This is a genomic window from Streptomyces sp. ISL-10 (genome assembly GCF_018614575.1).
In the GTDB taxonomy this organism is placed as follows: Bacteria; Actinomycetota; Actinomycetes; order Streptomycetales; family Streptomycetaceae; genus Streptomyces.
Window position 1 is genome coordinate 1 of the sequence record NZ_JAGGOJ010000019.1, and the last position, 56,176, is coordinate 56,176.

Below are 56,176 nucleotides of genomic sequence, written 5' to 3' on the forward strand. Positions count from 1 at the left end.
CTCCAGCTGCTCCGACGCGGTATCGCCGTCACGGCGGCCCTTGACGGCGCCCTCCTCGACCGAGACCTCGGACAGCAGCGTCACCTGCGGAACGCCCAGGCGCTCGGCCAGGATCGCCGGCAGCACACCCATCGTGCCGTCGGTGGAGGCCATACCGCAGATGACCAGGTCGTAACCGGTCTTCTCGATCGCCTTCGCCAGCACCAGCGACGTGCCCATCACGTCACTGCCGTGCAGATCGTCGTCCTCGACATGGACGGCCTTGTCGGCGCCCATCGACAGCGCCTTGCGCAGCGCGTCCTTGGCGTCCTCGGGACCGACGGTCAGCACGGTGACCTCCGCGTCGTCCGCCTCGTCTGCGATCTGCAGCGCCTGCTCGACCGCGTACTCATCCAGCTCCGACAGCAGGCCGTCGACGTCGTCGCGATCGACGGTCAGGTCATCGGCGAAGTGCCGGTCGCCGGTGGCGTCGGGCACGTACTTCACACAGACAACGATCCTCAGGCTCACGCCGGCTCTCCTACTGCATCGTCTCTACTGGACTGCCTTGTGAACGCAGCATAGGCGTCCGAAGGGGCGGATCCCGGTCGGGGCGGGCCGCGCTCCGATCGAAATATTACTCGTCAGTACACCCAGGTTGTTCCCGCTAAGCAAGCGCTTTGCACTGTGACCTTGACAACGGCGGGCCAGGTCAGTCACGCAGCGCCGTGAAGCGGCCCCGGTGGTACAGCAGGGGGCTGCCGCCGCCGGCCGGGTCCCCGGCCACGACCTCGGCGATCACCAGACGGTGGTCGCCCGCGGGCACCCGTTCCACGACCCGTGCCACCAGCCACGCCACGACTCCTTCGAGGACGGGCACGCCCTCGGGGCCGGTGTGCCAGCGGGTGGGCGGCGCGAAACGGTCGGCGCCGCTGCGCGCGAAGGTGGCCGCCAGCTCCATCTGGTGCTCGCCGAGTATGTGCACGCCTATGTGCTCGGCCTCGGCGACTGCGGGCCAGCTGGAGGACGTGGTGCCCACGCCGAAGGAGATCAGGGGCGGGTCGGCGGCGACGGAGGTGAGTGAGGTCGCGGTGAAGCCGGCGGGACGCTCCCCCGGAGCGGTGACGATCGCGACGCCGGCGGCGTGCTGGCGGAAGACGGCCCTGAGCAGGTCACCCGCGGCCGGAGAGGCGGCGGGCGGGGCGAGAGGTGAGTGCTGCGGGCCGACACGGCCGGCGGGGAGCAGGGGCCGGGCTCCGGTGCGGCCGGAGGAGGAAGCGGAGGCCGGGGTGCCGAGGTCGGTCGGGGCCGTCATCGAGGTTTCCTTCTGCATGGGTGCGAACTAGGCGGCTGCGGCGATGACGTCAGCCGGACAGCGCGCGCTCGCGTAACGAACGAGGTCCACATGGACGCGTCCGTGGAGAAGGAGAACTGGAGGCACGGATGTCAGCCTGACGACGGTTGCCCTGTGCAGTCAAGTGCGCACCGGAATGTGGGACCGGGGTCACGGCACGTCATACGGCCCGGCCGAGCGCGGCGATGACGTCGGCCCGGCGGGGCGCTCCCGAGGCCCTGGTGACGACGCGGCCCGCGGAGTCGAGCACCAGGACGGTGGGCGTCTTGACGATGCCCAGTTCCCTGACGAGCTCCAGCCGCTCCTCGGCGTCGAGCTCGATGTGCGCGACACCCTCGACCATGCCCGCGACGTCCGCCAGCGTGCGACGGGTCGCGCGGCACGGCTGGCAGAAGGCCGTCGAGAACTGGACGAGCGTCGCGCGCCGCCCGAGCTCCGTGCCCAGCTCCGCCGTGCCGAGCAGCCGCTGCTGGTCCTGAACGCCCACCGTGGGCCCACCTCCGTCGAGTCGTCCACGCCTGTAGCGTTGAGCAGTGGCCGATGATTCCCGGCTGCCGGGGTGCACGGGCAACGACGGCACACCCGACGTGATGAGAATCTCGCCCATACCAGGCCCCAGGACTGGTCAGTACGCCACGCATAGGGGACGATCGCCCCAATGCCGAAAACCTACGGCTGCGTAACTTCTACCGGGAGAACCCTCCCCGGGCACGACGAAAGGGTCCCCCACAGATGGCAGAGCTCGTCTATCGGCCGGTCATCGGCGCCGCTCTCACGATGTTCAAGGCGCTCGACCTGAAGATCGACACTCAGGGATCCGAGAACATTCCGCGTACCGGGGGTGCTGTCCTGGTCAGCAACCACATCAGCTACCTGGACTTCATCTTCTCCGGCCTCGCCGCACTGCCGCAGAAGCGCCTGGTCCGCTTCATGGCCAAGGACTCGGTCTTCCGCCACAAGGTCTCCGGTCCCCTCATGCGGGGCATGAAGCACATCCCGGTGGACCGCACGCAGGGCGAGGCGGCGTACGCGCACGCCCTGGACTCGCTGCGCTCGGGCGAGATCGTGGGTGTCTTCCCCGAAGCGACGATCTCCCAGTCGTTCACCCTGAAGTCCTTCAAGTCGGGTGCGGCGCGGCTGGCGCAGGAGGCCGGCGTGCCGCTGATCCCGATGTCACTGTGGGGCACGCAGCGGCTGTGGACCAAGGGCCGTCCGCGCAACTTCCGGCGCTCGCACATCCCGGTGACGATCCGGGTCGGCGAGCCCATGGAGGCGCCGACGGACCAGTACGCCGGCGCGATCACGCGACGGGTGCGCGAGCGGGTGCAGGAGCTGCTGGAGGCGGCTCAGCGCGCGTATCCGGTACGGCCGAAGGACGCGGCCGACACGTGGTGGGTGCCCGCGCACCTCGGGGGCACGGCACCCACGGCCGCCGAGGTCCGCGAGGCCCGCTGAGGCCTCCGCCGCGAGGCGCTGCCCCTTACCGGGGTGCGTGGACCGTGACCTGCGCCCCGGGGCTCAACTTCTCCAGGCCCTCGGCGAGTTCGGCGGCTGCCGCCCCGAGCTCGCCGCCGGTCGCGGGCGCCATGCCCTCCAGCAGGAAGAGGGCGTTCACCGTGTCCTCGGTGAGCCGGGTGCGCACACCCTGGCGCCAGTTCCAGCGGCGGCAGGTGACCCCCTCCTCGTCACACCAGACGACCTCGCCCGCCTCGGGGCGTACCACGCTCTCCGTGCCGCCCGCGACGGTGTGGAACGGCTCTTGGCCCGTCGCCCGCACCAGGCGCATGGCGCCGGCGATGCGGTCGGTGTCCTCGCCGCCGACCGGGATCAGGTGGGCGACGCTGATCGCGTTGTAGAGATCGACCAGCGCGTTGATACGAGGCAGTTCGCCGTCGGCGAGTGCCCGCCGGGCCAGCGCCTCGGCCGAGTTGCGGGTGCGCGAGGGCTTGGAGCCGAAGGCGGTGTACGCCGCGCGCCAGGCCGCCATGTGCGGGTCCTCGTGCGGGGCACGGCCGTCCAGCCGGACGGCGAGGCGGCGTGCGGCGTCGTCCAGCAGCGCCGAACTGTCCTCGCTGCTCGGGCCGTTCACCAGGCCACGGGCCTCGACGGCGACATGGACGAAGCCGGGCGCGAGTGCGCGCACCTCGTCGGAGACGGTGAGGGAGAGAGCCATGGATCCGCCGATCAGGTGTCCGTGGGCAGCGTGTCAGATGTCCGTGGGCAGCATGCGCCACAGGGCCGGTCGGTCGGGCGCTGCCCGGAGTGCCGAGAGAACCGCCGGATGTGGTGCAGTAAAGAGTATCGGATAGTCCACTTCATTGCACTCGGGTCGTACGCGCCAGGCCAGCCGCTCCCCCGTCAGCGAGAACCGGGCGTCAATTCCGGGCTTGTTGCCGCGTGGGTCCTGGCGCATCCAGCCCGGCGCACCGGGCAGCCGGATGGCGACCAGTCCGTGGACCATGGGGTGGGAGCCGTCGTCGTCCGTGAGTCGCTGGTAGCACAGGGCGGTGGGGATGCCTTCGGCGCGCAGCAGAGCGGCGAGCGCGTGGGACTTCGCATGGCAGATGCCGGTCCCTTGCGCGAGGACGTCCGACGCCCGCCAGGTGACCCGCATGTCGCCGCTGTCGGCGGAGTGCGCAATGGTGTCGCGGACGAATTCGTAGGCCGCCATGGCGTATGAGTATGCGTCGCAGTGATCGGCGCGCAGCATCGCCACGGTTTCCCGTACGCGCGGATGCCAGTGGTCGACGACGCCATCTGCGGCAAGGTACGCGGAAATCTCGGGGGCGCTCTGGATCAGCTCCATGGCGCCCGAGCGTAGAGATGCGGCCGACCGGAAGTCAATCAATATCCGGTCGGCCGCATGAATATGCGGACCCTGTCAGTTGGCCATCTCTTCCTTCAGCGCCTGGACGAACGCGTCCACGTCGTCCTCGGTGGTGTCGAACGAGCACATCCAGCGCACGTCACCGGCCGCCTCGTCCCAGAAGTAGAACCGGAAGCGCTGCTGCAGCCGCCGGGTCACCTCCTGCGGCAGCCGTGCGAAGACGGCGTTGGCCTGCACGGGATACAGGATCTCCACCCCGTCCACCGTGCGCACCCCCGCGGCCAGACGCTGGGCCATCTCGTTGGAGTGCCGGGCATTGCGCAGCCACAGATCCTTGGCGAGCAGTGCCTCCAGCTGCACGGAGACGAAACGCATCTTGGAGGCGAGCTGCATCGACATCTTGCGCAGATGCTTCATGTGGCTGACCGCGTCCGGGTTGAGGACGACGACCGCCTCACCGAAGAGCATGCCGTTCTTGGTGCCGCCGAAGGTGAGCACATCGACACCGACCGCGTTGGTGAAGGTCCGCATCGGGACATCCAGCGAGGCAGCCGCGTTGGATATCCGCGCACCGTCGAGATGGACCTTCATCCCCAGACCGTGCGCGTGCTCGACGATGGCGCGGATCTCGTCCACCGTGTACAGGGTGCCCAGCTCGGTGTTCTGGGTGATCGAGACGACCTGGGGCATCGCCCGGTGCTCGTCCTCCCAGCCCCATGCCTGCCGGTCGATCAGCTCGGGAGTGAGCTTGCCGTCCGGGGTCGGCACGGTGAGCAGCTTGAGGCCGCCCATCCGCTCCGGCGCACCGCCCTCGTCCACGTTGATGTGCGCGGTCTCCGCGCAGATCACCGCGCCCCAGCGGTCGGTGAGCGCCTGGAGGGCGGTCACATTGGCGCCGGTGCCGTTGAACACGGGAAACGCCTCGGCGGTCGGCCCGAAGTGGCTGTGCATGACCCTCTGGAGGTGCTCGGTGTACTGGTCCTCGCCGTAGGAGACCTGGTGGCCGCCGTTGGCGAGGGCGAGGGCCGCGAGCACCTCCGGGTGGGCGCCCGCGTAGTTGTCACTGGCGAACCCGCGGACGGACGGGTCGTGGTGACGGCGGGCGTCGGTCTTCAGGGTTTGGGGGTCAGCCACAGACGCTGTCCATTCAGTTCCTCGGCGGGGCGGTCCCAGACTGCGGCGATGGCGTCGGCCAGCTCCGACACGTCGGTGAAGCCCGCGAACTTCGCATTCGGGCGCTCGGCGCGCATCGCGTCGTGCACCAGTGCCTTGACGACCAGGATGGCAGCCGCTGCTGCCGGGCCCTGATCGCCCCCCGCCTTGCGGAAGGAGTCGGCGACGGCGAGCGTCCAGGCCTCGGCGGCGGCCTTCGCCGCGGCGTAGGCGGCGTTCCCCGCAGTGGGCTTGGTGGCTCCCGCGGCGCTGATCAGCACATAGCGGCCGCGGTCGCTGCGCAGCAGTCCGTCGTGGAAGGCGAGCGAGGTGTGCTGGACCGTGCGGATCAGCAGTTTCTCCAGCAGCGCCCAGTCGGCGGGATCGGTGTCGGTGAAGCCGGCGCTGCCGCGCCAGCCGCCGACGAGGTGCACCAGTCCGTCGACCCGGCCGAATTCCTTCTCGGTCTTGTCCGCCCATTCCTTGGCGGCGTTCAGATCGAGCAGATCGACGGTGTCGCCGATGACGGTGGCACCGCCGTGCGCGTACCGCGCGGCATCGACGGCCTGTGCCAGCCGCTCGGCGTCGGCGTCGGAGGCGACGACGGTCGCACCGGCCTCGGCCAGTCTCAGCAGGGTGGCCCGTCCGGCGGGGCCGGCCGCACCGGCCACCGCCACGACCGCGCCTTCGAGCGCGCCGCTGCCGTTCGCGTTCATGATCGTCGCCTCCTGGATGCGAGAGCTCACGCGGCCGCTCCGACCGAAGCAGCGGTGATCCCCTTGGTGGAGGCGATCACGTTCTTCAGCTTCTTGGAGAGCGCCTCATAGAACATGCTCAGCGGAAACTCGTCCGGAAGCACGTCGTCCACCAGTTTGCGCGGCGGCTGCGTCAGATCCAGCGCGTCGGGGCCCTTGGCCCAGCGGGAGCCCGGGTGCGGGGCGAGGTAGGTGGAGACCAGCTCGTACGCGGCGAACCAGTGGACCAGCTTCGGGCGGTCGATGCCGTCGCGGTAGAGCTTCTCGATCTCGGCGCACAGCTGGTTGGTGACCTTCGGCGCCCGCTCCCAGTCGATCTTCAGCGTGTTGTCGGTCCACCGCACCACGTCGTGCTTGTGCAGGTACGCGAACAGCAGCTGGCCGCCGAGGCCGTCGTAGTTGCGGTTGCGGTCGCCGGTGACCGGGAAGCGGAACATGCGGTCGAAGAGGACGGCGTACTGCACGTCGCGGCCGTGCCGGTTGCCCTCGGTCTCCAGCTTCACGGCCTCCTTGAAGGCGGTGAGGTCGCAGCGCAGCTCCTCCAGGCCGTACATCCAGAACGGCTGGCGCTGCTTGATCATGAACGGGTCGAACGGCAGGTCGCCGTGGCTGTGGGTGCGGTCGTGGACCATGTCCCACAGGACGAACGCCTGCTCGCAGCGCTCCTGGTCGCCGACCATCTCGCGGATGTCGTCGGGCAGCTCCAGACCGAGGATGCGCACGGCCTCCTCGGTGACGGCGCGGAAGCGGGCCGCCTCGCGGTCGCAGAAGATGCCGCCCCAGGTGAAGCGCTCGGGGGCCTCGCGTACGGCGATCGTCTCCGGGAAGAGGACCGCGGAATTGGTGTCGTACCCGGCCGTGAAGTCCTCGAAGGTGATGCCGCAGAAGAGGGGGTTGTCGTAGCGCGTGCGCTCCAGCTCGGCCAGCCAGTCGGGCCAGACCATGCGCAGGACGACCGCTTCGAGGTTGCGGTCCGGGTTGCCGTTCTGCGTGTACATCGGGAAGACGACGAGATGCTGCAGCCCGTCCTCACGGCCGGCGGCCGGATGGAAGGCGAGCAGGGAGTCCAGGAAGTCCGGGACGGTGAAACCGGCCTTGGCCCACGTGCGGAGGTCGGCGACGAGGGCCCGGTGATAGGCCTCGTCGTGCGGGAGCAGCGGAGAGAGGTCCTCCACCGCGCCGACAACGCGCTCGACAGCGGCCTCGGCATCGGAGCGGGCGGGGGCGCCCTCAGCGTCGAAGTCGATCGAGCCGTCCTTGGACTGCCAGGGGCGGATCTCTTCCACGGCATTCTTGAGCACCGGCCAGCTCGGGTGGTCGACCACCCGGCCGGCGTCAGATATGCCCCTTGCGGCCACGTCCTGCACAAGAATTTCCGTCATGTCACTTCCTTCACGGGAGAACCTCGCGTCAAGACACCGTATCCATCGCGCGTTCCTCCATACAAGAGGAGGCTTGGGAAATTATCCTGCGCTACCCCCGTGATCGCAGAAGTTTTTACGGCGAGTGGCGCTCGTCACGCACAGTCCGGGTCCCACAAGCACGTCGCCGAGAACCTCCGGGGGCGGATCGGTCAAGGCGACGCCGGACGCGCCCACCGGCGGGTGATCCGTGCTCCCGCACCGCACCTCGCCACGGCTCCCAGCACGGGCTTTGCCAGGGCGGGCGGACGCGGACGGGCAGCTTCCGGACACCCCCGCGCGAGAACGGTCCCCTCCTCCGGACGGGCCGTTAGGCTGCCTCCTTACCGCGTGCGCCCCCACCGCGCGGGCGAGCGGGGGCCGGGCCGCGGGAGCCGCCGTCGACGGAAGCGAGAGAATCTTGACTTTCCTCACCATCGGTCATCGCGGGGTCATGGGCGTCGAGCCGGAGAACACCCTGCGCTCCTTCGTCCGCGCCGAGCAGTGCGGCATGGACGCCATCGAGCTGGACCTGCATCTGACCAAGGACGGCGCGCTGGCCGTCATGCACGACGCCGACGTGGACCGCACGACCGACGGAAACGGCCCCATCGCGGAGAAGACCCTCGCCGAACTGCGTCAGCTGGACGCGGGCCTGGGCGAGCAGGTGCCCGTCTTCGAGGAGGTCCTCGACGCCGTACGCTCGCCGCTCCAGGCCGAGATCAAGGACGTGGCGGCGGCACGCGCCCTGGCCGAGCTGATGAAGCGCCGTGATCTGGTGCCCAGGGTGGAGGTGTCGTCCTTCCACGACGACGCCGTCGCGGAGATCGCCTCGCTGGTGCCCGGTGTGCGTACGGTGCTGATCGCCAGCCGATGGGGGACGGACATCGTGGACCGGGCGAAGGCGGTGGGCGCGGCCTCGCTGGCGCTGAACATCCGCCGGCTCACGCTGGAGACCGTGGAGCGCGCCCACGGCGAAGGACTGGGCGTGATCGGCTGGGTCGTCAACACCCAGGAGCACCTGCGGCTGGTGCGCGCCCTGGAACTGGACGGCGCGACCACGGACTTCCCCGAGATCCGGCGCACGGGGCGGTTCACGGCCTGACCCGGGCGAGGGCCGGGCGCTGCCACGGGCCGAGGCGGCCGCTCCGGCGAGCGCGCCCGCGCGCGGCGACGGTTCCTACGGGGTGGCTGCTCGCGGCGAGGGGTCCCTGCACGGGGCGGCTGCTACCGGCCGCGGGATCCGGGCAAGGCACCGGCTCCGGCGAAGGGACCCTGCAAGGGGCGGCTGCTACCGGCCGGTGGGTCACTGCAAGAGCGGCTACTACCCGGCCGGTGAGTCACTGCAAGGCGGCTGCTACCCGGCCGGTGAGTCACTGCAAGGCGGCTGCTCCCTGCCGAGGGCGCTGACCAGGCGTCGGCTCCCGGCCCCCAGGGGGTGCTGGGCAAAAGCGGCTGCTCGCGGCCGAGGGACCTCGCCCAGGCACCGGCTACCGGACTCTGCGGGCCCTCGCTAGGCACCGGCTGCCGCACTCTGCGGGCCCTCACCGGGCGCCCGCTGACGTCAGCCTTCGAGGTCCTTCACCAGCAGTTCGAAGACGAGGTCGTCGCGCTGCGGGATGCCGAACCGCTCGTCGCCGTACGGGAACGGACTCAGCTGTCCCGTACGGCGGTAGCCGCGGCGCTCGTACCAGGCGATCAGTTCCTCGCGGACGCTGATCACCGTCATGTGCATCTCCCGCGCACCCCAGCTCTCGCGTGCGCTGCGCTCCGCCTCGGCGATCACCCGGCGGCCCAGGCCGCCGCCCTGGAGGTCGGGGCGGACGGCGAACATGCCGAAATAGGCGGCCTCGCCCCGATGTTCGAGCTGGCAGCAGGCGATCGGCTCCCCGTCGCGCTCGACGACCATCAGCCGGCTGCCCGGAGCGGTGATGACCGCGAGCACACCTTCCGGGTCCGTGCGCCGGCCGTGCAGGATGTCGGCCTCGGTGGTCCAGCCGGTGCGGCTGGTGTCGCCGCGGTACGCCGACTCGATCAGCGGGACGAGCGCCGATACGTCGGCGGCCACCGCGTCACGATAGGTGAGCTCGCCGGATTCCCGGGGCGGGGCGGTGTCCATGGGCGGCTCCGTTTCGACCGGGTGCCGGGCACGGCAGGGTGCCGGCGGCACGAGGGGTACGCGTGGCAAGAGGGTAACGCGGCCCGCGAGCGGACCGGTTCCGGTCCGGGCTCCCTGGCTCCCCTCGCCCGCGCCCCTGGCGCGCTCCCCGTGCACTCCCGTGCACTCCCATGCGCTCGCGTGCGTACCGCCGCTGCGGGCATGCACCTTTCGACGCCGTCGAAGGGGGAGATGCGCGTGCACGGACCGATGACGTCCGGCTGGCTGCTCATGGCGCTGTGTGCCGCGACCGGGTTGTACTGCCTGGTGCGGATGCGCAGGTGCACCGGTGAGGCGCGTGAGGCGGCCGGCGGCGAGGCGCTGATGGGCTTCGGCATGGCCGCCATGGCCGTGCCCGCCGCCCTGCTCACGCTGCCGTCCTGGCACTGGGTGGTGTACGCGGTGGTATTCGGCGCCGCGGCCCTGCGCGCGATATCGGCCATGCGCACCCACCGGCATCATGTGCACCATCTCGTCGGGTGCCTGGCGATGATCCACATGGCCGCGGCGATGGCGGGCTCCGGCGGCGCTCACGTGTCGCACGGGTCCACGGGCACCCCTGCGCTGACGGCGGCCCTGTTCGTCTACTTCGCGGGATACGTGCTGCGCACCGGCCTGCGGCTGGCGCCGGTCCCGGCACCGGCCGGAGCGCCGGGCACACCGGCGCCCGCCCGGGGCTCCGGGCCGGAACTGGCCCTGGCCTGCAGGATCTCGATGGGACTGGCGATGCTGGCGATGCTTCTCACTTTGTGAGACGCCCCAGGCGGTCCTCTCGAATCGAACCGTGGTATGCGTCACTTGCCGGGCAGGGCCATACCCGCAGGTAGCCGCTCCCTCATAGGCTGGGCGCATGATGGTCTCGCTCGCGCTGCTTCTGCTCGGCGCACTGGCCGCCGTTGTCGCCCCACGACTGGTGTCACACGGCGACTGGGCGGAGCGCGAGCCCGTCGTCGCGCTGTGGGTGTGGCAGTGCGTGGTCGCCGCCGTGCTCCTGTCGTTCGGCCTGTCCATGACCCTGAGCGCCGCCGCGGCCTGGCAGCTGGTCCGCGGCCATGTCTTCGCCCCGGCACCCCACGGCGTCGTCGAGGCCTACGCCCTGGGCGCGAGCGAGCCCTGGTCCGCCGCGCTGGCCGTCCTCCTCGCGTGCGGCGGGCTGTGGACCGCGGCGATGCTCACGCGCGAGGTGCTGCGGACCCAGGCGCGCCGCCGCCGGCGGCGCAGGGAACTGCTGGTGCGCTCACCGCTGCTGCCCGGTGAGGTGCCAGGTGACGAGCCGCTGGTGGTCCTGGAGGGCGAGCGGCCGGACGCCTGGTGGCTCCCGGGCGCGGCTCCCCAACTGGTGATCACGACTGCCGCGTTGCGCAGGCTGAAGGGCCGTCAGCTGGATGCGGTGCTGGCGCACGAACAGGGACACGCCCGGGCCCGGCACGACTGGCTGCTGCACTGCTCGGCGGCGCTGGCCAACGGGTTTCCACAGATCCCGGTGTTCGCCGCCTTCCGCGACGAGATGCACCGGCTGGTGGAGCTGGCCGCCGACGATGTCGCGTCCCGGCGGTTCGGGCGGCTGACGATCGCCCTGGCCCTGGTCGAACTGAACGAGGAAAGCGGGGTGTTCGGCCCCTGCCCGACACCGGGCGCGCAGCTGCCGCAGCGGGTGAACCGGCTGCTGAGCCCGGTGCCGCGGTTCACCGCCGGCCGCCGGCTCCAGCTGACGGCGGCGGCCGCGCTGGTACCCGTGGTCCCGTTGCTCGTGGCGTTCGTACCAGGACTGCGCGCGCTGGGATAGCCGCACCGCCTGCCGAGGAGTCAGGATCGGAGTATGTCCTCCTCGCAGCAGCTGAGCCCGGCCCCTTCCCCGCCCCGCCGTCCGGCCCCGCCCAGGACCGCCGCGGCCTGCACCGGCACGCTGTGCCTCGCCCTGACGGCCGTGCTGACGCTGCTGGTGACCCTGCCCTGGTCGCCGCTGATCTCCTTGGACCGCGACGTCGTGGAGACGCTGCACGGCTCCGCGGTCACGCAGCCGGGGTTCACCCATGTCAACCGGGTGCTGACGGACTGGGTGTGGGACCCGTGGACGATGCGCCTGCTGGCCGCCGCGGCGACCGTGTGGCTGTGGCGGCGCGGCGAACGGCTCCTCGCGGTGTGGGTGGGGGCGGCGAGCGTACTGGCCGCGGCCGTGCAGCAGTCGCTGAAGGCGGTGGCCGACCGTGACCGGCCGCAGTGGCCGGACCCGGTGGACTCGGCGCAGTACGCGGCCTTCCCCTCGGGTCACGCGATGACGGCGGCGGTCACCTGCGGGCTGCTGCTGTGGCTGGCCCGCCGGTACGGAGCGGCCGGCCGCGGCTGGGCGGCAGGCGTGCTGCTCGCGGGAGTGAGCGTCGTCGGCGTCGGCCTCACGCGCGTGTACCTGGGGGTCCACTGGCCGTCCGACGTCGTCGCCGGATGGCTGCTGGGGGCGTCCGTCGTGGCCCTGACGGTGCTCTCCTATGAACGGTTGGCCTTGTCTCGGCGCGGCTGAGCCGTGAAGGATGCGGCGGTATGGCGATCAAGGCTGTGCTGTTCGACTTCTCCGGCACTCTGTTCCGTATCGAATCGGCCCACGACTGGCTCCGCGCGGTGCTCCGCGAGCGGGGGATGTCGCTCCCGGACTCCGAGGTGGCCGGCTTCGCCCGGCGGTTGGAGCTGGCCGGTGCGCTTCCGGGCGGACCACTGCCCCGGCAGCTGCCGGACCGTCTCGCCGGGCCGTGGGCAGTACGCGACACGAGCACAGAGCTGCACCGGGCGGCCTACACGGGTCTCGCCCGTGAGGTGGCACTGCCCGACGAGGGCCTGTACGACGCGCTCTACGACCGCCATATGACGCCCGCCGCATGGCGGCCCTACCCGGACGCGGCCGAGGTGCTGCGCGGGCTGCGGGAGCACGGCGTACGCGTCGGCGTGGTGAGCAACATCGGCTGGGACCTGCGGCCGGTGTTCCGTGCCCACGGCCTCGACGCGCTCGTCGACGCGTACACGCTGTCGTACGAGCACGGGGTGCAGAAGCCGGATGTGCGGCTCTTCCGCACGGCCCTCGACGCGCTGGGCCGGGATCCGCGGGAGGCGCTGATGGTGGGCGACGACCGGCGGGCGGACGGTGGCGCGACGGCCTTGGGCTGCGCGGTCCTTTTCGTCGACCATCTGCCGGTGGACGAGCGGCCCGAGGGACTGCGCCCGGTGCTCGCTCTGGTCGACCGGACCCGCTAGCGGGCCGGCACCCCGCATCCGGTCGGCGGCACCCGGAGCGCACTTCGACAGCGGGACCGGAGCACACTGAAGTCAGGCGACCGAATGGGGTGAAGAGCCACCCGAACCGGACGATCCCCCGCGTCGCCCGGTCCGGGCAGCACCCCCGCCGACCAGCCCTGGAGACTGGGGAAGCGGGACACGCTGAGTATATTGGCTCAGAGCCAGTCAACGCAGGAGTCCAGCATGTCCCCGCGAAGCGCAGAGGTCAATGAAGAGCTTCGTCGGCGTTCGCGCGAGCGGCTGCTGCAGGCGACGGTGGAGCTGGTCGACGAGCGCGGGTTCGAGGCGACGACACTCGGCGACATCGCCGACCGCGCGGGCTCGGCGCGCGGGCTCGTCTCGTACTACTTCCCCGGCAAACGGCAGCTGTTGCAGACCGCGGTGCACCGGCTGATGCACCGCACACTTCAGGCCGCGCTGGAGCACGAGCCGCCCACCGAGGACGGCCGCGAACGCCTGGCGCGGGCCATCGACGCGATCCTCGGCCTCGCTGTCGAACACCCGAGGCTGATGCGTACGCATATGGCGGGGATCCTCCAGGCCGAGGGCTTCGTACAGTGCCCGGAGCAGCGGCGGCTCGCCGCACTGCTGCGCGACACGGTGCGGCGGTACGGCTCCACCGACGTGGACGCCGACTACCCGCTGCTGCGGGCCCTGCTCATGGGTGCGGTCTTCGCGGTGCTGTTGCCGGGTGCGCCGATGCCGCACGCGCGGCTGCGCGCCGAGCTGTTCCAGCGCTACGGGCTGGACTGGGAGCTGGGCGTTCCGCCGGGCCCGGCCGGGCCCGGCGGAACGCCTCGTCCCGTCCCGGCCGTTCCGGGTCAGTCGTCGAAGTCCGCAGAGACGGCAGAGTCGTCGAAGTAATTCGGCTGGGTCTGCACGTTGAGCTCCCGCATGCGCACCTTCGCGCCGGCGTCGGTGCGCCGGTCGTTGATCTTCAGCACGTCGAAGCCCTTGGCCATGTCGTTCGAGTAGATGTAGCCGTTGTAGTAGTAGGCGGACCAGGATCCGGCGACGGTGAGGTCGGTCGCGCTGACCGGACCGCGCTCGAAGTACGCGATCTCCTCGGGCCGGTCGGAGTCGGTGAAGTCCACCACGGAGACGCCGCCCTGGTACCAGGCCTGGACCATGATGTCGCGGCCCTTGACCGGGATCAGCGAGGCGTTGTGCGCCACGCAGTTCTCGGTGTCCGCCTGGTGCCGGTCGATCTTGAAGTAGCTGCGGAAGACGAGCTTGCGCTTGTCGCCCCTGCCGGTGATGTCGTAGATGCCGTCCGCGCCGCGGTGGGGGCCGACCCGGGTGTTGCAGGTGGCCGCGACGCCGCCGCCCAGTTCGTCGGCGAAGACCACCTTGTCGGCCTTCTGGTTGAAGGTGGCCGAGTGCCAGAAGGCGAAGTTCACGTTGTCCTGGACGCGGTCGATGACCCTCGGGTGCTCCGGGTCCTCGATGTCGAACAGGATGCCGTCACCCATGCAGGCACCGGCGGCCAGGTCCTTGGAGGGCAGCACGGTGATGTCGTGGCAGCCGGTGGTCTTGCTGACCCCCGGGTTGGTGGGCCCGCCGGGGTTGCCGCCTCCGTCGGGGCCCTCGCCGGGGAAGAGGACGGGGAAGTTCACGATCGCGGCCCGCTGAGGCGCCTTGCGGGGCACCTTGATGACGGAGATTCCGTCGTGCGGCGGCTGACAGTCGGGGAACGCGGCGTTCGGCGAGTACGAGGAGACGTACACATAGACGTTCCTGCGCTCGGGGACCAGCGTGTGGGTGTGCGAGCCGCAGGCGGTCTCGACGGCGGCGACGTACTTCGGGTCGCTCTTGTCACTGATGTCGAAGATCTTCATGCCCTCCCACGACGACTTCTCCGTCGCGGGCTGCAAGCTGCTGGTACAGGAGTTGTCGCTGCGCGAGGAGTCGGTGGAGAGGAAGAGCAGATCGCCGGAGACGCTGATGTCGTTCTGCGATCCGGGGCACAGCACCTGGGCCACGGTCCTGGGTGACCTCGGGTTGCTGATGTCGAAGATCCGGAAGCCGTCGTAGTTGCCGGCGAAGGCGTAGCCGCCCTGGAACGCGAGGTCGGAGTTCGTCCCCCTGATGGCGGCCTTGGGGATGTTGGTGACGTGCTCGATGTTGTCGCTGTGGACGATCTCGTCCACAGCGGGTATCTCACCGCTGTCGATGGCGGACCGGGTCTCGGCCGCCTGGCTCGAGGAGACCTCGGCCCCGGCCGGAGGGTCTCCGGGGTCGGGGATCGCTGCGGCCGGTCCCGCGGTCAGGAGTGCGGCGAGCAGACCGGCGGCGGCTGCCGCCACGCCGAGATGTCTGCGCCGTACTCCGGGGGTGTGCAACGGGGTCATCGCGTCCTCCCTTGTGGCCGTTCTGGCCGAACGGTTCACGGACCCCGGCAGTATCGTCCTCTGCATGTACATCTCAACAGATGCAGCACAGCCGTAATGAAGGTTTTTGATCGAATCGCCTGCGCTTCAAGCAAGTACGCTCTCCGACACGCCAAGTGCCCCAGGAGGTCGCCGTGTTGAAGCCGCTCACAACCCCGCGCGCCCGAATCCCGATCACGGCGGCGGCGGTTGTCGCCGCCGTGCTGGCCCTGGCAGCCTGCGACGCGGGCTCCGGCGCACCCGCCGAGGCCGGCGGGAGCAAGGGGCCGTCGGTGGTGGCACCCGGGAAGCCGGGAGAGCCGGCGAGGACCCTGTCCGCCGAGGAGGCGACGAAGGCGGTGCCGGACGACAGCCCGAACGCCGCCGACTTCCGCTACGCCCGCATGATGATCAAGCACCATGAGCAGGCGCTGGAGATGACCTCCCTGGCCGCGGACCGTGCGGGCTCGCCCCGCATCGAGCGGCTCGCGGGCCGTATCGCCGCCGCGCAGGGGCCGGAGGTGGGCGCGATGCGGGCATGGCTGAAAACCCACGGCGGCGACGACGGCGGGGCCACCCACGAACACGACCACACCTCGATGCCGGGTATGGCCACCGACGCCCAGCTCGACCAGTTGCGCGGCGCGGCTGGCACGGCCTTCGACGAGCTCTTCCTCAGGCTGATGATCACCCACCACCAGGGGGCGGTCACCATGGCGGTCGAGGTCCTCGCGGAGGGCGACAACGTCGCGGTGGAGGAGATGGCGACCGACGTGATCGCGCAGCAGACGAGCGAGATCGACAGGATGCGCGCGATGTGACGCGCCGGGACGCCACCGGGGCCGGAGACTCCCCAGGGGCGCGCGCCGGTGCGATGCTGGAATCCCCTGCGGGAAGGAGCGCAGCCGTGCTTCGTGTCGCCGTCGTCGGTTCGGGACCCAGCGGGGTCTACGCCGCACAGGCCCTGGTCCAGCAGTCCGCCGTGCCCGACGTCCGGGTGCACATCCTGGACCGTCTGCCCTGCCCGTACGGGCTCGTGCGCTACGGAGTCGCCCCCGACCACGAGAAGATCAAGTCGTTGCAGAACAACCTCCGGTCCGTGCTCGAGGACGAACGCATCGACTTCGTCGGCAACGTCGAGGTGGGGGCGCACGGCCTCACGCCCGCGCGGCTGCTGGAGCTGTACCACGCCGTCGTCTACTGCGTGGGGGCGGCGCGGGACCGCAGACTCGGCATTCCCGGCGAGGACCTGCCGGGCAGCCACTCCGCCACCGACTTCGTCTCCTGGTACAGCGCACACCCGGACGCGGTGACAGGCGGTTTCCCGCTCGGCGGACCGTCGGCCGTGGTGATCGGGGTCGGCAACGTCGCCGTGGACGTGGCACGCATCCTCGCCCGCGGTGCGGACGAACTGCGGACCACCGATGTGCCCGAACCGGCGCTGGCGGCGTTCGCCGCGAGCCGCGTGCGCGATGTGCACATGGTGGGCAGGCGCGGCCCGTCCGGGGCCAAGTTCACCACGAAGGAGCTGCGCGAACTGGGGGCGCTGCCCGGTGCGGACGTGGTGGTCGAACCCGCGGACCTCGCCCTGGAGACGGCCTACGCCGACCCGGAGGCCGTGCCCGCGGTCGTCCGCCGCAATCTCACGGTCGTACGGGAATGGGCCGCGCGGCCGCCGGCGGGGCGGGCGCGGCGCATCCATGTGCGGTTCTTCCTCCGCCCGGTGGAGGTGCTGGAGCGCGGCGGACGGGTGGCGGGCGTCCGCTTCGAGCGCACGGCGCCCGACGGCCGGGGCGGGGTGCGCGGCACAGGCACGTACGAGGACATCGAGGCACAACTGGTGCTGCGGGCGGTGGGCTACCGGGGCGTGCCGACGCCCGGGCTGCCGTTCGACACGGACCGAGGCATCGTGCCGAACGCGGCGGGGCGCGTGCTCAGGGACGGTGCGCCCTCCCCCGGCGAGTACGTGGCGGGGTGGATCAAGCGGGGACCGACCGGCGTCATCGGCACGAACCGGCCGTGCGCCAAGGAGACCGTCGCCTCCCTGCTCGGCGACGCGTCGCAGCTGGCCGCCCGGCCGGTCGCGGCCGATCCGCTCGCCGAGTTGCAGGCGACAGGGCAGCGTCCGGTCGCCTGGCCGGGCTGGCTGGCCATCGAGTCGGCCGAGGAGGCGCTGGGCCGCACGCTGGGCCGACGCTCCGTCAAGATCGCGGATTGGCAGGGCCTGCTGTCCGCTGCGCACGGGGCGGACTGAGGGGAACGCGCGCCTGCTGCCGGGCGGCGGATCGGGCGGGCCGCGACCGCCCCGAGCCTGCCCGGCGGCGGACCGAGGCCGCCTCGGGCCTGCCCGCAGCGGCGCCTCGGGCGGACGGACCCGTCTGCCGACGGCTGCGCACCGAGCCGGCCACGACCGACCGGAGGCTGTCGGCACCGGGTGGATTGACGCCGGCCCGAGCCTGCGACGGCTGCGCACGGCAGGATGCGACCGCCCCGGGCAGGCCGCTGCTACCGGGCTGACCCAAGACCGCTCCGAGCCCTGCCGGCAGCTGGGCACCGGGCGCGCTGGGAGCCCGCGCGGCCGCCCACGGGCATCTACTGGCGCACCTCACGGATGGGCGCCTATCCGAGCTCGCCGACGGCTGCGCACCGGCAGAATGCGACCGCCCCGAGCCTGCCGACGGCGGGCCGTACGCCACTTCGTCCGGCCTGATCGGCCCCGCACCGATGAGTTCCGCGGCCCGGTCCGGTCGGTACTGCTGTCGCGAGGCCGACGTGCGCGACCGCATGGCAGGACGCTGTCAGTGGTCGGGTGCAGACTGGCCCATACCGAGACAACGGCGTCCTGGAGGGATATCGGCCATGACCGATGTACTGCTCACCGTAGGCACTCGCAAGGGGCTCTTCATCGGCCGCAGAAGCGGCGGTGCATGGGAGTTCGACGGCCCCCACTTCAACGCTCAGGCGGTGTACTCGGTCGCCATCGACACCCGCAGAGCGGTCCCGCGCCTGCTCGTCGGCGGCGACAGCTCGCACTGGGGCCCCTCCGTCTTCCACTCGGACGACCTCGGCAGGACATGGGTCGAGCCGAAGCATCCGGCTGTGAAGTTCCCCGAGGACACCGGCGCCTCGCTGGAGCGGGTCTGGCAGCTGCACCCGGCGTCCGAGGCCGCGCCCGACGTGGTCTACGCGGGCACCGAACCCGCCGCGCTGTTCCGCTCCGACGACGGTGGCGAGAGCTTCTCTCTCATGCGGCCGCTGTGGGAGCATCCGACCCGCTCGCAGTGGATGCCGGGCGGCGGCGGCGAGGGGCTGCACACCGTGGTGACCGATCGGCGGGACCCCGACGCGGTCACGGTCGCCGTCTCGGCGGCCGGGGTGTTCCGCTCCCGGGACGCAGGGGCGAGCTGGGCGCCCTCCAATCAGGGGGTGTCGGCGGTGTTCCTGCCGGACCAGCAGCCGGAATTCGGGCAGTGCGTGCACAAGATCGCCCAGGACGCGGCGGACCTCGACCGCCTGTACCTGCAGAACCACTGGGGCGTGTACCGCAGCGACGACGCCGGGGAGCGGTGGATCGACATCGGCGCCGGGCTGCCGTCCGACTTCGGTTTCGCGGTGGCCACGCATCCGCACCGCGCCGACACGGCGTACGTCTTCCCGATCACCGCCGACTCCGACCGTGTCCCGGCCGGCCGGCGCTGCCGCGTGTACCGGACCGGCGACGCGGGCGGGAGCTGGGAGGCGCTGTCGGCGGGCCTGCCAGAGGGCGACCACTTCGGGACGGTGCTGCGCGACGCGATGCGCACGGACGACGCGGACCCGGCCGGGGTCTACTTCGGCAACCGCAACGGCGAGGTGTACGCGAGCGCGGACGACGGCGACTCCTGGCAGCAACTGGCCTCGCACCTCCCGGATGTGCTCTGCGTGCGGGCTGCGGTTATGCGCTGACGTGGGGCGGGCACGGACGGTTTCCGGTGGCCGCCCGGAGAATGATCACGTGGTGCCGCTCTGCCGGCTGCGCCGGCGACGCCCCATGGCCGAGTGTCATCTGTCTTCACCTGCGCTGGGCCGATTGACCTGCACAAGACCAAGAGCCTCCGTTGATGCGGGGGCTCTTGGCTTGAGAGGCGCCATGGCCGGCGAACAGCGGCGTGTCGACCTCCCCAAAGACGTGCGGGACGTGCTGGACGAGTACGCGAGCGAGGACGTCACCGCAGCGGGCACGGCGGCCATCGCGGGGACGGTCATGCCGCACTTCGAGCCGGCATACAAGCGGGGCCAGGGACGATCCGGAGGTCCGTACGGAGTGGACAGTCGACGAAGAGCTCGGCACAGGCACGTACAACCACCTGCTACAGATGCTCTTTTCGCCTCGGGCTGACAGACCTGCTGCGTAGGATGCTGCCGCCCCATGAGTGATCCCGGGGAGCGAGGCCACGCAACCCGGGATCGGCCAGTCGCGAAGGGACTGACATGAGCAAGACTCTCACAGCTGCGATCGGCGTTGCCGATCGGACGTGGAGGACGGCCCGGCAGGAGCCGAGACTCTTCGTTGTGGTTGGGGGCGCGATCGGACTGCCCGCCCCGGACGACACGACATGGGGCCTCGTTGCGCCGGTCTTCGCCGCTCCGCGGCCAGGCAGGACAGGTGCGGACCCCGCAACACGCTCGAAGCAATGCCGAAAGGGCGTGCCCGGCAGTCCATTGCCGGGGAAGAGCCACCTGCCGTCCATGCAGGGGGAGGGCCGACGTGACCCGCGGCTGCTCATTGACACACAAGCGACACCTGGAGACAGCCGCCCATGGCACCACGACCATTGAAAGAAATCGTCGAGCCCGGCTGGGCCGAAGCCCTCGCCCCTGTGGCCGAACGCATCACCGCCATGGGGGACTTCCTCCGTACGGAGATCGCCGCGGGCCGTACGTATCTGCCCGCCGGACCGCATGTGCTGCGCGCCTTCCAGCAGCCGTTCGACGACGTCCGCGTGCTGATCGTGGGCCAGGATCCCTACCCGACCCCGGGCCATGCCGTCGGGCTCAGCTTCTCGGTGGCACCGGAGGTGACACCGTGGCCGCCCAGCCTCGACAACATCTTCCGCGAGATGCACGCCGACATCGGTCATCCCCGTCCCTCCACCGGGGACCTCACGCCCTGGACGCGGCAGGGCGTCCTGCTGCTCAACAGGGCGCTGACGACCGCGCCGCGCAAGCCCGCAGCGCACCGCGGCAAGGGCTGGGAAGAGGTCACCGAGCAGGCGATCCGGGCGCTCGCGTCGCGCGGCAAACCGCTGGTGTCGGTGCTGTGGGGCAGGGACGCCCGTAACCTGCGGCCGTTGCTGGGCGACCTGCCGGCGATCGAGTCGTCGCATCCCTCCCCGATGTCCGCCGACCGCGGTTTCTTCGGCTCCCGGCCGTTCAGCCGGGTCAACGAGCTTCTGGTGGGGCAGGGCGGGCAGCCCGTCGACTGGCGGCTGCCGTGACCCGCGTGCTCGGCGTCGACTCGGGCGGCTCCGGACTGCGCGTCGCGCTGGCCCAGGCCGGGGTGCTCGACGGGCCCCGGACGGCGGTGTCGGCCGAACCGGTGCGCACGGGCCGGGACGGGATCGACGCCGGGCACATGCTGGAGCAGCTGGTGCCGATGGCACGAAGCCTGCTTGAGCGGGACGGCGGCGGCGAGCCCGTGGCGGTCGTGATCGGCGCGGCCGGGATGGCCACGCTGGGCGACCGGCTGCGCGCCGAGCTGCCCGCCGCACTCGCCGCCGCGCTCGGAGTACGACGGCTGGGGCTGGCGGCTGACGCCGTGACGGGCTATGCGGGTGCGCTGGGTCAGCGGCCCGGTGCCGTGGTCGCGGCGGGCACGGGAATGATCGCGCTCGGCACGGACCTGGCCTCGTGGCGCCGGGCCGACGGCTGGGGGCACCTGCTGGGCGACTGCGGCGGCGGGGCATGGATCGGCAGGGCCGGGCTCGAGGCCGCGCTGCGCGCGCACGACGGGCGGCGGGGCGGTTCACGGCCGCTGCTGGCCCGCATGGAGGCGGTGTTCGGTCCGGCGGCGGACCTGCCTGGGCTGCTCTATCCCCGCACGGACCGGCCCGCGATGCTGGCCTCCTTCGCCCCGGAGGTCGCGCTCTGCGCGGACGAGGATCCGGTCGCGGCCGGCATCCTCGCACGGGCGGCCGAGCACATCGCCGAGGCGGCCGCGGCCGTGTGCCCGGCCGCGGCCGAGGCGCCGGACGGGTGCCGGGTCGCCGTGACCGGTGGCGTACCGAAACTGGGCGACCCGCTGCTCGTGCCCCTGCGGGCCGAGCTCGCGCGGCAGGTGCCGCAGGCCCGTTCCGTTCCCGCGGCCGGCGACCCGCTGTCCGGCGCCCTGCTGCTCGCGGATGCCGTCGCCACCGGCCGACTGCTGCTGCCGCCGCATCCGACCATGCTGTACGTCTGCGACGGGACGGGTCAGCGGATCCGTACGTCGCCGAGCGGATAAACACGGACAGAAGACGCACGACTGCACCCTCCCCGAACTGCCGCGCCCACAAAACCAGTAGCATGCGGCGCCATGAGCTCCCCCACTGGGCCTGCACCCGGCCTGCCTGTACGAATGCCACGCCCCCGACAGTCCGGGCGGCACCGCCGCCCGGAGCCCGTGGCCGCTCCCGAGGGCGCGCCCGCGCTCGTCCTGGCCGTGCCCGGCGCTCCCGCGCCCACGACGCGCAGCCTGGCCGAAGAAGTCATCAGCATCGCCCGGTCCGAGCTGCCCGGCCTCGAAGTCGCGATCGGTTACGTCGACGGTGACGACGAGGAGTACCCCACGCTCACGACGGTGCTCGCGCGCACCGCGGCCCTGCGCACCGAGCGCTACGAGATCGCCAAGGCAGCCGGCCGTGAGGTCGACGAGCCCGAGGGCCCTGCCGCCGTCGTCGTCCCGCTGCTGGCGGGCCCGGACAACGCGCTGATGCGCCGGATCCGCGAGGCCCTCATGGACAGCCGGGCCGCGGTGGAGCTGACCGACGTCCTCGGTCCCCACCCGCTGCTGGCCGAGGCCGTGCACGTGCGGCTCTCCGAGGCCGGCCTCGCCCGTGCCGACCGCGCCCGGCTGTTCACGGTGGCGACGGCCGCCGACGGCATCGTCCTCGCCACGGTGGGCGGCGAGGAGGCCGTGCAGGCCGCCGGTATCACCGGCATGCTGCTCGCCGCCCGGCTGGCCGTGCCGGTGATGGCCGCGGCGCTCGACGAGCCGGGCTCGGTCGCCGCCGTCGCGGAGCAGCTGCGCGGCTCGGGCTCCGTGCAACTGGCGCTGGCGCCCTACCTGGTCGGTCCGGAGCTGCCGGAGGGTCTGCTCGACGCTGCCGCGAAGGAGGCCGGCTGCGCCGCCTCCGAGGCGCTGGGCGCGTACCCGGCCATCGGCAAGCTGGTGCTGTCGCAGTACGCGACGGCCCTGGGCATCGCTCAGCCCCAGGGAACTCAACTGCGCTGATGGTCCCGCCGGGCGTCAGCGCGCACAAGGGCCCGTGCCGGAGGGGGACTTCCGGCACGGGCCCTCGCACGTGCGGGGCAGGGCCCACTATGGTGGCGGGTCGCCGTGCGGGGCGGCCGATCCGCGTCGCCGCCCGGTGAGCAGGTCGCCGTGCCGGTCAACCGCGCCGGTGGCCGGTTACCGCGCCGATCAGCCGATCCACGTCACCGCCCGACGAGCAGGTCCCCGTGCCGGTCAGCGCATCCACGTCACCGCCCCCATGTGCGGGTCGCCGTGCCGGTCAATCCATCCACGTCACCGCCCGGTGAGCGGGTCGCCGTGCCGGTCAACCGTGCCAGTGGCCAGAGACCGCGCCGATGAGCCGATCCGTGTCGCCGCCCCGGTGAACGGGCCACCAAACCGGTCAACCCATCCACGTCACCGCCCCCGTGAGCAGGTCGCCTTGCGGGTCGCCCGATCCGTGTCACCGCCCCGGTGAACGGGCCACCGCGCCGATCAGCCCATCCACGTCACCGCCCCGGTGAACGGTCACCCGCAGCGCACCGGTCGCTTGGGCCGGCGTCAGGGGCCGCGGGGGCGTCGGGCGCCGCTTGCCCGGCGCGCCGGGTGCTCCAGGGACGGCGAGGGCAGCGCCGCGTCATCACGGGGAAGGTGCTCCGGCAGCTCCCGGCCCGGCCGGCCCAAGGCGGCTTCCGTGATCTGCGACAGGCGCGCCCGACAGGTCAGGCGAAGACCACACAGGAGGGTGCGGGGACCGGCAGGGAGCCCGCGCGCTGGGGGATGCCCGTCTCCTCGTCGACGTGGAACCAAGTGACGTCCCCCGAGCGCTCGTTCGCCGCGTAGAGCCGGCGGCCCGTGGGATCGAGCGCCAGGTCGCGGGGCCAGTGGCCGCCGCACGGCACCGTGGTCGCGAGCTCCGCCTTCTCGAACGTCGGGTCCAGGTCCAGCACCGCGATGCTGTCGTGGCCGCGTACGGCGGCCCAGACGTGCGTGCCGTCGTGCGCGACGACCAGTGCGGAGGGGTAGGCGGGTCCTTCGACGCCGTCCGGCAGCACGCGGCACTCCGCGACGGGCTCCAGCACGCCCGCACGGTCGTCCCACCGGCACACGGTGAGCGTCGGCTCCAATTCGCCCAGCACATAGGCGTGATGGCCGCCGGGGTGGAAGGCGAGATGGCGCGGTCCTGTGCCGGGCCGCAGTGTGATCCGGCCGTGGGCGGTCAGGCCGCCGGTGGCGGAGTCGGGGGCGTAGCTGCGCACCGTGTCGGTGCCGAGGTCGACGGCGAGGATCCAGCGCCCGGAGGGGTCCGCCAGTACCTGGTGGGCGTGGGGCCGTGTCTGCCGGTCGGGATCGGGGCCACGGCCCTCGTGCGGGACGACGGCAGCGACGGCGCCGGGGGCTCCGTCGGGGCCGAGCGGCAGCACACTGACGCTGCCGGAGCCGTAGTTGGCGGTCAGCAGACGCCCCTGGGCGAGCGTGAGGTGCGTCGGGCCCTCGCCCTCGACGGACACCGGCTCACCGATCGGCCGGAAGCGGCCGTCGGCGATGTCGAAGGCGGCGACCGCGCCGTCAGCCGTCTCGGAGACCGCGTACAGGACGGTTCCGCCCGCCGCGGCCAGGTAGGAAGGGTCGGCCACGGCGTCGGTCGCCTCGCCGGCGGTCAGCGCGCCGGTGCCGGCGTCCACCATGGCGGCCAGGATCCCCCTTCCGCCCGCCGAGGTGAACGATCCGATGAAGGCCCGCCCCGCGCGCGTGTCACCCACAGTGTCTCCCCTCCCCGCCCGCGGATCGCCCGTGGACCGCCCACGGCCGCACTCCGCGGTGCGCGGCCCCGACGCTAGCATCAGGTCTAGACCAAGGGGGCGCGATGTGGCCACGCGGCAACTGGCGCACGCCGTCGGTCAGACCGTGACGAGCGGGTCGCGCGGGGAGGTGCGTACGGGGTGGGCGAGGTCGGCGAGCGCACGCTCGAGGCCGTGCAGGTGCCCGAGCGCCGCCTCCGCGCCGGGGTGGTGCGGCGGGACGTGCACGACCCGGGTCGGGGCCGCCGCCCGCGCGGGCCGCGCCGGCACGAGCGCGTGGACGGCCGCCTCGACGCGGCCGCAGGCGGCAGCGAGGCGGGCGTCGTGGGACGCCTGCGGATCGGCGGCGACAGCGGCCAGGCCGCGTACCTCGCGGGCGCACACGTCGAGCAGCTCGACAACCTGTCGTGCGCGCGCCTTGCGGGCCCGCAGCGGACTGAGCGGATGGATCAGCGGAGCGAGCGAGAGGCGTACGCGGCCGAGCAGCAGCTCCAGTTCGGCGGCGACCGGCGCGGGGTCGGCCGTCTCGTCCCCGGCGAGGCGGCGCGCTGCCTCGGTGGTGCAGTCGTGCACGCACCGCACGGCGCGCCGGATCCATGCGTCGGTCGCGGCGTGGGTGGTGACGGGCAGGATCACCGCGACCGCGAGCGCCGCACCCAGGGCGCCCACCGCGGTCTCCTCCAGGCGCAGGAGCAGCAGGCCCGGGTGGAGAACGCCGAGCAGTCCGTAGAGCAGCCCCGCCATGACGGTCACGAAGAACATCATCCAGCTGTACGACGGGGCGGCGGTGTAGAAGATCCCGAAGACGCAAAGGGCGACCAGCAGGGCGGTGGGGCCGGGCGCGCCGGCCAGCGGGATCGCGACCAGCAGGCCCGCGACGATGCCGATGACGGTGCCGACGATCCGGCGGAAGCCGCGTACCAGCGTCTCCCCGCGGGAGGCGGTGTTGACGAAGATCCACCAAGCGGTGCCGACGGCCCAGTACCAGCGGTCTCCCGAAACGAACTGACCGGCCGCGATGGCCACGGTGCACGCCGCCGTGGCCTGGAAAGCCTGACGCGTGGTGGGACGGGCGAGTCCCCGGCCCGGCAGCGGTGCCGGGACGGCAGGCGGGGGCGTCCGGCGCTCGATGCACCAGGCGCCGAAACGGACGGCGGACGAGGCGACGAGCGCCAGCGCGACAGCTCCGTACAGTTCGGGCAGCTGCGCGGGGACGGCGTCCAGGAACTGGGTGACGAAGAACATCATGAACGCGAAGATCCCCAGCGCATGTCCGCGCGGGCCCCACCTGCGGGCATAGACGCCGCAGAAGACCACGGCGAGCCACGCGGCGGCGCGCGGCAGGGGCTGGCCGTGCAGGACGGTCGCCAGCGCGAGGACGGGGAAGCCGGCAGTGGGCAGCAGCGCGGTGGTCACCGCCTGGCGGCGCACCGACGGGTCGCCGACGGTGAACAGGGCGAGCATCGCGGCGAGGCCGCCGGTGATCGAGGCAACGAGCGAGAGGCCGGTCAGCTCCGCGGCGGCGACGGCGAGGCCGACGCCGAGGACGGCACGCGTCGAGACGCGCAGACGCAGGTGTCCCGGATCGGGCGCGACGAAGGCCCTCTTGATGTGCTGCAGGCCGGTCATGCTCCTCACGACTGCTGTCCCGCCCCCCTTGCTGATCGACGCGCCGCTCGGCAGCGGTCTCGGACACGGCAAAGGCGCCGCGGGTCCGGCCCGGCTCCGTCGCCGGTCCGGCGCTGCGCAGCGCCCTGTATGGGCCCAGGAAAACATCTCCCAGTCAATGGCTCAACCGGACTGTTTCACACTGGGCCATTGGTACAGTGGAAGTACCGGTGTATAGACCATGGAAGGGCCAACGGACCATGGCGGTGGACGAGCTCGACACCCGCATCCTGCGCCTGCTGATCGAGCAGCCGCGTACGAGCGTGCGGGAGTACGCGCGCATTCTCCAGATCGCGCGCGGCACACTGCAGGCCAGGATCGAGCGACTGGAGCGCGACGGTGTGATCACGGGCACGGGGCCGTACCTCTCCCCTGCCGCGCTCGGTCATCCGGTGCTCGCGTTCGTCCACATCGAGGTGACCCAGGGGCATCTGGACGAGGTCGGCGAGGCACTGGCGGCCGTGCCGGAGATCATCGAGGCGTTCTCGATCACCGGCGGCGGGGATCTGCTGACCCGGGTCGTGGCCCGGGACAACGGCCATCTGGAGGATGTGATCCAGCGGCTGATCAACCTGCCCGGTGTGGTCCGGACACGGACCGAGATGGCTCTGCGCGAGCGGGTGCCGCACCGGCTGCTGCCGCTGGTGGAGTCCGTGGGGAAGGCGGCCGGTTCCGCACGCTGAACGGGTGCTTGGCATGCTGGACGCCATGAGCACTGCGCGGCCCCCCTCCGTCATCTTCGATCTCGACGGGACTTTGGTGGACAGCGAGCCGAACTACTACGAGGCGGGGCGCCGAGTGCTCGCCTCGCACGGCGTGACGGGCTTCGACTGGGACGAGCACACGTCGTTCATCGGCATCGGCACACGCGAGACGCTGGAGATCCTGCGGGCCCGCTACGCCATCGACGCGCCGCTCGACGAGCTGCTGGCGGCGAAGAACCGGATCTATCTGGAGCTGGCGCGCGCGTCGACGGACGTCTTTCCCGAGATGCGGAAGTTCGTGGAGCGTCTGGCGGCGGACGGGGTGCCGACAGCTGTCGCCTCGGGCTCGTCGCGGGCGACGATCGAGGCGGTGCTCGCCGGGACCGGTCTCGACGCACACATCGGGCTGATCGTCTCCGCGGAGGAGGTCGGGCGCGGCAAGCCGGAGCCGGACGTCTTCCTGGAAGCGGCCCGCCGCCTGGGCGCCGCCCCCGCGGACTGTGTCGTCCTGGAGGACGCCCCGCCCGGCGCGGCGGCGGCGCGGGCGGCCGGCATGCGCTGCATCGCCGTGCCGTACGTCCCCTCGACGGCGACCGACCCGGCGTTCCTGGCGGCGGACCTGCTGTTTCCGGGCGGCCAGCGGGAGTTCACGGCACAGGCGGCGTACGCATGGACGACGGGCGCGGGGGGCGCTGCGCGCCCGTGAGCGTGGGATGACGCCCACCGGGCCCCGGACGCCGGGGCAGACCCCTGTCCGACCAGCCCTGCTCAGGCCCACGCGCCGACAGCGCGGGCCGACGCCGACCAGCCGGACAGCCCGAGCCCGGGACACGGAGGAAGACCCCTCCGCAACCGGCCCCGCCCAGGGCCACGCGTCCCTGCCGCACGCCGACAGCACGGGCCGACACCCACCAACCGGACACCCCGAGCCCGGGACACGGAGGAAGACCCCTCCGCAACCGGCCCCGCCCAGGGCCACGCGCCGACAGGCCGACCAGTCCCGCTCAGGCCCACACGCCGACAGGCCGACCAGTCCCGCTCAGGCCCACACGCCGACAGGCCGACCAGTCCCGCTCAGGCCCACACGCCGGAGCGCGGCGTGATGTGCCCGCCCCGGCGGCGTGGTCATTCCGGTCCGTCCGCCTGCTCGCCGCGCAGGCGTTGCGCGCGCAGTACCAGCAGCATTTCGAAGCGGCGGTCCGGGTCGTCGATCGCGTCACCCCACAGTTCGCGGATCTGGCGCAGCCGGTAGCGAGCCGTCTGGGGGTGGATGCCCAGGCGGGTCGCCACCTCGGGTGCGCCGCCCGAGGTTTCGATCCAGGCGAGGAGGGTCGCGGCGAGGCGGCGCGCCTGGGCCGGGCTCATGCCCTCCAGGGGCGCCAGACAGCGCGGGGCCGCCGCGTCGATCAGTTCCTGGGACGGTAACAGCACCAGTTCTTCCGTGCGTTCGGTGCAGTGCAGCACCTCCCCCCGGGGCAGCAGGTCGCTCTCCACCAGCCGTACCGCCGTCTCCGCCCACCGCAGCGAGGTCGCGGCGGCCGCGAGCGGCACCGAGGGGCCGATCGCGCCGGACCAGCCGGCCGTGGCGCGCCGGACCATCTCCGAGCGGCCCGCGGTGTCCGGTTCGGGGATGACGATGCGGGGCTGCTCGCTCTCCATGTCGAGGAGGATGTCCTGGCCGACGGCCGGCGCCACCGCTTCCCTGGCCGGCCGGATGAGCACGCCCACGGCGATCGTGCCGGGCAGCTCCCAGCCGATGCGGGCGGCCCGTTCCCCGAGCGCGTCTACCGGGTCGCCGCGGTGCTGGACTAGCAGGCGGTCGATGAACTGCCTTTGAAGGCGCAGGCGTTCACCGGCTCGACGGGCCGCTGCCTCGGCGTAGCCGCGTACCGACTGCTCCACCAGCCCGTCCAGGTACTCGAAACCGGATTCGGCCAGCTCGTACATGGCCGGCGCGGCGATGTCGACCTGTTGGCCGATCTCGGCGAACCGCCGCCACGCGAGCCGGACTCCGAGCCGGTAAATGGCCTGAAGTGAGTCGAGGCTGCGGCCGTTGAGGCCCTCGCCCCGGCCGAACTCCTGGAACACCTCGGGTGGCACCCGGGGGTTGAGCGCCCCTGAGGCCAGGTGCTGCACAAACCCTTCGATGGCGCGCCGGATGCCGACGAGCGCCATCGGTTCCCCGGAGTCGTCCTCCACGAGCCTGAGGTGCGGGAAGTCCTGTCGAATCTGGTGGAGGATCGCCTGCGCCAGTTCGCCGGCCTCGCCGAGGGCGATGGCGGCGAACCGTTCCACCTGCGGCTTGGGCACCTCGCTCCAGGCCGGGCGCGTCATCGGCGGGGCGGGGCGGTGTCGTAGCTGATCAAGGGGACGTTCGGCTGGTCGGGCGTGGCGTTCAGCAAGGCGACGATCCCCAAGGCCGTGCCCACGGCGAGTACCGCGGCGATCACCGCGGTGGCAGCGGCGGCGGTCAGTCTGCGCATAGTCGGGTCAGCTCCTCGTTGGAGACGATCCCCACCCCATGGGCCGGCCCCCACCGGCTGGACGCAAGTGTTGACAGGACATTGACAATCCGTCAAGTGGCTGCCTACTGTCTTGGCCCTCAAGGGCTGACCGGCCCGGGGACCCGTGCACCTCCCTGCGAGTTTCTCGATTCAGGAGTGCCCGGATGCGCCGTACCGCCTCACCGCTGTCCCTTGTCCTGCTGGGAGCCGGGGTCTTCCTGCTCGTCCTCGCCCCACTCCTGGTCGTGTACGTCCAGCCGCACGCCAAGCGCACCCCGATCGACGTGGACACCACAACGGTCTTCACCGGTACCGGAAGCTACTTCGACACCGGGAAGCTCAGGACCGTGCACGGGAAGACGATCACGATCACCCGGCAGGTCCGGGGTGACGTCGCCGACAGCGTCGAGAGCGGCAACGCCGTCTGGGACGTGTCCACCTCCGTCGACACCGACGACACCCTGCCCGCGTCCGACACCCGGAACTCCCTGCAGTGGACGCTGGAACGCTGGGTCACGGACCGCTCCACCAACGAGCCGGTCCACTGCTGCCGGGAGTCGCCTGTCTTCGACGGCGAGGCGTACCTGAAGTTCCCCTTCGACGTCGAGGAGCGCGGCTACCGCTGGTGGGACGGCACGCTCGGCGCCGTTGTACAGCTCCGCTACACGGGCCGCACCAAGGTGCAGGGATACGAGGGGCTCCGGTTCACCGGCAGTGTGGCGCCCACCAGGACGGGCGTGCGCCAGGTGCCGGGGCGACTGGTGGGCAGGCCGAAGAGCCCACAGGTGCTCGCCGAGGAGTGGTACGCCAACAGCGGGATCGAGCTCGTCGCGGACCGGCGCACCGGCCGTATCGTGTACGCCGCCATCGGACCGAGGAAGACCCTGCGCGCGCCGGGCGGCGACAAGGACGCGGTCGTGCTCCTGGCGAGTGAGAAGATCGCCTTCACTCCCCGTACCCAACGGCAGCAGGTGGAGCTGGCCTCGGCGGACAGCCGGAAGCTCGCGCTGCTCGGCACGACCGCTCCTGCCGGTGCCGCCGCCTTCGGAGCGGCGCTCACCCTCGTGGGCGGGGCACTCGTAGCGCGTGGACGTCGACCGGAAGCAGTGAATCCGGATGCTCACCTGATGACGAATCAGTCGGCCTGACATTCCAACAAGTTGTCAGACCCGTGAGTAGCCCTGCGTCGAACACGTACCGAAAACTGGCTGTCCCCACCACAGCACGGCCCCACCCCGGTCACCCACCCCCCAACCCCCGGTCACCGCACCGGCCTGCCGGCCGCTCCCCCACCCCGCGGCCGTCCCTCAACCTCCCACACCGCGAAACGAGTTGGAGCACGCATGCCCCAGCACGTACCTCCCCCACTGCTCGACGCCGGACAGCACCCGCACCGGCACCCGCTGGGCCGCACCCAGGCCGCCCCGCACGACCCCGAGCGTCCCCGCCGCATCGTCTTCCTCGCCCACCGCGATTTGGACAACCCGGCCGCCGGCGGCTCCGAGCTGCTGATCGACCAACTCGCCTGCGGCCTCACGGACGCGGGTCATGACGTCACCCTGCTGTGCGGCGGCCCCGCCACGCACCGGCGGTCCTACCGCGTCGTGTCGGCGGGCAGCACGCTGGGCCACTACGCCGCCGCCCGTTCGGCCTTCGCCCGGCAGGTCGGCGCCTGCGACCTGCTCGTCGAGGTCTGCAACGGGATGCCGTACCTGACACCGATGTGGCACCGGGGACCCACCCTGTGCCTGGTCAACCATGTGCACACCGAACTGTGGGACATGCGCTTCCCGGCACCCGTCGCACGGGCGGGGCGGCTGCTGGAGCACTGGGCCCTCGCCCGGGCGCACCGGGGCAACCTCCTGGTCGCGGTCTCCCCGTCCACGGCGGACGCCCTGCGCGCCATCGGGGTGGATCAGCGGCAGATCCGCCTGGTGCACAACGGGGTCCACGAGCCCGCCCCGCGCGGTCCGCGCTCCGCGACCCCGCTCTTCCTGGCGCTGGGCCGGCTGGTCGACTACAAGCGCATCGATCTCCTGCTGCGGCTGTGGGAAAGGGTCAGGCCCGTGACCGGGGGCCGGCTCGTCATCGTCGGCGACGGCCCCGAACGGCAGCGGCTCGAACACCTCGCGGGCTCATCGGTGGAGTTCACCGGCCATGTGACGGAGGAGGAGAAGCACCGGCTGCTGTGCGCGTCCTGGCTCCTGCTGCATCCCGCGGCCGTCGAGGGCTGGGGGCTCGTGGTGACGGAGGCGGGGGCGCGCGGCACGCCCGCACTCGGCTTCGACGTGCCGGGCCTGCGGGACTCGGTCGAGGACGGTGTCACCGGCGTCCTCGTCCGCGGCGAGTCTTCGTTCGCCGCGGCATGGTGCACGCTGGCGCTCGACGACGACCGCCGTGAGGTCATGGGCAAGGCCGCGGCCGAGCGCGCCGCCGCCTTTCACTGGAGCAGCACCGTGCGGCAGTTCGGGGCGGTGGCGGCGGAAGCCGTGGAACGCGCCCGGGCCGCGGGTGCCATGGCGACGGGCGCAGGCAGGTGAAGGACCCGTCGTTCCGCCGCTCCCTTACCCTCTTCCGTGCCTTCCTGCGCGAGCAGGACGACCCCCTCACCGCCTACGACCTGCTGGCGCGGGACGCGGCCGACCAGGTCGAGCGCCACATCCCGCTCAACGGCCGGATCGTCGTCGACATCGGTGGCGGAAGCGGGTACTTCACACGGGAGTTCCGCAGGCGCGGCGCCCACAGCTACCTCTTCGAACCGGACCCGGCCGAGCTCGCCGCCGAGCCCGGTGCGGGCACGGTCGTCGCCGACGGCTATCTGCTGCCGCTCGCCGACGGCGCGGCCGACGTCTGCTTCTCCTCCAATGTGCTGGAGCACGTGTCCGACCCGCGCACGTTCCTCAGCGAGATGGTGCGCGTCACCCGGCCGGGCGGACTGGTCTACGTCTCGTTCACCAACTGGCTGTCTCCATGGGGCGGTCACGAATGGGCGCCCTGGCACTACCTCGGCGCCGAGCGCGCCCGTGCCCGGTACGAACGCCGGACCGGCCGGCCGGCCAAGCACCGGCTCGGGCAGAACCTGTTCCCCATCGGCGTCGGAACGACCCTGCGGCACGTCAGGGGCCGCGACGATGTGGAGATCGTCTCCGCGCGGTCGAGGTACTGGCCCGTCGTCCCCCAGATCGTCCCGCGGGTGCCGGGGCTGCGGGAGTTCGCCACATGGAACCTCCTTCTCATCCTCCGGCGGTGTTCATGACCAGCGCTGTCCACGCACGACCGCCCGCCTCCCCCTCGGCCGGGACCGCGCCGCCCGGAGTGCCGCCCCCGCCACCGCGCTCGCGCCGCTGGCTGCTGGGCTTCTGGGCCGCGGTGTTCGTGGCCTTCCTCGCGGTGTCGCCGGGGCGGATGACGTTCGAGACGAAGCTCGGCGTCGTGGCCGACCCGTGGCAGTTCCTTCGTGATCTGGGGCAGTTGTGGCACGACCGGGCCGGCTTCGGCGGCATCGCCGACCAGTACATCGGCTACGCGATCCCGATGCTGCCCTTCCACGCCGCCGCCGATCTGCTCCAGTTGCCCGTGTGGCTCGCCGAACGGCTGTGGCTCTCGCTCGTGGTCACCACCGCCTTCTGGGGTGCGCTGCGCCTGGCCGAGCGCCTGGGCACGGGGTCCGCCGCCACCCGGACCGCCGGTGCCGCGATGTACGCGCTGTGGCCGACGTACACCATCGTCGTCGGCTCGACGTCGGCAGCCGCCCTGCCCGGGGCCCTTCTCCCATGGGTGGTCCTGCCGCTGACCGATCCGCGCACCAGCCCCCGGATCGCCGCTGCGCGCTCGGCGCTGCTGATTCCCCTCATGGGCGGTGTGAACGCCGCGTCCACCCTTGCCTCGCTGCTGCCCGTCGGCCTGTATCTGCTGAGCAGGCCGGGCGGTGCGCGCAAGCGCGCCCTGATCGCCTGGTGGACCCCTTGCGTCATCCTCGCGACGGCCTGGTGGATCGTGCCACTGCTGCTCCTCGGGACGTACGGCGAGAACTTCATGCCGTACGTGGAGACCTCTCAGACCACCACCGCGACGATGTCGGCCACCGAGGTGCTGCGCGGGGCGGGGAACTGGGTGGGCTACCTCAATTTCGGCGAGCCCTGGCTGCCCGCCGGCTGGACTGTCGCCACCTCGGTCGCGGTGATCGCCGGCTCGGCGCTCGCCGCGGCGCTCGGCCTCGCCGGCCTCGCCCGGCGCGACCTGCCCGAACGCCGCTGGCTGGTGCTGACGGTCCTGACGGTCGCCCTCGTCACTCTGGCCGGGTACGGTGGCGCGCTGGGCGGCCCCTTCCACGAGACGGTGCGGGACTGGCTGAACGGCCCGCTGGTGCCGTTCCGCAACATCTACAAGTTCCAGACCGGCCTGGCGCTCGCGCTCGCCCTGGGGTTCATGCATCTCACCGCCGCCGCGCCCCGGACGCTGCCCGCCCGTGCGCGGCGTCTGGTGCCGGTGGCGGCGGCCGCACTGGTGCTGCCCGGCCTGTGCTGGCCGTACCTCAACGGCTCGATTCTGCAGCCCGGTTCCTTCCGGCAACTGCCCGCGTACTGGAAGACGACCGCCGACTGGCTGGCGGAGAACTCGGCCGACGACCGTGCGCTCGTCGTGCCCGCGACCGCGCACGGCATCTACACCTGGGGGTCGCCCATCGACCAGCCGCTGGACGTGCTGGCCCGCTCGCCGTGGGCACAGCGCGACTATGTGCCCTTCGGGACGCCCGGCAACCGCCGGGCCATGGACGCGGTGGAGCAGGCGCTGACGTCTGGCGGCGAAGTGCCCGGTCTGAGCGAGTACCTGGGCCGCGCGGGTCTCCACTACGTCGTCGTGCGCAACGACCTCGACCCGGACCAGATCGGCCACGTCCCGACCACGACGGTGAAGCGGACTCTGGAGGCGTCCGGGTACCGGCGGGTCACCGGGTTCGGGCCGGTGCTGACGGGCGGGCGCATCGCGGACGACACCCCCGTGCAGGTGGAAGGGCTGTTCCCGCGCCAGCGCGCGGTGGAGATCTACGAACCGCCTGCGGGAACCACTCGTCCCGGCACGGCGCGGCTGACGCCCGTGGCGGCGACGGCGGTCGTCAGCGGCGGGCCCGAGAGCCTGCTGCCGCTGTCCGCGGACGGCGTCCTGGCCGGGCGGCCCGCCGTCCTCGCGGGTGACGCGCATCCGGGGGTAGGCCGGCCTCCGCTGTACGCGGCGGGTGACGGAATGCGCCGTGCCGACACCCGGTTCGGGCTGGTGAACTCCCACACGTCCCACACGTACACCCGTCAGGAACGCAATCCGGATGGCGCGGTGCAGGACCCGGGCGCACAGCCGCGCCAGATCCTGCCGTCCACCGGGGAGCGGCACCGGACGACGGCCGTGCTGCGGGGCGCTGCGTCGGTCAGCGCCTCCTCCGTGGGGAACTGGCTGTTCCACCTGCCCCAGTACGACCCGGTGAACGCCTTCGACGGCAATCCCGACACCGGTTGGGCGGAGGGCTCACCGGGCTCACCGAAGGGCGAGTGGCTGCGTATCGCCTTCAACAGCCCGACGACGATTCCCGAGAAGCTGTCGCTGACACCGCTGCCCAGCGCCAATGTGCGCGCGGCCCCGACCACCGTACGGGTGGAGACGGACCGGGGCAGCCGGGTCAGTCCCCTGCGGCCCGACGGGACCGCGCAGGAGGTGGCCGCGCCCCAGGGTGCCGCGACATGGCTGAAGGTGACGATCCTCGACTCGCAGCAGGGCCGCCCGGGACTGACCGGCGCGGGGTTCACCGAGATCTCTGTCCCCGGTGTGCAGGTGACCCGCATGCTGGAACTGCCCGCCGACGCGCCGCGCGACGGCGCCGACTCCGTCGTGTACGCGCTGCGGCGCGGCAGCGATCCGGGCGGTCTGTCCGCAGTGCCCGCGGAGGTGGGGCTGCACCGGCAGTTCGACGCAGTCCGGGCGGGCGACCACACGGTGCGGGCCACCGCCCTGCCCGTACCGGGCGACGCGCTCGACGACCTGCTGTTCGACCTCACCGGGCAGCGCGACAAGATCCTCGTGAGCGCCGACTCCACCGCCCGCCTCGGCACCAACCTCAGCCCCCGCAACCTGACCGACGGCGACCTGACCACGGCCTGGGTCGCCGGGGAACGCCCCGTACTGCACCTGTCCTGGCCGAAGAAGACCTCGGTCGGCGAGATCGTGTTCGCGGCGGCCGGGGGCCTGGCCACGCGGCCCGAGCAGGTGCAGATCAGCTCCCCCGACGGGACCGCGGTGGCGGCCGTGGACGAGAACGGCATGGCGCGGTTCTCCCCGATCACCACCGACCGGATGGACATCACGGTCTCCCGCGTGGCGCCGCTGACCCTGCACAACCCGGTCGCCGACGACCAGTTGCAGCTGCCGGTCGGGCTGAGCGAGGTCCACATCCCGGCCCTGGAGAGGTTCCGAGCGCCGCAGCCGGATCCGGACGACACGTTCACCTTGCCGTGCGGCAAGGGACCGGTCGTGTCGGTCGACGGACAGTTCCTCGAGACGCGCGCCGAGGGGCGGGTACGGGATCTGACGGAGCGCGGGCCGGTCGCGGTGTCGCTCTGCACCGAGGACAGCCGGGTGCCGCTCGACCGGCGGACGCACACGGTCGAGGCGGGGGACGCCGGTCCGCTGGCCGTCACCGGGATCACGCTCTCCACCGGTCCGGCGCGGGCCGCCGTGAGCGCGGGGCGCCAGGTGGAGGCCGTCTCCGGCGGCGGCGACCGGCGAACCGTGCGGGTGGGCGCGGGAGACGCCTCGTACCTCCAGATCCACGAGAACCACAATCCGGGCTGGAAGGCCACGCTGGACGGCAGGGAGCTGTCCCCGCTGCGGATCGACGGATGGCAGCAGGCGTGGCTCGTCCCGGCGGGGCAGGGCGGCACGGTGACGCTCCTGTACGAGCCCTCGCGCCTGTACGACGCCGGTCTGGCCGTCGCCGGGGGGCTGCTGATCGCACTCGCCGCTCTCGCCTTCGTCCGCCGCCGCTCCCGCCCGCCGGTGACGGTGGAGGAGCAGCCGGCGCCGCCCGGTCCCGGTCTGCTGCTCGGCACGGTCGCGCTGACACTGGTGGGCGCGGTGGTCGCCGGCCCGGTCGCCGCGGTGGTGCCCGTGCTCGCGGTCGTGGCCTGGCTGCGCCCCGCGCTCCTCGGCCCGCTCGCGTTCGCGGCCATGGCCGGTGCCGGGATCGCCGCGGTCGCCGGCAGCGGGGAGGCGGCGGCGCTCGGCAAGGGCGCGTACGGTCCGGTGGCCCAACTGCTGGCGCTCACAGCGCTGTTCGCCGCACTGGTGACGGTGGGCCGGGAGCGCAGGGCCGGGACCCATCGGGCCGGCGGGCCGGCCCTCCCGGGGACGGGGCCCGACGGCCCGCCCGGTCCGGGAGCGCAGGGCGGCGGCCGGCCCGGTCCCGAAGCGCAGGGCTGCGGCCGGCAAGGGTTCGACCACGACCGAGGGAGCGCCTGATGGCCACCGTTCAGCGTCCGTCCTTCTCCGGCGAGGCGGCGCACAGACCGCTGCCGCGCGTGCCGTTCCCCGTCGTCGACGAGGTGGCACGGCACTGCACGGACCACGCCGAGCCCAACACGGTGCACATCGAGATCCACCTCCCCGGGCGCGTCGAACCGGCCCGGCTGCGCGACGCGTTCACCCGCGCGCTCGCCCGGCATCCGCGGGCGCTGATGCGGGAGCGGGCACGCGGCCCACTCGCCCTGCGCTACGAGTGGGAGCTCACGGACGGGCCGGACACCGAGGTCGTCTCCTTCCCCCCGTGCGCGCCCGGCGCCCTCGCACGCGCCCGCGAACGCGCGCTCGCCGAGGCGCCCTCCCTGGCGTCGTCGCCTCCGTTGCGCCTTGAGGTGGTCGAGGAACCGGAGAGGAGTGGCTGCGTGCTGCTCTTCACGATCCACCACACGGCGCTGGACGGCCCGTCGTGCCTGCGGCTCGCGGCGACCGCCGCCGAGCTGCTGGGCGGACGCCCGGGCCCCGTCGTACCGTCCGTCGTCCGGCCCTTGGACGCAGCGGCGACGCGGCAGGCGGGCCGGACGCCCGCAGTGGCCCGGCCCGCCCGGGTCGCGGCGGGCAGACCCGGCCCGGTACCCGGCAATGCGATGGTCGTCGCCGAACTGCCCGTGCCGCGGCGGAAGTCCGGTGCCCCGCACACGGTCAACGACCAGCTGATGGTCGCCACGGCCCTGGCCGTCGCCGACTGGAACCGGGAACAGGGCGCGCCCGAGCGTCCGCTGCGCATCACGATGCCCGTCGACGACCGCAGCCGCGGGCCCGAGATGCCGATCGGCAACGGCACCCGCCTGGTCGAGGTCGGCTACACCACCGCCGAGGTCGCGGCGGACACGGACCCGGCCGAGCTGCTGCGGCGCACAGCCGAACGCACCCGCGCTCTCAAAGCGCTGCCCCGGCCCCCGCTGGGGCGCGCGGCCGCGCTGCTGACCGCGCCGGTGCTGCCCGTCGGCGCCAGGGCGGCGACGACGCGGGGGCTGAGGCTGCTCGCCTCGCCGTGGACCTCCACGACGCTGCTCAGCAACATCGGCCGGATCCCGTACCCGCTCGACTTCGGCGAGGCGGGCCGGGCGAGCGCCGTCTGGTTCTCGGCGCCCGCCAGGATGCCCCGCGGACTGACCGTCACCACGGCCTCGACGGGCGGCAGGCTGCATCTGGTGCTGCGCTGGTCCCGGGCGCTGCTGGGGGACGACGACGGGCGGCGGCTGCTGCACCTGTTCACCCGTCGTCTGGCGGCGACCGACGCGGAGGCCCTGTGAGCAGCACCGCTCCCCCGCAACTCCGGGACTTCTACGAGAACCCCGCCGTGCCGGTGGCGTCGGGCGACGCGCGCAGCAGGCGTCAGGCGCGGATGCTGGCCGCCGTACTCGACGCACCCGGCGCGCTCATCGTCGACGTCGGCTGCGGGGACGGCAGCGCGGCGGCCACCGCGGCACCGATCCTCGCGGGACACCGGATCGTCGGTGTCGACTGGTCGCAGGACGCCCTGCGCCGGGCCCGGCCCCGGCTCGCGCATGTGGTGCGCGGCGAGCTCGACCGGGGCGGCCTGCCGTTCGCCGACGGCTGTGCGGACGCCGTGCTGTTCAGCGAGGTCGTCGAGCATCTCGTCGACCCCGACCGGGCCCTGGACGAGGTGCGGCGGATCCTGCGGCCCGGCGGTCATCTGATGCTGTCCACGCCGAACCTCGCCGCCTGGTACAACCGCGCCCTGCTGCTCGCCGGGTGGCAGCCGGTGTTCTCGGAGGTGAGCCTGCGCGGCATCCACGGCCGGCCCGGCCGCGAAGTGGTCGGCCATCTGCGGCTGTACACCGCCCGCGCGCTGCGTTCCTTCCTCACCGCGTCGGATTTCGAGGTCGTCACGATCGCAGGGGCGCCGTTCCATGGGGTGCCGCGTGGACTGCGGTGGCTGGACCGGGCCGCGTGCGCCGTCCCCTCGGCCTCCTCGGTCCTGCTGGCCCACGCACGGCGGAGGTAGCGGCATGTGGTGGGGTGTGGGGGCGGCGCTGCTGGCCAACGTGCTGTACAGCGTGGGGTTCGTGGTGGAGAAGCGGGCGCTCGGGGCACTGCCCGCCCTGTCGGCCCGGCGGCCGCTGCGCGTCGTCGGGGTGCTGCTGGCCAGCCCGCTGTGGATCGCCGGGGCGCTGGCGCTCGCCGCCGGGTTCGTCGCACAACTGATCGTCTACCGGGCGCTGCCCATTGCGGCCGCCCAGGGCATCTTCGTCTCCGGTCTCGCCCTGCTCCTGCTCCTGTCGTCCGCAGTGCTGGGCGAACAGCCGTCCGGGCGGGAGCGCTACGCGCTCGCCGCCGTACTGGTCGCCCTGCTGATGGTCGTCGCCTCGGTGCGCGAGGGCGAGGACGTCGTGAGCACCGGGGCGCCGTGGACGCTGGTGCTGATCGTCTGCGTACCGGCGCTCGCGGTCGGCGTGTGGCTGTACGGGAGGGTGGAGGCGCGGGCGAGGAAGCGCCACCGGGTGCCGACGAACGGCATCGGCTACGGCGTGGCCGTGGGGCTGCTCTACGGCGTCAGCTCGCTGGCCATCAAGGGCGCGTCCGGAAGGCTGACGGGCGAGGGCATCGGGGAGGCGGCCCGGTCGCTGTTCGCTTCCCCCTATCCGTATCTGCTGCTGTTCACGGCGGTGGCCGGCCTCGTCATGTCCCAGGCCGCTCTCCAGCGGTGCAGGGCCTCCCTCATCGTGCCCGTCTGCACGACGGTGACCTGTCTGTTCACGGCGGTGCTCGGGACGCTCACCTTCGGGGAGCGGCTCCCGGACGATCCGCTGCTGCTGACCCTGCGGCTGGCCGGCACGGCTCTGGCGCTGTCGGTGCTCCTGGCCATGCCGCGCCACGACCCGCAGGCCTGAAGCCGCCGAGCCGCCCGCCCACGGCGCAGTCCACGAGAACGAGGAGCCTTCCCCATGAAACCCGTGAATCCCGACGACGCGCTGCTGCGGCTCCTGGCCTGCCCGCTCGACAAGGGGCCGCTGGTGCGGCCGGCCGGTCTGGACGTGCTGTACAACCCGCGTCTGCAGCTGAGTTACCCCATCGTGGACGGTATTCCGCAACTGCTCCCCGCCTCCGGCAGCAAGGTCTCCGCGGACGACCACGAGAGGTACCTGCGGACGACCACCGGCTGACGACGCCCGCGGCGGCCCGTCCTCCAGGGCCGCCGCACCGGGCGGCCCACCCCCGCGAGGAGACGCGGAAGCGCTGTGCCATACTCGGCGCGCTCGCTGCCCGTTTCGAAGTCGTGGGGATCACTGTTGAAGCCCGAGCCCGCCGTCCTCGGCACCGGATCCGCCTCCGGTGCCGATCACAGAAACCGGACGGCCGCGCCAGGACAGCGCCCCACCGCGGCCGCATCCGACATTCCGGCGGGAAGCCATACGTGAGCGGCATAGCACTCAGCACTCCCTACCTGGACACCGACGCGGAGCAGCTCTCCTTCTCCCTGGGCCGGCCCGCGCTCGAAGCCCTTGCCGTGCGGGATCTGACGGTCGGCGGGCTCGAAGTCGAGCTCAGGCTGCTCGGCGCCTCCCATCAGGTCTTCGCGGGCCCGGTACGGGAGACCGTGGCCTGCCTGCCCGGCGTCGCGGGGGGCCTGCCGGCGACGGCGGTGCAGGACTTCGACGACTGGGGCTACCGCTTCGGCGCGCGCGTCCGGCACTTCGCCGCGGCGGAGTTCAGCACACAGGTGGCGTGGATCCGCAGCCGGTCCGAGGGTCATCCCGAGGCGCTGTACGGAATCTTCCCGGGCTCCCCCGAAGCCGTCACCGCCCTGATCGTCGAGCGGCACAGCACCGGAGTGAGCTGGCGCACTTGGCACACGTACCCGCAGAGCCGCCAGATCGTGGCGACGCACACCCGGCTGGAGGCCCGATGAAGACCGCCCGACTCATCAGCGTGACGATGCTCGCCACGGTCGCGCTCACCGCCTGTGCCGGTGAACCGGACGACGGCAACGACGCGCCGAGGTCCTGGATCCACCAGGAGTACGACGGCGTCGGCCCGACCTACACCGACAGCAGTGACAAGACGTCGGAGGTCGCCAAGGAGATCGACGGCCACACCGACGCCGTCGACCGCATCGACGACGGCGACCTGGTGTTCCTGCGCTACCGCGACGACATCGTCGCCATCAGCCCCTACCGGGGTGGCAGCCAGATCGAGGTCGACGACTACCGCAACGGCCACCGCCGCTGGAAGTCCCACATCCGCGGCGTGTGGCCGGACCCGGACAGCAACGCGTTCCGCGGCGGCGGCCCCGGCTCCGGCAAGTAGCCGCTTCCGGTCCACCCACCCCAACTCCCCGACGACGTCCCCGAAAGGCACCCCCGTGGCAGAGATCCTCGAGTCGGCAGGCATCGCCCTGCTCTACGGCATGACCGGCTTCATCGTGATGGCGGTCGGCTTCATCGCGCTCGACCTCGTGACCCCCGGCAAGCTCGTCCACGTGGTGTGGACGGAGCGAAACCGCGGCGCCGCGGTCCTGCTCGCCGGCCAGACGATCGCCATCGGTCTCGTCATCGACCAGTCCATCCGGGCGAGCGAGTCCGAGCAGGGCCTCGGCCTCGGCCTGTTCAGCACCCTGCTGTACGGCCTCGCCGGAGTCGCCGTGATGACGCTCGTCTCCGTGATCGTGGGTCTGCTGACCCCGGGCCGCCTGGGCGCCGCCGTGCTCGACGACAACGGGGACCGTCCCCACCCCGCCGCCTGGGTCCAGGCCGCGATGTACATCGGCACGGCCTTCATGGTCGGTGCCGCCGTCTCGTAACCTCGCATGGGCACCACCACAGTCGACCGCGTCACCGCGCGCCCGCCCGCGGCCCACTCGCGGGGGGCACGCTTCCTGCTGCTCTTCTCGGTGTTCCTCTGCGCGGCCTGCGGCCTCGTCTACGAACTGGCGCTGACGGCGCTGGGCAGCTACCTCATCGGCAACTCGGTGATGCAGACGTCCGTGGTCATCTCCGTCATGGTCTTCGCCATGGGCATCGGCTCCCTGGCGGCCAAGCCGATGCAGCGGCGCGCGGTCGGGGCCTTCGCCCTCGTGGAGGGACTGCTCGCGCTGACCGGCGGTCTGTCGGTCCTCGTCCTCTACGTGTCGTTCGCCTGGCTGCGGATCTACATGCCGTCCATGGTGGTGGTCTCGTTCCTCGTCGGCCTCCTCATCGGAGCCGAGATACCGCTGCTGATGACGCTGCTTCAGCGGATCAGGCGCCAGGAGGCGGGCAGCGCCGTCGCCGACATGTTCGCCGTGGACTACATCGGGGCACTGGTCGGCGGCCTGTGCTTCCCGCTGCTTCTCCTGCCGGCCTTCGGCCAGCTCAAGGGCGCGCTGGTGGTGGGTGCCGTCAACGCGGTGGCGGGCGTGCTCGTCGTGCTGTGGATCTTCCGCCGCGAGACCCGCCGTGTGGTGCGGACCGCGCTGCTCGCCGGGGTGGCCGCCGTCCTCGCCGTACTCGGCACGGTGTACGCGCTGGCGGACGACATCGAGGTCACCGCGCGGCAGCAGCTCTACCGGGACCCGATCATCCACGCCGAGACGACGCCGTACCAGGACATCGTCGTCACCCGGTCCACCGCCTTCACCGGGGAGCCCGACACCCGGCTGTTCCTCAACGGCGACCTGCAGTTCTCCTCCGTCGACGAGTACCGCTACCACGAGGCCCTGACCCACCCCGCCCTGTCGGGGAAGCGGTCGTCCGTGCTGATCCTGGGCGGCGGTGACGCCCTGGCCCTGCGGGAGGTCCTGCGCTACGACGACGTCGAGGAGGTCACGCTGGTCGACCTCGATCCGGCGATGACACGCCTCGCCCGTACCTTCGAACCGCTGCGCGAGCTCAACGGCCGCGCCCTGGCCGATCCGCGGGTCACCGCCGTCAACGCCGACGCCTTCAACTGGCTGCGCGACGCCGGCCGGCGCTACGACACGGTCGTCATCGACTTCCCCGATCCGGACAACGCGGCGCTGGCCAAGCTCTATTCGGTCGAGTTCTACCACCTGCTGCGGCACGTCCTGCATCCGGACAGCCAGGTCGTGGTGCAGGGCGGCTCACCGTTCTTCGCGCCCAAGTCGTACTGGTCCATAGCCGCGACGATCGGCGAGGCCGGCTACCGCACCACCGAATACCAGGTGGACGTCCCGAGCTTCGGCAACTGGGGCTTCGTGCTGGCCGTACCCGGCACCAAGGGTCCGCCGCCGTCCGTGCGCCTCGCCGAGGACGCCCCACCGCTGCGGTTCCTGGACGACGCCGTCCTCGACGCGGCCACCGTCTTCCCCGTGGACCGCCGACCGCGCGACGTACAGGCCAGCACCCTGATGGACCCCGTGATCCTGGAGTACACCAACCAGGAGTGGCAGAACTACTGATCCGGCGCTCGACACCGGTGCGTTGGACGGCCGGTGCCTTCGACCGCCGGTACGTTCGGCGCCGGGGCCCTCGACCGCCGGTCCGCTCGACGCCGGCGCACTCGACCGCCGGTGCACTCGATCGCCGGCGCGCCGGTCGGCCACAAAGGCCGGGTCGTGGCCTTCTGCCGGGCTCCCGATTCTCGTAACGTCGGCACGGCTTGAAATGGCCATGACGAAGAAGAGGGTGCCCATGCCGCACAAGCGTCTCCTTCAGGCGGTCTTAGCCCTGGCCGCGGGTCTCGCGGTGATCGCGGCCCCGGCCGCCGCCGCTCCGCCGGGCCCGCCCGACGTCTACCGTCCCGTCCGCGGACCTGCCGCACCGGCCGAGTACCGGTATCTGCAGAAGACGCTGCCCGGACAGCCGATCCCCCGCCACGCCCACGCCGACGCCGCCGCGCAGGCACGTCTGCTGCCCACGGCCGGCGGGCGATGGAAGCCGGCCGGACCGACCAACATCGGCGGACGGATCGTCTCGCTCGCGCTGGACCCGCAGCGGGCCGACACCGTGTACGCCGCCGCGGCCAGCGGCGGGGTGTGGCGCAGCACGGACGCAGGACAGACCTTCAAGTCCGTGTGGCCCGACGACTGGACGCAGGCCATGGGAGCGGTCGCCACGGCACCCGACGGGACTCTGTACGCCGGGACCGGGGAGCCCAACCCGGGTGGCGGGAGCATCACTTACGAGGGCACGGGGCTGTACCGCAGCACCGACGGCGGGAAGCACTGGCGCCCGATCGGGCTGCGCGACTCCGGTGCGATCAGCGCGATCACCGTGGACCCCGCGCATCCGCGGCGCATCTACGTGGCAGCGGCCGGGTCGCTCTACAACGGCGGCGGCGACCGGGGCGTGTACCGCTCGGACGACGGCGGCGACACCTGGCGGCGGATCCTCGCCGGGTCGAACGAGTTCACCGGCGCCACCGAGGTGTTCGTCCAGGGCTCGACGCTGTACGCCGTGATGTGGGACCACCGCCGCACGCCCGGGTTGCGTACCTATGGCGGCACGGGCTCCGGCGTCTTCCGCAGCACCGACGAGGGAAGGACCTGGCAGCGCCTCGGCGGGGGCCTGCCCGCAGCGGGCCCGGAGGTGGGCCGGATCGGGCTCGCCGTCGCCGGCGAGAGGCTCTACGCGATCGTCAGCAGAACCAGCGGGCCGTTCGAGGGCTTCTACGCCTCCACCGACGGCGGTGACACCTGGAGCCGGACGCCCGCGGACAAGTCCCTCACGGACTCACAGTCGTCCTTCGGGTGGTGGTTCGGCAAGGTCTGGATCGATCCCGGGGACGCCCGGCATGTGCACGTCGCCGGGGTAGCGCTGATGACCACGAAGGACGCCGGCGCCACCTGGACGTACGACGACACCAGCATCCACGTCGACCACCACGCGATGGTCTGGGACCCCCGCCGGCCTGGCCGGGTCTATCTCGGCAACGACGGCGGGGTCTACCGCTCGGACACGGGCGGCGACGGCGGTTGGGTCAAGGCCCGCCACGAGCCCTACACCCAGCTCTACAGCGCGGCGATCACCCCGCAGGACACCTCGCGCATCTCCGGCGGCGCACAGGACAACGGCTCGCTGCGCTCATGGGGCGGTGACGGCTTCAACGAGTACCTCGGCGGGGACGGGGAGGAGAACCTCATCGACCCCACCGACGTGAACACGGTGTTCGCCTGCTACCAGTACGGCAACTGCTTCCGGTCCACCGACGGCGGCGACACCCTCACCTACTTCGCCGACCGGACGACCTTCAAGCGGCGGAACTGGTTCACGCCGGTCGTCCTCGACCCACGGAACCCGAAGATCGTCTACTACGGCGCCGAGGTGCTCAACCGCTCCACGGACGGCGGCGTGACCTGGCAGGCCATCAGCCCCGATCTGTCCGGCGGCCCGGGCCCCGATCCGATCTACACCAACTACGGGACGATCACCTCCGTCGCCCCGGCCGGCGACGGCAGGACCGTCTACGCCGGCACGGACGACGGCCGCGTCTGGGTCACCAGGAATCTGGGCGCGAGCTGGACGAAGCTGGCCGAGGGGCTCCCCTGGGTGACCCGCGTCGTCGTCGACCCCGCCGACCCCGACCGCGTCTACACCACCCACTCCGCGTACCGTGCGGGCTCGGGGATCGCCCATGTGTACGGCAGCACGGACGGCGGCAGGCACTGGCACGACCTGTCGGGGAACCTGCCCGACGCACCTGTGAACGACCTGGTGATCGGGCGCGGCAAGGTGTTGTACGCGGGCACCGACCAGGGCGTTTTCATCTCCCCCTCGGGCGGGCGGCAGTGGTTCCGGCTGGGCCGGGGCATGCCCGCGGTCCCGGTCGACGACATCGAGTACGACGCCGGCCACCACCGCATGGTCGCGGCGACGTTCGGCCGGGGGTTCTACGAGCTCACCACCGGCTGAACGCAAGAACGCACGGGGTCCGGCCGCCGAGCGGCGGCCGGGCCGCGTGCGTCACCTGAAATCCGGCCCTCGCGCGGCCGGCTGTCAGAGCTTGTGCATCCCCTTGTAAGGGCTGACGATGCGGGTCTGGCAGGCACCGAAGTCGACGAGGAAAGCACCGGTGGCTTCCTGGCCGATGATCTTTCCGAGGCCATGGCGGTCGTGGGAGACGCGGTCGCCGAGGGCGAAGTCCTTGATCACGGGCTCGGCTGGAACTCCGAAGGGGCTGGTGGGCAAGTGGCGCCGGGGCGCGGATCGGTTCGTCATCGTGTAGCAAGTATGCCCCTCCGGCCGCCCGCCGAGCCCTCCGCGGCCGGACCGGACTCCACCGGTCCGCTGTGACGCGGTGCCGTCCGGGGATCCGAGCCGCATCTGAGCTGCTCGCGGGCCCACCCCGCGCCGCACCTGCCGGAGCCCGGCGGCTCAGTCGTCGGTGTCCGGACGGCCGCGGGCCGGCGACTGGCCCATGAACGACAGACGCACCTGACGATCGGCGTTGTCCCTGTTGGTGTCCACCAGACAGAGCGACTGCCAGGTGCCCAGTTCCAGGCGTCCGCCGATCACCGGCAGGGTCGCGTGCGGCGGGACGAGGGCGGGCAGGACATGGTCCCTGCCGTGCCCGGGGCTGCCGTGGCGGTGCTGCCAGCGGTCGTCGGCGGGCAGAAGGGTGTGCAGGGCGGCCAGGAGGTCGTCGTCGCTGCCCGCCCCGGTCTCGATGACGGCGACACCGGCGGTGGCGTGCGGGACGAAGACATTGAGCAGGCCGTCCCTGCCGTCCGCGTGCTGCGCGAGGAACTGCTCACAGGCGTGGGTCAGATCGGTGACCGTCTCGGTGGTTCCGGTGGTCAGGGTCAGCGTCGTGGTGGCGAAGTGTCCGGGCATGGCCCCATCCTCTCGCCGTCGGGTGCCCCGCGCGCCTCACACGGCCCTGTGCCGGGAAGATCCGGTCCCCCTCCACGGTTGGTAGAACCGTGAACAACTCTGGGGCACACGACGTGGACGTGGTCGTCATCGGGGCCGGACAGGCGGGGCTCTCGGCCGCCCACCACCTGCGGCGTGCCGGTCTGGTTCCCGACCGGGACTTCGTCGTCCTGGACCACGCGCCCCGCCCCGGCGGGGCCTGGCAGTTCCGCTGGCCCTCGCTCACGTACGGCAAGGTGCACGGCATGCACGCCCTGCCCGGCATGGAACTGACCGGCGCGGACGACGACCGGCCGTCCTCCGAGGTGATCGGCGCGTACTTCGCCGCGTACGAGGAGCGCTTCGACCTGCGGGTTCACCGCCCCGTCCAGGTCCGCACGGTACGGGAGTCCCAGGGCGGCCGACTGGCGGTCGAGACCTCCGAGGGGGTCTGGGCGACCCGCGCGCTGATCAACGCGACCGGCACATGGGACCGGCCGTTCTGGCCCCGCTACCCCGGCCAGGAGACGTTCCGGGGACGTCAGCTGCACACCGCGAACTATCCCGGCCCCGAGGAGTTCGCCGGGCGGCGCGTCGTCGTGGTGGGCGGCGGGGCGTCGGGCACACAGCATCTGATGGAGATCGCCGGAGTGGCCGCCGCGACCACTTGGGTGACCCGTCGGCCCCCTGTCTTCCGCGAGGGCCCCTTCGACGAGGACGCCGGGCGCGCGGCCGTCGCCATGGTGGAGGAGCGCGTACGGCGCGGGCTGCCGCCGCAGAGCGTGGTGTCGGTGACCGGGCTGCCCCTGACCGACGCCGTCCGCCGCGCCCTCGCGTCGGGAGTGCTGGACCGCGAGCCGATGTTCGACCGGATCACACCGACGGGTGTGGCCTGGGACGACGGCCGTACGGTGGAGGCCGATGCGATCCTGTGGGCGACGGGTTTCCGGGCGGCGATCGACCATCTGGCCCCGCTGCGGCTGCGTGAGCCGGGCGGCGGCATCCGGGTCGAGGGGACCCGCGCCGTGCGGGACGAGCGGGTCCATCTCGTCGGGTACGGACCATCGGCGTCGACGATCGGGGCGAACCGGGCCGGGCGCGCCGCGGTCCGCGACATCAAGCGCCTGCTGGAGCGGGAACCGGCCCTGGTCTGAGACTGTCCGTCCCGGCCGTGGACAGTTCCCCGGCGGAGGGGCAGCGGTCAGCGGTCAGCGGTCAGCGGTCAGCGGTCAGCCCATGCTCCTCTCCTCGGCCCGGCGCTCGTTGAACTCCTCCACATTGCGCCGGTGTTCGTCGTAGTCACCGGTGAAACGTGTGTCCCCGGGCGCGACGGTCACGAAGTACAGCCAGTCGCCCTTGGGCGGCGCGACAGCCGCGCGCAGCGCCTCCTCGCCCGGGTTGCCGATGGGGGTCGGGGGCAGGCCGTTGCGCGCGTAGGTGTTGTAGGGGGTGTCGAGGCGCGTCTCCTCGGTCGTCGTGTCCAAGGTGCTGCGCTCGAGGGCGTAGTTGAGGGTCGAGTCCATCTGGAGCGGCATCCCCCTGGCCAGGCGGTTGCGGATGACCCGCGCCACCTTGCCCATGTCGGGTTCCGTGTCGGCCTCGGCCTGCACGATGCTGGCGATGTTCACCGCCTCGTACGGGCTGAGGCCGTCCCTGCGGGCACTCGCGGCGACGGCATTCGCCCCGAACCGCTGGTTGGCCGTGTTGACCATGAAGCTGAGCAGCTTCGCCGGCGTGCTGTTCTCGTCGACGGGATACGTGGCCGGGAAGAGATAGCCCTCGGGGTTTCCGCGGGCCTCCGGCGGAAGATTCAGCCGGGCCGCGCGGACGGCGGTCTGCGCGGTGCCGGGCTTCCGCTTCAGCGCCTTGTCGACGGCAGCGTAGATCTGGCCCGCGCGCCAGCCCTCGGGGATCACCAGCGACTTCGGCGCGGGCCGGGGCCGTTCGGTCTCGTCCTCCCTCAGCAGGAACGGCAGCAGGACGGCGGCAGCCGCCACGGTCGCCGTGCTCACGACCAGGACCAGACGGCCGCGGCGGGTGAGGCGGTACCTGCGCCCGGGCCGGGCCGACGAGTGCTCGTTCGTCATACGGGCACGCTAACGCGGGTCGCCCCTTCCGTCGCGGTACCCGCCCCGATGCGACACGCACCATGCGAACACATGAACGCTCACGCGGTTGTTCGCCCACCCGAGGCGCCGCCGTTCCGGTCCCCAGGGAAGCGGCGACGCCGTCGTGTGCGGGGTCCGCTCAGGGCGCGAACGCCGGGAGCGCGGCGAACTCCGGTGTCACCTGGACCCCTTCGGCGAGGGCGGCGAGGCCACGGCGGACCCGGCTCAGCGGATGGTCGGGGAACCGGGCGTCCCACTGGGCGTGGTCGGCCGCATGGAAGGGCAGGCCGCCCTGCACTTCCGGCGCGTAGGGGTGTGGGCGGAAGTAGCCGGCGGGGCCGACCTCGGCCATCACCATCGCCTCGCGCATGCCGGTCGTCCCGCGCTCGGGTGCCTGGATCTTCACGACGGTGCTGCAGTCGGCCCGGGGGACGGTGAAGCTGCCGATGAACGCCTGCCCGCTGGGCTGCCCGGGGAGCGGCAGTTTGAGTATCTGACGGAGCGCGGGCAGGGCTCCCAGCGTCTTGACCGATGCCTCGATCAGTCCGCCGCCCGCTTCGGCGGTGTGCCGCGTGAGCGCGGCGCGCAGGGCGGGGCCGTCGTCGAGGGACGCGGGCAGGTCCGGCGGCAGGCCGAAGAAGTGCAGCGACAGGATGTCGCCCTCGTCGTTCGCCCATACGTCGTGGTCGACGGGCCGGAACCCCGGCAGGTCGACGCCCAGGAGAGCTCTCATGAGCGGCGATCATGCCGTATCGCGTGCCGCGCCGGACCGCCGGGACGGCTCATTGTCGGACTGACGGAGCGTCATGCTGGCGTGGAGCAACGGGCGTCGGCGGTCACGGCCCGGTGGGCAGCATCAGGTGGCGTCGGCCTCACCGCCCGTGGAGGCAACGCCCTCAGCCGGCGTCGGCGGTCACGGATGCGGCGGGCTGCAGCTCCGCGTCCCTGCGGACCAGCGCGGCGTAGCGGCCCTCGGCGTCGAGCAGTTCCCGGTGCGTGCCACGCTCGGCGATGCGTCCGGACTCCAGCACGACGATCTGGTCCGCGTCGCGGACGGTCGACAGCCGGTGGGCGATGGTGATGGTCGTACGTCCGGCGGAGAGGGAGTCGATGGCCTGCTGCACGGCGTGCTCGGTGCGGGTGTCCAGGGCGCTGGTCGCCTCGTCCAGGATGAGGACGGGCGGGTCGCGCAGGATGGTGCGGGCGATGGCGAGCCGCTGCTTCTCACCGCCGGAGAAGCGGTATCCGCGCTCCCCGACAAGGGTGTCGTAGCCGTCGGGCAGCGACACGATGTGGTCGTGGATCTGTGCCGCGCGGGCCGCGGCCTCGATCTCCGCGTCGGTTGCGTCCGGTTTGGCGAAGCGCAGATTGTCCGCCACGGAGGCGTGGAAGAGGTACGTCTCCTGCGAGACGACGCCGACGGCCTGCGCCAGTGTGTCGAAGCCGAGGTCGCGGACGTCGACTCCGTCGATCGTGACGCGGCCGCCGGTGACGTCGTAGAGCCGGGGCACGAGGTAGCTGAGCGTGGACTTTCCGGAGCCGGTGGGGCCGACAACGGCCAGGGAGCCGCCCGCCGGCACGGTGATGTCGATCCGGTCGAGCGTCGGCCGCTCCTGCCGGGCGTCGTAGGCGAAGACGACGTCCTCGAAGCGCACTTCGCCGCTCACCTTGTCGAGCGGCGCGGGCCGTGCCGGCTCGGTGATGTCGACGGGGAGATCGAGGTACTCGAAGATCCGCTGGAAGAGGGCGAGCGAGGTCTGCATCTGCACGCCGGTGGACAGCAGGCTGACGGCCGGCCGGAACAGTCCCTGCTGGAGCGAGACGAAGGCGACGAGCGTGCCGATGGAGATCGCCGGTCCGCCGGTCCTGAACGCGAGACCGGCCGCCCAGTAGATGAGGGCGGGCATGGCCGCCATGACGATGCCCATCGTCGACATCCGCCAGCGGCCCGCCATGCTGGAGCGCACCTCGAGGTCGACCAGCCGCTCGGACTCGTCCGCGAAGGACCGGGTCAGGGAATCGGCCCTGCCCATGGTGCGGCCGAGGAGGATGCCACTGACGGACAGGGACTCGGTGACAGTGGCGGCCATCGCCGCCATCTGCTTCTGCCGCTGTGTGGTGATCGTCTTGCGCTCACGGCCGACGCGGCGGCTGATCCAGACGAACAGCGGGAGCAGGAGCAGCGAGACGACCGTGAGCCGCCAGTCCAGGGCGAGCATCGCCACGACTGTGGCGACCACCGCCGTGAGATTGGAGACCAGGGACGTGGCGGTGGAGGTGACGGTCGCCTGCATGCCGCCGATGTCGTTCGCGATGCGGGACTGGACCTCGCCGGTGCGGGTCCTGGTGAAGAAGGCGAGGGGCATGCGCTGCAACTGCGCATAGACCCCGGTGCGCAGGTCGTGCATGACGCGCTGGCCCACAGTGGTCGAGATCAGCGTCTGGAGCACCCCGAAGACACTGGTCATCACCGCCGTGGCGATCATGCCGAGCGCGAGCAGGCTGAGCAGCCCGGTGCGACCCTGCGGGATCGCGGTGTCCAGGATCTCGCGGAGCAGGAACGGCGACGCCACGGAGACCAGCGAGGAGGCACCGACGAGGAGTCCGACGACGGCGAGCCTGCCCCGGTAGGGCCGGAAGAGGCGCAGGATGCGGCGCACGTCGGCGGGCGGCTGGTCGGGATCCTTGGGCGGTGGGGTCCAGGTCGGATGCTCGGGACGCAAGGGGCTCCTTCCGGAACGCGGACGTGCACGGTCGGCAGGCGGACAGTCTTCGAGAGCTTAGCTCACTGTTACCTGTCTTCACAATGAACCACGTCCTGATACTGTTCCCGCATGAGCCCCTCCGACGCCGATGGCCTGCTCGCCGAGCAGCTGCTGCGGCTGACCCGCCGTCTCCACCGCAGTCAGAAGCGCCAGCTGGAGTCCGCCGACATCGCCATCACCCCGGCGCAGTCCCGTCTGCTGCGGACCGTCGCGCACTACGACCGGCCGCCGCGCATGGCCGATCTCGCGGAGCGCCTGGAGGTGGTGCCGCGCGCCGTGACCAGCCTGGTGGACGGCCTGGAGGCCGGCGGCTGTGTGCGGCGCGTCCCGGATCCGACCAACCGCAGGGTGACCCGCATCGAGCTCACGGACACCGGCCGCGCCGCGCTCCGGTCCCTGCGCGCCGCTCGCCGCGCCGCCGCCGAGGACGTCCTCGCACCGCTCACCACCGAGCAGCGAGAGGTGCTCGGCGAGCTGCTGTCCGCGCTGGTCGACGGGCCGGGGCCGCGCTGCTGACGCTCCATTGACCGGGTGGAGCCGTCCGTGCGGACGGCCCGGTGCCCGGCCGAGCCTGCACACGGCCGGGCTGCCGGAGGTCACCGCCTCGCGCAGGACCGGAAGCCTGCCCCCGGCCCCGTCACATCAGCACAGGCGCCGGTCCTCGCGCACGACCGGAGCCTGGCCGCTGACCCCGGCCCTGCGTCACATCAGCACAGGCGCCGGTCCTCGGTCAGCGTTCCCTGGACCGTGCGCAGGCTGCGGTCGTAACAGCCGCCGGAGCCGTGGAGCCGGTAGCGCTCGGCCGTGGCGCCGACCGCGTGCCGCTGGTCGCGGGGCACGTTCGCCGTGTAGGTGGCGTCGCCCGTGTACGTGTCGTCCAGCCGTGACCACGTCAGCCGCCGCGCGCCCCGGCTCACCGTGGTGTCGGCCCTGTCCGCGAGCGTGAGGACGGTACGCAGCCGGTCCCCCTCGCCGAGCGTCGTCATGCCGTCCATCTCGTACGTGCGGTGGGTGGTGGTGACCTCGTGCCCGCTGGTGACCGTCTCGTCGTCGGTCCATGTGGCATCGAGCGCGTCCTTGTCCTCCCCGCCCGTCCAGCGGTGGACCGAGGTGTTGGCGACGGAGCGGGCCACGGTCGTGGCCACCCTGCCGTGTGAGGTGTCGAGGTGGCCGGCGACGGTGAGGCGGTGTCCGCCCCGGGTGTCCAGGCGGTGTTCGGCGCCGGGCGTGTACGACACCGTGTCGACCGGGCGGCTCTCCTCGTGGCGGGTGAGCGCGCCGGTGACGACCTCGCGCCCTTCGTCCTGCCACACAAGGACGTTGACGGGGGTGCTCCAGCCGGTCTGCCCCGGCGGCACGCCGACGACGGAGACCTCCAGGCGGTGCGGCCTGCCGTCGTTGAGCAGCGCGGCGAAGGGGGTCAGGTCGTACCGTACGGGCTTGACGTCGAGGGCGCGGGGACCCGGGATCACGTACCAGAGGAAGGGGTTGGACCAGCCGCCGGTCCATACGGTCGGGAAGGGGGCCGCAATACCGGCCAGTTTCCCGTCGACGCTGATCCGCACCTCACGGTAGGGCCCGTCGGCGGCCTTGCAGGAGTACGGGGCGGATTCGGGCGCAGTCAGGTACCAGTACTCCTCGCAGCCGCCACCCGAGCCGGTCGCGTAGACCTCCGCGACGATGCGTTCGCTGTTGCGCGGGGTGGTGAGGGTGGTCCCGTCCCGGGTGAGCACCTTGTCGGGCGTCTCGACGGGGGCTGCGCCGCGCCCGGGGGTGTAGAAGGTCAGCGTGGCCTTGACGTCGATGACGCCGGTGTACGTCTCGTTGACGACGTTTCCGATCAGCATCTCGACGTTCTGGGCGCGGCGCAGGGTGTCGCTGTAGCGGGTGACGTCCTTCTCCACGGTCCAGGTGATGCCGTCCGGCGAGGGCTGTGGGGTCGACGTGCGCAGGATCTCGACCCCGCCGATGGCGAGGTGCCCGAGCCGGTCGTACTGACGTCCTTTCACCGATCCTTCGAGCGTCAGCACCACCTTGCTCCAGCGGGTGCCGCAGCCCTTGGGCGGCGCGTATTCGCCGCGGTAGGGCGTGAAGTCGCGGAACTTGGCCTGTGCGACGGTGACTTGGCACGATCGCGTGTCGGGGCGCGCGACGCGCGGGGCGGCGCTGACGGGATCGTGCCAGTCGCTGCCGAACTCCGCGGGCGGAGTGTCGGCCGCGGTCGCCGGTCCTGTGCCGAGGACACTGCCGAGGACGACGACCGCCCCTGTGATCATGGACATGATCTTTTGCTTCATGGGTCAGGAGTGAAGCGTGGGCGCGCTGTGCCGCGCCAGACCACCGCTGACGGACATTGGCGGGTTCTGTGCCCCTGTACGCGGAAAACCAATTGCCCACCGGGACCTCAAACCGCGAACCTTGCACGGTTTGAACCACTCTCTCCCTCTCGACGAGCCCTGGAACGTCATGCAGATTCGCGATCTTCCGTATCCCGATCCCGGGGTACCCGACGTCCGGTCAGGCACCCGCTTCCTGCTGTGGCTCGGCCGCAATCAGCTGGGCGGACAGGTCGCGTCGCTGTGCTGGGGCCTGCTGCACTTCGTGTCCGTGATGGCGCTGCCGTACGGCGTCGGTCTCGCCGTGCAGGCCGTAATGGAGCGCTCCGGGTCCGGGCTGGCCGCGGCAGGCGGCCTGATCGCGCTCGCGACGGCCGGTATCGCCTTCGGCGACACGATGCTGCATCGCACTGCCGTCACCAACTGGATCACGGCCGCGGCGCGCACCCAGCAGCTGCTCGCCCGCAGGACCGCGCAGTTGGGCTCCGCATTGACCCGCAGGGTCGCGGCGGGCGAGGTCGTCGCGGTCTCCACGGGTGACGTCGAGAAGATCGGCTGGTTCGTGGAGGCCGTCTCCCGCTTCCTGGCCGCGGCCGTCACCGTCGTGCTCGTCTGCGTCGCCCTGCTGGTCTACCAGCCGGCGCTCGGTGTGCCGGTCGCCGTCGGGGTGCCGGTCCTGGCTCTCGGTGTGCTGCCGCTGCTGCCCCGCGCCACCCGGCTCGCGGACATACAGCGCGAGAAGGCGGGCAGGGCCACCGAGCTGGCCTCCGACACGGTCGCGGGCCTTCGGGTGCTGCGCGGCATCGGCGGCGAGGAGCTGTTCCTGACCCGCTACCGCCATGCCTCCCAGGAGGTGCGCAGGGCAGCCGTGCGCAGTGCGCGGATGTGGTCGCTTATCGCGGCCGTGCAGGTGCTGCTGCCCGGACTTCTGGTCGTCGCCGTCGTGTGGCACGGCGTCGGGCTGGTCGGCGACGGCCGTATCGAGGTGGGCGAACTGGTCACCGCGTACAGCGCGGTGATGCTGCTGGCCTATCCCCTGCGGCATTTCGAGGAGATCGCCATGGCGTACTCCTTCTCCCGGCCGTCGGCGCGCCGGGCGGCCCGGGTCCTGGCACTGGAGCGGCCCTCGGGCGGCAGGGGCACCGAGCCGGCCGAAACCGGTGATCTGTACGACCCGGCCACCGGTCTGCACGCCCCTGCCGGCCGGTTGACCGCGGTGGTGTGCGGCGATCCGGATGCGGCCGGGCGGCTGGCCGAGCGGCTCGGCGGCCACCCGGCGGAACCGGAGGGGCTGCCGTCCGCGCTGCTCGGCGGGGTCGCCCTGGACGACCTGCCGCTGGACGGGGCGCGGGCGCTGGTCCTCGTGCAGGACAAGGATCCGGTCCTGCTGTCGGGCACGCTGACCGAGCTGCTGGACGTGCCCGCCTCCGGGGCGGTGTCCCAGGCCGACGCGCTCACGGCCGCTGAGTGCGGCGACGTGCTGGCCGCGCTGGCGCAGGCGTCTGTCGACGGAGACCCGATGCAGGCGCCGATCACCGAGCGCGGCCGCTCCCTGTCCGGCGGGCAGCGCCAGCGCCTGGCGCTGGCGCGCTCCCTGGTGACGGACCCCGAGGTGCTGGTGCTCGACGAGCCGACCTCGGCTGTCGACTCGCACACCGAGGCGCGGATCGCCGAGGGAGTGCGGTCGCTGCGCCCCGGGCGTACGACGGTCGTCTTCACGTCCTCACCCCTGCTGCTGGACCGCGCCGACCGGGTCGTACTGATCCACGACGGCGAGGCGGTGGCGGTGGGCGTGCACCGGGAACTGCTGCACAAGGAACCGCGGTACCGCGCGGTCGTCACCCGCGAGACCGAGGAGGAACAGCTCTCCTCGGTCCGTGCGGTGGGCGACGGCGCACGGCAGACCGGGATCGATGGAATCGACATCGAGGAGACAGCATGATCGGCGTGGCGCCGCCGGAATACGACCCGGCGGCTCCCCGGACGGCGACGACCCTGCCGGTGGGTTCACCCGCGACGGTCCGGGCCTACGTGGCCGGGCTGCTGCGACGCCACCGCCGCGCCTTCGGGCTGCTCGTCCTCGTCGACACCGTGGCCGTGATGGCGTCGATGGTGGGCCCGTGGCTGCTCGGCTCGCTGGTGGAACGGGCGGCGGACGGGGCGCGCGAGCTCCATCTGGAGCGGACGGTCGCGCTCTTCGCGGCGGCGCTGGTGGTGCAGG

The 56,176-nt window shown here is 72.2% G+C and carries 53 protein-coding genes (1 of these 53 cut by a window edge); 32 read left to right on the forward strand and 21 right to left on the reverse strand.

The features are described 5' to 3' along the window. The 4 genes from J7E88_RS23200 to J7E88_RS23210 all read right to left on the reverse strand — a co-directional run. The coding region (locus J7E88_RS23200) for an electron transfer flavoprotein subunit beta/FixA family protein (RefSeq protein WP_215184150.1) at positions 1-510 on the reverse strand (510 nt) is incomplete at its 3' end. A gap of 181 nt (positions 511-691) precedes the next feature. Beyond that, positions 692-1,294: a flavin reductase family protein gene (locus J7E88_RS23205; RefSeq protein ID WP_215184152.1), complete on the reverse strand. Its 603-nt coding sequence runs from the start codon at positions 1,292-1,294 to the stop codon at positions 692-694. Between the two features lie 27 nt (positions 1,295-1,321). Beyond that, positions 1,322-1,420, reverse strand: coding sequence for a putative leader peptide (locus J7E88_RS37470; protein ID WP_374196313.1), 99 nt, complete (start codon positions 1,418-1,420; stop codon positions 1,322-1,324). A gap of 73 nt (positions 1,421-1,493) precedes the next feature. Continuing rightward, positions 1,494-1,820: a thioredoxin family protein gene (locus tag J7E88_RS23210; protein ID WP_308307578.1), complete on the reverse strand. Its 327-nt coding sequence runs from the start codon at positions 1,818-1,820 to the stop codon at positions 1,494-1,496. Between the two features lie 245 nt (positions 1,821-2,065). Here J7E88_RS23210 and J7E88_RS23215 point away from each other — a divergent pair, with 245 nt between their 5' ends. Then, on the forward strand, positions 2,066-2,788 hold the full coding sequence (locus J7E88_RS23215) for a 1-acyl-sn-glycerol-3-phosphate acyltransferase (protein ID WP_215184156.1): 723 nt from the start codon (positions 2,066-2,068) through the stop codon (positions 2,786-2,788). A gap of 25 nt (positions 2,789-2,813) precedes the next feature. Here J7E88_RS23215 and J7E88_RS23220 read toward each other — a convergent pair whose 3' ends face one another. The 5 genes from J7E88_RS23220 to J7E88_RS23240 form a co-directional block, all read right to left on the reverse strand. Further along, positions 2,814-3,506 (reverse strand): B3/4 domain-containing protein, encoded by a 693-nt coding sequence (locus J7E88_RS23220; protein ID WP_215184158.1) that lies wholly within the window; start codon positions 3,504-3,506, stop codon positions 2,814-2,816. 33 nt (positions 3,507-3,539) lie between these two features. Further along, entirely contained in the window at positions 3,540-4,139 is a 600-nt protein-coding gene (locus tag J7E88_RS23225; protein WP_215184160.1) for a transglutaminase family protein, read from the reverse strand. A 75-nt stretch (positions 4,140-4,214) separates the two neighbouring features. Further along, positions 4,215-5,276, reverse strand: coding sequence for a low specificity L-threonine aldolase (locus tag J7E88_RS23230; RefSeq protein WP_215184277.1), 1,062 nt, complete (start codon positions 5,274-5,276; stop codon positions 4,215-4,217). Then, a complete protein-coding gene (locus J7E88_RS23235) occupies positions 5,273-6,028 on the reverse strand; it encodes an SDR family NAD(P)-dependent oxidoreductase (RefSeq protein WP_215184275.1) in 756 nt (251 codons plus the stop codon). The genes J7E88_RS23230 and J7E88_RS23235 overlap by 4 nt, the downstream gene beginning before the upstream one ends. Positions 6,029-6,054: 26 nt before the next feature. After that, positions 6,055-7,449, reverse strand: coding sequence for a DUF6421 family protein (locus tag J7E88_RS23240; protein ID WP_215184162.1), 1,395 nt, complete (start codon positions 7,447-7,449; stop codon positions 6,055-6,057). A 439-nt stretch (positions 7,450-7,888) separates the two neighbouring features. Between J7E88_RS23240 and J7E88_RS23245 the strand changes: the two genes are divergently transcribed. Then, a complete protein-coding gene (locus J7E88_RS23245) occupies positions 7,889-8,572 on the forward strand; it encodes a glycerophosphodiester phosphodiesterase family protein (RefSeq protein ID WP_215184164.1) in 684 nt (227 codons plus the stop codon). Between the two features lie 459 nt (positions 8,573-9,031). Here J7E88_RS23245 and J7E88_RS23250 read toward each other — a convergent pair whose 3' ends face one another. Continuing rightward, complete coding sequence (locus J7E88_RS23250; RefSeq protein WP_215184166.1) at positions 9,032-9,586, reverse strand: GNAT family N-acetyltransferase; 555 nt, start codon at positions 9,584-9,586, stop codon at positions 9,032-9,034. Between the two features lie 237 nt (positions 9,587-9,823). On the opposite strand from J7E88_RS23250, the gene J7E88_RS23255 reads away from it, so the two are divergent. From J7E88_RS23255 to J7E88_RS23275, 5 genes are all read left to right on the forward strand, one after another. After that, positions 9,824-10,378 (forward strand): DUF5134 domain-containing protein, encoded by a 555-nt coding sequence (locus J7E88_RS23255; protein ID WP_215184168.1) that lies wholly within the window; start codon positions 9,824-9,826, stop codon positions 10,376-10,378. Positions 10,379-10,475: 97 nt separating this feature from the next. Continuing rightward, complete coding sequence (locus J7E88_RS23260) at positions 10,476-11,411, forward strand: M56 family metallopeptidase (protein ID WP_215184170.1); 936 nt, start codon at positions 10,476-10,478, stop codon at positions 11,409-11,411. A gap of 33 nt (positions 11,412-11,444) precedes the next feature. Beyond that, positions 11,445-12,143, forward strand: a complete 699-nt coding sequence (locus J7E88_RS23265) for a phosphatase PAP2 family protein (protein ID WP_215184172.1) — start codon at positions 11,445-11,447, stop codon at positions 12,141-12,143. A gap of 20 nt (positions 12,144-12,163) precedes the next feature. Further along, positions 12,164-12,868 carry an HAD family hydrolase gene (locus J7E88_RS23270; RefSeq protein ID WP_215184174.1) on the forward strand — a complete coding sequence of 235 codons (705 nt, stop codon included), beginning with the start codon at positions 12,164-12,166 and terminating at the stop codon, positions 12,866-12,868. Between the two features lie 225 nt (positions 12,869-13,093). Next, on the forward strand, positions 13,094-13,774 hold the full coding sequence (locus tag J7E88_RS23275; RefSeq protein WP_215184176.1) for a TetR/AcrR family transcriptional regulator: 681 nt from the start codon (positions 13,094-13,096) through the stop codon (positions 13,772-13,774). Here J7E88_RS23275 and J7E88_RS23280 read toward each other — a convergent pair. Next, positions 13,732-15,261 (reverse strand): LVIVD repeat-containing protein, encoded by a 1,530-nt coding sequence (locus tag J7E88_RS23280; RefSeq protein WP_215184178.1) that lies wholly within the window; start codon positions 15,259-15,261, stop codon positions 13,732-13,734. The genes J7E88_RS23275 and J7E88_RS23280 overlap by 43 nt on opposite strands. A 173-nt stretch (positions 15,262-15,434) precedes the next feature. Here J7E88_RS23280 and J7E88_RS23285 point away from each other — a divergent pair, with 173 nt between their 5' ends. The 6 genes from J7E88_RS23285 (at position 15,435) to J7E88_RS23310 (ending at position 22,750) form a co-directional block, all read left to right on the forward strand. Next, on the forward strand, positions 15,435-16,100 hold the full coding sequence (locus J7E88_RS23285) for a DUF305 domain-containing protein (protein ID WP_308307579.1): 666 nt from the start codon (positions 15,435-15,437) through the stop codon (positions 16,098-16,100). A gap of 86 nt (positions 16,101-16,186) precedes the next feature. Beyond that, positions 16,187-17,533: an FAD-dependent oxidoreductase gene (locus tag J7E88_RS23290; RefSeq protein ID WP_215184182.1), complete on the forward strand. Its 1,347-nt coding sequence runs from the start codon at positions 16,187-16,189 to the stop codon at positions 17,531-17,533. Positions 17,534-18,138: 605 nt separating this feature from the next. Further along, complete coding sequence (locus J7E88_RS23295; protein ID WP_215184183.1) at positions 18,139-19,224, forward strand: exo-alpha-sialidase; 1,086 nt, start codon at positions 18,139-18,141, stop codon at positions 19,222-19,224. A gap of 854 nt (positions 19,225-20,078) precedes the next feature. Then, positions 20,079-20,756 (forward strand): uracil-DNA glycosylase, encoded by a 678-nt coding sequence (locus J7E88_RS23300; protein WP_215184185.1) that lies wholly within the window; start codon positions 20,079-20,081, stop codon positions 20,754-20,756. Beyond that, positions 20,753-21,760 carry a BadF/BadG/BcrA/BcrD ATPase family protein gene (locus tag J7E88_RS23305; protein WP_308307580.1) on the forward strand — a complete coding sequence of 336 codons (1,008 nt, stop codon included), beginning with the start codon at positions 20,753-20,755 and terminating at the stop codon, positions 21,758-21,760. Before J7E88_RS23300 ends, J7E88_RS23305 begins: the two co-directional genes overlap by 4 nt. A 72-nt stretch (positions 21,761-21,832) precedes the next feature. Beyond that, positions 21,833-22,750, forward strand: coding sequence for a sirohydrochlorin chelatase (locus J7E88_RS23310; RefSeq protein ID WP_215184187.1), 918 nt, complete (start codon positions 21,833-21,835; stop codon positions 22,748-22,750). Between the two features lie 722 nt (positions 22,751-23,472). Here the strand turns inward: J7E88_RS23310 and J7E88_RS23315 are convergent. Together J7E88_RS23315 and J7E88_RS23320 are read right to left on the reverse strand one after the other, a co-directional pair. Beyond that, a complete protein-coding gene (locus J7E88_RS23315; protein WP_308307581.1) occupies positions 23,473-24,513 on the reverse strand; it encodes a lactonase family protein in 1,041 nt (346 codons plus the stop codon). Between the two features lie 138 nt (positions 24,514-24,651). Beyond that, on the reverse strand, positions 24,652-26,181 hold the full coding sequence (locus J7E88_RS23320; RefSeq protein WP_215184191.1) for an FUSC family protein: 1,530 nt from the start codon (positions 26,179-26,181) through the stop codon (positions 24,652-24,654). A gap of 239 nt (positions 26,182-26,420) precedes the next feature. Here J7E88_RS23320 and J7E88_RS23325 point away from each other — a divergent pair, with 239 nt between their 5' ends. Next, a complete protein-coding gene (locus J7E88_RS23325; protein ID WP_215184193.1) occupies positions 26,421-26,903 on the forward strand; it encodes an Lrp/AsnC family transcriptional regulator in 483 nt (160 codons plus the stop codon). Between the two features lie 25 nt (positions 26,904-26,928). Continuing rightward, entirely contained in the window at positions 26,929-27,630 is a 702-nt protein-coding gene (locus J7E88_RS23330) for an HAD family phosphatase (protein ID WP_251023083.1), read from the forward strand. 419 nt (positions 27,631-28,049) lie between these two features. Here J7E88_RS23330 and J7E88_RS23335 read toward each other — a convergent pair whose 3' ends face one another. Further along, positions 28,050-29,258, reverse strand: a complete 1,209-nt coding sequence (locus J7E88_RS23335; protein WP_215184195.1) for a helix-turn-helix domain-containing protein — start codon at positions 29,256-29,258, stop codon at positions 28,050-28,052. Next, positions 29,255-29,407 (reverse strand): hypothetical protein, encoded by a 153-nt coding sequence (locus J7E88_RS23340; protein WP_215184197.1) that lies wholly within the window; start codon positions 29,405-29,407, stop codon positions 29,255-29,257. Before J7E88_RS23340 ends, J7E88_RS23335 begins: the two co-directional genes overlap by 4 nt. A 185-nt stretch (positions 29,408-29,592) precedes the next feature. Here J7E88_RS23340 and J7E88_RS23345 point away from each other — a divergent pair, with 185 nt between their 5' ends. The 13 genes from J7E88_RS23345 to J7E88_RS23405 all read left to right on the forward strand — a co-directional run bounded on the left by J7E88_RS23345 (position 29,593) and on the right by J7E88_RS23405 (position 45,807). Continuing rightward, positions 29,593-30,576, forward strand: a complete 984-nt coding sequence (locus J7E88_RS23345) for a DUF3068 domain-containing protein (RefSeq protein ID WP_215184199.1) — start codon at positions 29,593-29,595, stop codon at positions 30,574-30,576. 195 nt (positions 30,577-30,771) lie between these two features. Continuing rightward, positions 30,772-31,968 carry a glycosyltransferase family 4 protein gene (locus J7E88_RS23350; protein ID WP_215184201.1) on the forward strand — a complete coding sequence of 399 codons (1,197 nt, stop codon included), beginning with the start codon at positions 30,772-30,774 and terminating at the stop codon, positions 31,966-31,968. Continuing rightward, positions 31,965-32,684 carry a bifunctional 2-polyprenyl-6-hydroxyphenol methylase/3-demethylubiquinol 3-O-methyltransferase UbiG gene (locus J7E88_RS23355; protein WP_215184203.1) on the forward strand — a complete coding sequence of 240 codons (720 nt, stop codon included), beginning with the start codon at positions 31,965-31,967 and terminating at the stop codon, positions 32,682-32,684. The genes J7E88_RS23350 and J7E88_RS23355 overlap by 4 nt, the downstream gene beginning before the upstream one ends. Beyond that, positions 32,681-36,934 (forward strand): alpha-(1->3)-arabinofuranosyltransferase, encoded by a 4,254-nt coding sequence (locus J7E88_RS23360; protein WP_215184205.1) that lies wholly within the window; start codon positions 32,681-32,683, stop codon positions 36,932-36,934. Before J7E88_RS23355 ends, J7E88_RS23360 begins: the two co-directional genes overlap by 4 nt. Then, entirely contained in the window at positions 36,934-38,247 is a 1,314-nt protein-coding gene (locus tag J7E88_RS23365) for a condensation protein (RefSeq protein ID WP_215184207.1), read from the forward strand. The genes J7E88_RS23360 and J7E88_RS23365 overlap by 1 nt, the downstream gene beginning before the upstream one ends. Then, on the forward strand, positions 38,244-38,963 hold the full coding sequence (locus tag J7E88_RS23370) for a class I SAM-dependent methyltransferase (RefSeq protein ID WP_215184209.1): 720 nt from the start codon (positions 38,244-38,246) through the stop codon (positions 38,961-38,963). Before J7E88_RS23365 ends, J7E88_RS23370 begins: the two co-directional genes overlap by 4 nt. 4 nt (positions 38,964-38,967) lie before the next feature. Continuing rightward, positions 38,968-39,849 carry a hypothetical protein gene (locus J7E88_RS23375; RefSeq protein ID WP_215184211.1) on the forward strand — a complete coding sequence of 294 codons (882 nt, stop codon included), beginning with the start codon at positions 38,968-38,970 and terminating at the stop codon, positions 39,847-39,849. A 63-nt stretch (positions 39,850-39,912) separates the two neighbouring features. Then, entirely contained in the window at positions 39,913-40,122 is a 210-nt protein-coding gene (locus tag J7E88_RS23380; protein ID WP_215184283.1) for a Trm112 family protein, read from the forward strand. 251 nt (positions 40,123-40,373) lie between these two features. Continuing rightward, the gene (locus J7E88_RS23385) at positions 40,374-40,868 is read left to right on the forward strand and encodes a DUF2617 family protein (RefSeq protein WP_215184213.1); all 495 of its coding nucleotides are present in this window, start codon (positions 40,374-40,376) and stop codon (positions 40,866-40,868) included. Next, the gene (locus J7E88_RS23390) at positions 40,865-41,266 is read left to right on the forward strand and encodes a DUF4247 domain-containing protein (protein WP_215184215.1); all 402 of its coding nucleotides are present in this window, start codon (positions 40,865-40,867) and stop codon (positions 41,264-41,266) included. Before J7E88_RS23385 ends, J7E88_RS23390 begins: the two co-directional genes overlap by 4 nt. A gap of 55 nt (positions 41,267-41,321) precedes the next feature. Then, on the forward strand, positions 41,322-41,759 hold the full coding sequence (locus J7E88_RS23395) for a DUF350 domain-containing protein (protein WP_215184217.1): 438 nt from the start codon (positions 41,322-41,324) through the stop codon (positions 41,757-41,759). 6 nt (positions 41,760-41,765) lie between these two features. Further along, positions 41,766-43,355, forward strand: a complete 1,590-nt coding sequence (locus J7E88_RS23400; RefSeq protein WP_215184219.1) for a polyamine aminopropyltransferase — start codon at positions 41,766-41,768, stop codon at positions 43,353-43,355. A 211-nt stretch (positions 43,356-43,566) separates the two neighbouring features. Next, a complete protein-coding gene (locus J7E88_RS23405; RefSeq protein WP_251023085.1) occupies positions 43,567-45,807 on the forward strand; it encodes a sialidase family protein in 2,241 nt (746 codons plus the stop codon). Positions 45,808-45,891: 84 nt separating this feature from the next. Here J7E88_RS23405 and J7E88_RS23410 read toward each other — a convergent pair whose 3' ends face one another. After that, a complete protein-coding gene (locus tag J7E88_RS23410; RefSeq protein WP_215184221.1) occupies positions 45,892-46,113 on the reverse strand; it encodes a hypothetical protein in 222 nt (73 codons plus the stop codon). Positions 46,114-46,269: 156 nt separating this feature from the next. Further along, positions 46,270-46,728 carry a YjbQ family protein gene (locus J7E88_RS23415; RefSeq protein WP_215184223.1) on the reverse strand — a complete coding sequence of 153 codons (459 nt, stop codon included), beginning with the start codon at positions 46,726-46,728 and terminating at the stop codon, positions 46,270-46,272. Positions 46,729-46,817: 89 nt separating this feature from the next. Here J7E88_RS23415 and J7E88_RS23420 point away from each other — a divergent pair, with 89 nt between their 5' ends. Further along, the gene (locus J7E88_RS23420; RefSeq protein ID WP_215184224.1) at positions 46,818-47,900 is read left to right on the forward strand and encodes an NAD(P)-binding domain-containing protein; all 1,083 of its coding nucleotides are present in this window, start codon (positions 46,818-46,820) and stop codon (positions 47,898-47,900) included. Between the two features lie 75 nt (positions 47,901-47,975). On the opposite strand, the gene mltG is transcribed toward J7E88_RS23420, so the two are convergent. From mltG to J7E88_RS23435, 3 genes are all read right to left on the reverse strand, one after another. Next, entirely contained in the window at positions 47,976-48,833 is an 858-nt protein-coding gene (gene mltG, locus J7E88_RS23425; RefSeq protein WP_215184226.1) for an endolytic transglycosylase MltG, read from the reverse strand. A gap of 160 nt (positions 48,834-48,993) precedes the next feature. After that, positions 48,994-49,587, reverse strand: a complete 594-nt coding sequence (locus J7E88_RS23430) for a hypothetical protein (protein WP_215184228.1) — start codon at positions 49,585-49,587, stop codon at positions 48,994-48,996. Positions 49,588-49,750: 163 nt separating this feature from the next. Then, positions 49,751-51,577, reverse strand: a complete 1,827-nt coding sequence (locus J7E88_RS23435; protein WP_215184230.1) for an ABC transporter ATP-binding protein — start codon at positions 51,575-51,577, stop codon at positions 49,751-49,753. A 111-nt stretch (positions 51,578-51,688) separates the two neighbouring features. On the opposite strand from J7E88_RS23435, the gene J7E88_RS23440 reads away from it, so the two are divergent. After that, entirely contained in the window at positions 51,689-52,135 is a 447-nt protein-coding gene (locus J7E88_RS23440) for a MarR family winged helix-turn-helix transcriptional regulator (RefSeq protein ID WP_215184232.1), read from the forward strand. Positions 52,136-52,326: 191 nt separating this feature from the next. On the opposite strand, the gene J7E88_RS23445 is transcribed toward J7E88_RS23440, so the two are convergent. Continuing rightward, the gene (locus tag J7E88_RS23445; RefSeq protein ID WP_215184234.1) at positions 52,327-53,916 is read right to left on the reverse strand and encodes a peptide-N4-asparagine amidase; all 1,590 of its coding nucleotides are present in this window, start codon (positions 53,914-53,916) and stop codon (positions 52,327-52,329) included. A gap of 169 nt (positions 53,917-54,085) precedes the next feature. On the opposite strand from J7E88_RS23445, the gene J7E88_RS23450 reads away from it, so the two are divergent. Together J7E88_RS23450 and J7E88_RS23455 are read left to right on the forward strand one after the other, a co-directional pair. After that, entirely contained in the window at positions 54,086-55,897 is a 1,812-nt protein-coding gene (locus J7E88_RS23450) for an ABC transporter ATP-binding protein (protein WP_215184287.1), read from the forward strand. Beyond that, positions 55,894-56,176, forward strand: the beginning of a protein-coding gene (locus tag J7E88_RS23455) for an ABC transporter ATP-binding protein (RefSeq protein WP_215184236.1). The gene runs 1,499 nt beyond the window's last position; 283 of the gene's 1,782 nt are visible here — the first part of the coding sequence; the start codon lies at positions 55,894-55,896; its stop codon lies beyond the right edge, outside the window. The genes J7E88_RS23450 and J7E88_RS23455 overlap by 4 nt, the downstream gene beginning before the upstream one ends.

What these genes read in the sequence shown, in the direction of transcription:
- J7E88_RS23220 (WP_215184158.1), bottom strand. Translation starts at nt 3,506, where the DNA reads ATGGCTCTCTCCCTCACCGTCTCCGACGAGGTGCGCGCACTCGCGCCC.
- J7E88_RS23320 (WP_215184191.1), bottom strand. Translation starts at nt 26,181, where the DNA reads ATGACCGGCCTGCAGCACATCAAGAGGGCCTTCGTCGCGCCCGATCCG.
- J7E88_RS23235 (WP_215184275.1), bottom strand. Translation starts at nt 6,028, where the DNA reads ATGAACGCGAACGGCAGCGGCGCGCTCGAAGGCGCGGTCGTGGCGGTG.
- J7E88_RS23340 (WP_215184197.1), bottom strand. Translation starts at nt 29,407, where the DNA reads ATGCGCAGACTGACCGCCGCCGCTGCCACCGCGGTGATCGCCGCGGTA.
- J7E88_RS23350 (WP_215184201.1), top strand. Translation starts at nt 30,772, where the DNA reads ATGCCCCAGCACGTACCTCCCCCACTGCTCGACGCCGGACAGCACCCG.
- J7E88_RS23345 (WP_215184199.1), top strand. Translation starts at nt 29,593, where the DNA reads ATGCGCCGTACCGCCTCACCGCTGTCCCTTGTCCTGCTGGGAGCCGGG.
- mltG (WP_215184226.1), bottom strand. Translation starts at nt 48,833, where the DNA reads ATGACGAACGAGCACTCGTCGGCCCGGCCCGGGCGCAGGTACCGCCTC.
- J7E88_RS23410 (WP_215184221.1), bottom strand. Translation starts at nt 46,113, where the DNA reads ATGACGAACCGATCCGCGCCCCGGCGCCACTTGCCCACCAGCCCCTTC.
- J7E88_RS23440 (WP_215184232.1), top strand. Translation starts at nt 51,689, where the DNA reads ATGAGCCCCTCCGACGCCGATGGCCTGCTCGCCGAGCAGCTGCTGCGG.
- J7E88_RS23445 (WP_215184234.1), bottom strand. Translation starts at nt 53,916, where the DNA reads ATGAAGCAAAAGATCATGTCCATGATCACAGGGGCGGTCGTCGTCCTC.
- J7E88_RS23270 (WP_215184174.1), top strand. Translation starts at nt 12,164, where the DNA reads ATGGCGATCAAGGCTGTGCTGTTCGACTTCTCCGGCACTCTGTTCCGT.
- J7E88_RS23310 (WP_215184187.1), top strand. Translation starts at nt 21,833, where the DNA reads ATGAGCTCCCCCACTGGGCCTGCACCCGGCCTGCCTGTACGAATGCCA.
- J7E88_RS23240 (WP_215184162.1), bottom strand. Translation starts at nt 7,449, where the DNA reads ATGACGGAAATTCTTGTGCAGGACGTGGCCGCAAGGGGCATATCTGAC.
- J7E88_RS23450 (WP_215184287.1), top strand. Translation starts at nt 54,086, where the DNA reads ATGCAGATTCGCGATCTTCCGTATCCCGATCCCGGGGTACCCGACGTC.
- J7E88_RS23375 (WP_215184211.1), top strand. Translation starts at nt 38,968, where the DNA reads ATGTGGTGGGGTGTGGGGGCGGCGCTGCTGGCCAACGTGCTGTACAGC.
- J7E88_RS23275 (WP_215184176.1), top strand. Translation starts at nt 13,094, where the DNA reads ATGTCCCCGCGAAGCGCAGAGGTCAATGAAGAGCTTCGTCGGCGTTCG.
- J7E88_RS23360 (WP_215184205.1), top strand. Translation starts at nt 32,681, where the DNA reads ATGACCAGCGCTGTCCACGCACGACCGCCCGCCTCCCCCTCGGCCGGG.
- J7E88_RS23265 (WP_215184172.1), top strand. Translation starts at nt 11,445, where the DNA reads ATGTCCTCCTCGCAGCAGCTGAGCCCGGCCCCTTCCCCGCCCCGCCGT.
- J7E88_RS23250 (WP_215184166.1), bottom strand. Translation starts at nt 9,586, where the DNA reads ATGGACACCGCCCCGCCCCGGGAATCCGGCGAGCTCACCTATCGTGAC.
- J7E88_RS23280 (WP_215184178.1), bottom strand. Translation starts at nt 15,261, where the DNA reads ATGACCCCGTTGCACACCCCCGGAGTACGGCGCAGACATCTCGGCGTG.
- J7E88_RS23390 (WP_215184215.1), top strand. Translation starts at nt 40,865, where the DNA reads ATGAAGACCGCCCGACTCATCAGCGTGACGATGCTCGCCACGGTCGCG.
- J7E88_RS23300 (WP_215184185.1), top strand. Translation starts at nt 20,079, where the DNA reads ATGGCACCACGACCATTGAAAGAAATCGTCGAGCCCGGCTGGGCCGAA.
- J7E88_RS23330 (WP_251023083.1), top strand. Translation starts at nt 26,929, where the DNA reads ATGAGCACTGCGCGGCCCCCCTCCGTCATCTTCGATCTCGACGGGACT.
- J7E88_RS23335 (WP_215184195.1), bottom strand. Translation starts at nt 29,258, where the DNA reads ATGACGCGCCCGGCCTGGAGCGAGGTGCCCAAGCCGCAGGTGGAACGG.
- J7E88_RS23400 (WP_215184219.1), top strand. Translation starts at nt 41,766, where the DNA reads ATGGGCACCACCACAGTCGACCGCGTCACCGCGCGCCCGCCCGCGGCC.
- J7E88_RS23325 (WP_215184193.1), top strand. Translation starts at nt 26,421, where the DNA reads ATGGCGGTGGACGAGCTCGACACCCGCATCCTGCGCCTGCTGATCGAG.
- J7E88_RS23295 (WP_215184183.1), top strand. Translation starts at nt 18,139, where the DNA reads ATGACCGATGTACTGCTCACCGTAGGCACTCGCAAGGGGCTCTTCATC.
- J7E88_RS23415 (WP_215184223.1), bottom strand. Translation starts at nt 46,728, where the DNA reads ATGCCCGGACACTTCGCCACCACGACGCTGACCCTGACCACCGGAACC.
- J7E88_RS23430 (WP_215184228.1), bottom strand. Translation starts at nt 49,587, where the DNA reads ATGAGAGCTCTCCTGGGCGTCGACCTGCCGGGGTTCCGGCCCGTCGAC.
- J7E88_RS23215 (WP_215184156.1), top strand. Translation starts at nt 2,066, where the DNA reads ATGGCAGAGCTCGTCTATCGGCCGGTCATCGGCGCCGCTCTCACGATG.
- J7E88_RS23365 (WP_215184207.1), top strand. Translation starts at nt 36,934, where the DNA reads ATGGCCACCGTTCAGCGTCCGTCCTTCTCCGGCGAGGCGGCGCACAGA.
- J7E88_RS23260 (WP_215184170.1), top strand. Translation starts at nt 10,476, where the DNA reads ATGATGGTCTCGCTCGCGCTGCTTCTGCTCGGCGCACTGGCCGCCGTT.
- J7E88_RS23405 (WP_251023085.1), top strand. Translation starts at nt 43,567, where the DNA reads ATGACGAAGAAGAGGGTGCCCATGCCGCACAAGCGTCTCCTTCAGGCG.
- J7E88_RS23205 (WP_215184152.1), bottom strand. Translation starts at nt 1,294, where the DNA reads ATGACGGCCCCGACCGACCTCGGCACCCCGGCCTCCGCTTCCTCCTCC.
- J7E88_RS23225 (WP_215184160.1), bottom strand. Translation starts at nt 4,139, where the DNA reads ATGGAGCTGATCCAGAGCGCCCCCGAGATTTCCGCGTACCTTGCCGCA.